The 57,671-nt window shown below is 42.2% G+C and carries 57 protein-coding genes and 2 pseudogenes (1 of these 59 running past the window's edge); 14 read left to right on the forward strand and 45 right to left on the reverse strand.

The features are described 5' to 3' along the window. Positions 1 to 235: 235 nt before the first annotated feature. Positions 236 to 1,111 carry a nucleotidyltransferase-like protein gene (locus tag CVD23_RS05310; RefSeq protein ID WP_101579438.1) on the reverse strand — a complete coding sequence of 292 codons (876 nt, stop codon included), beginning with the start codon at positions 1,109 to 1,111 and terminating at the stop codon, positions 236 to 238. 153 nt (positions 1,112 to 1,264) lie between these two features. Here CVD23_RS05310 and CVD23_RS05315 point away from each other — a divergent pair, with 153 nt between their 5' ends. Next, entirely contained in the window at positions 1,265 to 1,606 is a 342-nt protein-coding gene (locus tag CVD23_RS05315) for a YgzB family protein (protein WP_101579437.1), read from the forward strand. A 92-nt stretch (positions 1,607 to 1,698) separates the two neighbouring features. Here the strand turns inward: CVD23_RS05315 and perR are convergent, their stop codons facing one another. The 5 genes from perR to CVD23_RS05335 all read right to left on the reverse strand — a co-directional run bounded on the left by perR (position 1,699) and on the right by CVD23_RS05335 (position 4,414). Continuing rightward, a complete protein-coding gene (perR, locus tag CVD23_RS05320) occupies positions 1,699 to 2,142 on the reverse strand; it encodes a peroxide-responsive transcriptional repressor PerR (RefSeq protein WP_281258921.1) in 444 nt (147 codons plus the stop codon). A 111-nt stretch (positions 2,143 to 2,253) separates the two neighbouring features. Further along, complete coding sequence (locus tag CVD23_RS05325; protein ID WP_101579435.1) at positions 2,254 to 2,808, reverse strand: cob(I)yrinic acid a,c-diamide adenosyltransferase; 555 nt, start codon at positions 2,806 to 2,808, stop codon at positions 2,254 to 2,256. A 184-nt stretch (positions 2,809 to 2,992) separates the two neighbouring features. Continuing rightward, positions 2,993 to 3,139: a hypothetical protein gene (locus tag CVD23_RS21830; protein WP_180955550.1), complete on the reverse strand. Its 147-nt coding sequence runs from the start codon at positions 3,137 to 3,139 to the stop codon at positions 2,993 to 2,995. Positions 3,140 to 3,455: 316 nt separating this feature from the next. After that, entirely contained in the window at positions 3,456 to 3,926 is a 471-nt protein-coding gene (gene bcp, locus CVD23_RS05330; protein WP_245917556.1) for a thioredoxin-dependent thiol peroxidase, read from the reverse strand. Positions 3,927 to 4,009: 83 nt separating this feature from the next. Then, positions 4,010 to 4,414, reverse strand: a complete 405-nt coding sequence (locus CVD23_RS05335; protein WP_101579433.1) for an ion channel — start codon at positions 4,412 to 4,414, stop codon at positions 4,010 to 4,012. 255 nt (positions 4,415 to 4,669) lie between these two features. Here CVD23_RS05335 and CVD23_RS05340 point away from each other — a divergent pair, with 255 nt between their 5' ends. From CVD23_RS05340 to CVD23_RS05350, 3 genes are all read left to right on the forward strand, one after another. Beyond that, positions 4,670 to 5,965 (forward strand): glutamate-1-semialdehyde 2,1-aminomutase, encoded by a 1,296-nt coding sequence (locus tag CVD23_RS05340; RefSeq protein ID WP_101579432.1) that lies wholly within the window; start codon positions 4,670 to 4,672, stop codon positions 5,963 to 5,965. Between the two features lie 333 nt (positions 5,966 to 6,298). Then, positions 6,299 to 10,765: a glutamate synthase-related protein gene (locus tag CVD23_RS05345; RefSeq protein WP_101665394.1), complete on the forward strand. Its 4,467-nt coding sequence runs from the start codon at positions 6,299 to 6,301 to the stop codon at positions 10,763 to 10,765. Between the two features lie 192 nt (positions 10,766 to 10,957). Further along, positions 10,958 to 12,040 (forward strand): FUSC family protein, encoded by a 1,083-nt coding sequence (locus tag CVD23_RS05350; protein WP_101576944.1) that lies wholly within the window; start codon positions 10,958 to 10,960, stop codon positions 12,038 to 12,040. Between the two features lie 176 nt (positions 12,041 to 12,216). Here CVD23_RS05350 and CVD23_RS05355 read toward each other — a convergent pair whose 3' ends face one another. The 5 genes from CVD23_RS05355 to CVD23_RS05375 all read right to left on the reverse strand — a co-directional run bounded on the left by CVD23_RS05355 (position 12,217) and on the right by CVD23_RS05375 (position 17,878). Further along, on the reverse strand, positions 12,217 to 13,116 hold the full coding sequence (locus CVD23_RS05355; protein ID WP_101665395.1) for an ABC transporter permease: 900 nt from the start codon (positions 13,114 to 13,116) through the stop codon (positions 12,217 to 12,219). A gap of 14 nt (positions 13,117 to 13,130) precedes the next feature. Continuing rightward, positions 13,131 to 14,135 (reverse strand): ABC transporter permease, encoded by a 1,005-nt coding sequence (locus CVD23_RS05360; protein ID WP_101576948.1) that lies wholly within the window; start codon positions 14,133 to 14,135, stop codon positions 13,131 to 13,133. Positions 14,136 to 14,219: 84 nt separating this feature from the next. Next, the gene (locus CVD23_RS05365; protein ID WP_101665396.1) at positions 14,220 to 15,821 is read right to left on the reverse strand and encodes an ABC transporter substrate-binding protein; all 1,602 of its coding nucleotides are present in this window, start codon (positions 15,819 to 15,821) and stop codon (positions 14,220 to 14,222) included. Between the two features lie 88 nt (positions 15,822 to 15,909). Then, positions 15,910 to 16,896 (reverse strand): ABC transporter ATP-binding protein, encoded by a 987-nt coding sequence (locus tag CVD23_RS05370; RefSeq protein ID WP_101576952.1) that lies wholly within the window; start codon positions 16,894 to 16,896, stop codon positions 15,910 to 15,912. Then, a complete protein-coding gene (locus tag CVD23_RS05375; RefSeq protein WP_101576954.1) occupies positions 16,889 to 17,878 on the reverse strand; it encodes an ABC transporter ATP-binding protein in 990 nt (329 codons plus the stop codon). The genes CVD23_RS05370 and CVD23_RS05375 overlap by 8 nt, the downstream gene beginning before the upstream one ends. A 287-nt stretch (positions 17,879 to 18,165) precedes the next feature. On the opposite strand from CVD23_RS05375, the gene CVD23_RS05380 reads away from it, so the two are divergent. Beyond that, positions 18,166 to 18,645 carry a tetratricopeptide repeat protein gene (locus CVD23_RS05380; RefSeq protein ID WP_101665397.1) on the forward strand — a complete coding sequence of 160 codons (480 nt, stop codon included), beginning with the start codon at positions 18,166 to 18,168 and terminating at the stop codon, positions 18,643 to 18,645. A gap of 52 nt (positions 18,646 to 18,697) precedes the next feature. Here CVD23_RS05380 and CVD23_RS05385 read toward each other — a convergent pair whose 3' ends face one another. From CVD23_RS05385 to fabL, 5 genes and pseudogenes are all read right to left on the reverse strand, one after another. Beyond that, on the reverse strand, positions 18,698 to 20,452 hold the full coding sequence (locus CVD23_RS05385) for an ABC transporter ATP-binding protein (RefSeq protein ID WP_101665398.1): 1,755 nt from the start codon (positions 20,450 to 20,452) through the stop codon (positions 18,698 to 18,700). A gap of 103 nt (positions 20,453 to 20,555) precedes the next feature. Further along, positions 20,556 to 21,086: a nucleoside tri-diphosphate phosphatase gene (gene ntdP, locus CVD23_RS05390; RefSeq protein ID WP_101576960.1), complete on the reverse strand. Its 531-nt coding sequence runs from the start codon at positions 21,084 to 21,086 to the stop codon at positions 20,556 to 20,558. A gap of 329 nt (positions 21,087 to 21,415) precedes the next feature. Continuing rightward, entirely contained in the window at positions 21,416 to 21,571 is a 156-nt protein-coding gene (locus CVD23_RS22950; protein ID WP_441296842.1) for a gamma-type small acid-soluble spore protein, read from the reverse strand. A 93-nt stretch (positions 21,572 to 21,664) separates the two neighbouring features. Beyond that, positions 21,665 to 21,997: pseudogene (locus CVD23_RS22955) on the reverse strand (gamma-type small acid-soluble spore protein); the annotation flags it as partial. Positions 21,998 to 22,084: 87 nt separating this feature from the next. Next, positions 22,085 to 22,834, reverse strand: a complete 750-nt coding sequence (gene fabL / locus CVD23_RS05400) for an enoyl-[acyl-carrier-protein] reductase FabL (protein ID WP_101665400.1) — start codon at positions 22,832 to 22,834, stop codon at positions 22,085 to 22,087. A 122-nt stretch (positions 22,835 to 22,956) separates the two neighbouring features. On the opposite strand from fabL, the gene CVD23_RS05405 reads away from it, so the two are divergent. After that, positions 22,957 to 23,181, forward strand: coding sequence for a cytosolic protein (locus tag CVD23_RS05405; RefSeq protein ID WP_101576966.1), 225 nt, complete (start codon positions 22,957 to 22,959; stop codon positions 23,179 to 23,181). A gap of 34 nt (positions 23,182 to 23,215) precedes the next feature. On the opposite strand, the gene mutY is transcribed toward CVD23_RS05405, so the two are convergent. Continuing rightward, positions 23,216 to 24,286, reverse strand: coding sequence for an A/G-specific adenine glycosylase (mutY, locus tag CVD23_RS05410; RefSeq protein WP_101665428.1), 1,071 nt, complete (start codon positions 24,284 to 24,286; stop codon positions 23,216 to 23,218). Between the two features lie 209 nt (positions 24,287 to 24,495). Here mutY and CVD23_RS05415 point away from each other — a divergent pair, with 209 nt between their 5' ends. After that, positions 24,496 to 25,476 carry a metal-dependent hydrolase gene (locus CVD23_RS05415; RefSeq protein WP_101576968.1) on the forward strand — a complete coding sequence of 327 codons (981 nt, stop codon included), beginning with the start codon at positions 24,496 to 24,498 and terminating at the stop codon, positions 25,474 to 25,476. 252 nt (positions 25,477 to 25,728) lie between these two features. Here CVD23_RS05415 and CVD23_RS05420 read toward each other — a convergent pair whose 3' ends face one another. After that, positions 25,729 to 26,064: a YfhH family protein gene (locus CVD23_RS05420; RefSeq protein WP_101665401.1), complete on the reverse strand. Its 336-nt coding sequence runs from the start codon at positions 26,062 to 26,064 to the stop codon at positions 25,729 to 25,731. 73 nt (positions 26,065 to 26,137) lie between these two features. Continuing rightward, positions 26,138 to 26,956 carry a recombination regulator RecX gene (gene recX / locus CVD23_RS05425; protein ID WP_308303539.1) on the reverse strand — a complete coding sequence of 273 codons (819 nt, stop codon included), beginning with the start codon at positions 26,954 to 26,956 and terminating at the stop codon, positions 26,138 to 26,140. 100 nt (positions 26,957 to 27,056) lie between these two features. On the opposite strand from recX, the gene CVD23_RS05430 reads away from it, so the two are divergent. From CVD23_RS05430 to CVD23_RS05440, 3 genes are all read left to right on the forward strand, one after another. Next, positions 27,057 to 27,965 carry a TIGR01777 family oxidoreductase gene (locus CVD23_RS05430; protein WP_101665402.1) on the forward strand — a complete coding sequence of 303 codons (909 nt, stop codon included), beginning with the start codon at positions 27,057 to 27,059 and terminating at the stop codon, positions 27,963 to 27,965. 67 nt (positions 27,966 to 28,032) lie between these two features. Next, complete coding sequence (locus CVD23_RS05435; RefSeq protein ID WP_101576974.1) at positions 28,033 to 28,158, forward strand: YfhE family protein; 126 nt, start codon at positions 28,033 to 28,035, stop codon at positions 28,156 to 28,158. Between the two features lie 95 nt (positions 28,159 to 28,253). Beyond that, positions 28,254 to 28,424, forward strand: a complete 171-nt coding sequence (locus CVD23_RS05440) for a YfhD family protein (RefSeq protein ID WP_101576975.1) — start codon at positions 28,254 to 28,256, stop codon at positions 28,422 to 28,424. A 48-nt stretch (positions 28,425 to 28,472) separates the two neighbouring features. Here CVD23_RS05440 and CVD23_RS05445 read toward each other — a convergent pair whose 3' ends face one another. The 11 genes and pseudogenes from CVD23_RS05445 to CVD23_RS05500 form a co-directional block, all read right to left on the reverse strand. After that, on the reverse strand, positions 28,473 to 28,976 hold the full coding sequence (locus tag CVD23_RS05445) for a DoxX family protein (protein ID WP_101576977.1): 504 nt from the start codon (positions 28,974 to 28,976) through the stop codon (positions 28,473 to 28,475). Between the two features lie 607 nt (positions 28,977 to 29,583). Then, positions 29,584 to 30,348, reverse strand: coding sequence for a type I 3-dehydroquinate dehydratase (gene aroD, locus CVD23_RS05455; RefSeq protein ID WP_101576981.1), 765 nt, complete (start codon positions 30,346 to 30,348; stop codon positions 29,584 to 29,586). 432 nt (positions 30,349 to 30,780) lie between these two features. Next, on the reverse strand, positions 30,781 to 31,389 hold the full coding sequence (locus CVD23_RS05460) for a methyltransferase (protein WP_101665403.1): 609 nt from the start codon (positions 31,387 to 31,389) through the stop codon (positions 30,781 to 30,783). A gap of 202 nt (positions 31,390 to 31,591) precedes the next feature. Further along, positions 31,592 to 32,413: a methyl-accepting chemotaxis protein gene (locus CVD23_RS05465; RefSeq protein ID WP_101576985.1), complete on the reverse strand. Its 822-nt coding sequence runs from the start codon at positions 32,411 to 32,413 to the stop codon at positions 31,592 to 31,594. A gap of 225 nt (positions 32,414 to 32,638) precedes the next feature. Further along, positions 32,639 to 34,189, reverse strand: coding sequence for an NAD(P)H-hydrate dehydratase (locus CVD23_RS05470; protein WP_101665404.1), 1,551 nt, complete (start codon positions 34,187 to 34,189; stop codon positions 32,639 to 32,641). Positions 34,190 to 34,513: 324 nt separating this feature from the next. Continuing rightward, a pseudogene (locus CVD23_RS22320) lies at positions 34,514 to 34,699 on the reverse strand (GNAT family N-acetyltransferase); the annotation flags it as partial. Between the two features lie 251 nt (positions 34,700 to 34,950). Then, positions 34,951 to 35,328, reverse strand: coding sequence for a hypothetical protein (locus CVD23_RS05480; RefSeq protein ID WP_101665405.1), 378 nt, complete (start codon positions 35,326 to 35,328; stop codon positions 34,951 to 34,953). A gap of 831 nt (positions 35,329 to 36,159) precedes the next feature. Next, on the reverse strand, positions 36,160 to 36,714 hold the full coding sequence (locus tag CVD23_RS05485; protein WP_101665406.1) for a tetratricopeptide repeat protein: 555 nt from the start codon (positions 36,712 to 36,714) through the stop codon (positions 36,160 to 36,162). Continuing rightward, a complete protein-coding gene (locus CVD23_RS05490; RefSeq protein ID WP_142382884.1) occupies positions 36,714 to 36,929 on the reverse strand; it encodes a hypothetical protein in 216 nt (71 codons plus the stop codon). Before CVD23_RS05490 ends, CVD23_RS05485 begins: the two co-directional genes overlap by 1 nt. 212 nt (positions 36,930 to 37,141) lie before the next feature. Beyond that, a complete protein-coding gene (locus CVD23_RS05495; RefSeq protein ID WP_101579573.1) occupies positions 37,142 to 37,675 on the reverse strand; it encodes a DUF4411 family protein in 534 nt (177 codons plus the stop codon). After that, positions 37,666 to 38,178 (reverse strand): helix-turn-helix domain-containing protein, encoded by a 513-nt coding sequence (locus CVD23_RS05500; RefSeq protein WP_101579574.1) that lies wholly within the window; start codon positions 38,176 to 38,178, stop codon positions 37,666 to 37,668. Before CVD23_RS05500 ends, CVD23_RS05495 begins: the two co-directional genes overlap by 10 nt. Before the next feature lie 649 nt (positions 38,179 to 38,827). Here CVD23_RS05500 and CVD23_RS05505 point away from each other — a divergent pair. Then, on the forward strand, positions 38,828 to 40,165 hold the full coding sequence (locus tag CVD23_RS05505; protein ID WP_101665408.1) for an APC family permease: 1,338 nt from the start codon (positions 38,828 to 38,830) through the stop codon (positions 40,163 to 40,165). Between the two features lie 241 nt (positions 40,166 to 40,406). Here the strand turns inward: CVD23_RS05505 and CVD23_RS05510 are convergent, their stop codons facing one another. Further along, positions 40,407 to 41,144, reverse strand: coding sequence for an SDR family oxidoreductase (locus tag CVD23_RS05510; RefSeq protein WP_101579576.1), 738 nt, complete (start codon positions 41,142 to 41,144; stop codon positions 40,407 to 40,409). Positions 41,145 to 41,165: 21 nt separating this feature from the next. Then, a complete protein-coding gene (locus tag CVD23_RS05515; protein WP_101665409.1) occupies positions 41,166 to 41,429 on the reverse strand; it encodes an Atu4866 domain-containing protein in 264 nt (87 codons plus the stop codon). A gap of 345 nt (positions 41,430 to 41,774) precedes the next feature. On the opposite strand from CVD23_RS05515, the gene CVD23_RS05520 reads away from it, so the two are divergent. Then, the gene (locus tag CVD23_RS05520) at positions 41,775 to 42,689 is read left to right on the forward strand and encodes an AraC family transcriptional regulator (RefSeq protein ID WP_101665410.1); all 915 of its coding nucleotides are present in this window, start codon (positions 41,775 to 41,777) and stop codon (positions 42,687 to 42,689) included. A gap of 431 nt (positions 42,690 to 43,120) precedes the next feature. On the opposite strand, the gene CVD23_RS05525 is transcribed toward CVD23_RS05520, so the two are convergent. Then, positions 43,121 to 44,371: an MFS transporter gene (locus tag CVD23_RS05525; protein ID WP_101665411.1), complete on the reverse strand. Its 1,251-nt coding sequence runs from the start codon at positions 44,369 to 44,371 to the stop codon at positions 43,121 to 43,123. A gap of 248 nt (positions 44,372 to 44,619) precedes the next feature. Between CVD23_RS05525 and CVD23_RS05530 the strand changes: the two genes are divergently transcribed. Then, positions 44,620 to 45,006 (forward strand): STAS/SEC14 domain-containing protein, encoded by a 387-nt coding sequence (locus CVD23_RS05530; RefSeq protein ID WP_101665412.1) that lies wholly within the window; start codon positions 44,620 to 44,622, stop codon positions 45,004 to 45,006. A gap of 153 nt (positions 45,007 to 45,159) precedes the next feature. Here the strand turns inward: CVD23_RS05530 and CVD23_RS05535 are convergent, their stop codons facing one another. The 10 genes from CVD23_RS05535 to CVD23_RS21835 form a co-directional block, all read right to left on the reverse strand. Continuing rightward, complete coding sequence (locus CVD23_RS05535; RefSeq protein ID WP_101665413.1) at positions 45,160 to 46,836, reverse strand: acyl-CoA dehydrogenase family protein; 1,677 nt, start codon at positions 46,834 to 46,836, stop codon at positions 45,160 to 45,162. Beyond that, a complete protein-coding gene (locus tag CVD23_RS05540; protein WP_101665414.1) occupies positions 46,833 to 48,338 on the reverse strand; it encodes a class I adenylate-forming enzyme family protein in 1,506 nt (501 codons plus the stop codon). Before CVD23_RS05540 ends, CVD23_RS05535 begins: the two co-directional genes overlap by 4 nt. Beyond that, positions 48,331 to 48,729 carry a MerR family transcriptional regulator gene (locus CVD23_RS05545; protein ID WP_257988028.1) on the reverse strand — a complete coding sequence of 133 codons (399 nt, stop codon included), beginning with the start codon at positions 48,727 to 48,729 and terminating at the stop codon, positions 48,331 to 48,333. Before CVD23_RS05545 ends, CVD23_RS05540 begins: the two co-directional genes overlap by 8 nt. A gap of 251 nt (positions 48,730 to 48,980) precedes the next feature. Beyond that, positions 48,981 to 49,361 (reverse strand): retropepsin-like aspartic protease, encoded by a 381-nt coding sequence (locus CVD23_RS05550; protein WP_101665416.1) that lies wholly within the window; start codon positions 49,359 to 49,361, stop codon positions 48,981 to 48,983. Then, positions 49,358 to 49,618 (reverse strand): hypothetical protein, encoded by a 261-nt coding sequence (locus CVD23_RS05555; RefSeq protein ID WP_101665417.1) that lies wholly within the window; start codon positions 49,616 to 49,618, stop codon positions 49,358 to 49,360. Before CVD23_RS05555 ends, CVD23_RS05550 begins: the two co-directional genes overlap by 4 nt. Positions 49,619 to 49,942: 324 nt before the next feature. After that, a complete protein-coding gene (rlmD, locus tag CVD23_RS05560; RefSeq protein ID WP_101665418.1) occupies positions 49,943 to 51,325 on the reverse strand; it encodes a 23S rRNA (uracil(1939)-C(5))-methyltransferase RlmD in 1,383 nt (460 codons plus the stop codon). Positions 51,326 to 51,342: 17 nt separating this feature from the next. Further along, a complete protein-coding gene (locus tag CVD23_RS05565; protein ID WP_180955552.1) occupies positions 51,343 to 52,209 on the reverse strand; it encodes a DNA-3-methyladenine glycosylase family protein in 867 nt (288 codons plus the stop codon). Positions 52,210 to 52,327: 118 nt separating this feature from the next. Then, positions 52,328 to 53,080 carry a delta-lactam-biosynthetic de-N-acetylase gene (gene pdaA, locus CVD23_RS05570; protein ID WP_374702617.1) on the reverse strand — a complete coding sequence of 251 codons (753 nt, stop codon included), beginning with the start codon at positions 53,078 to 53,080 and terminating at the stop codon, positions 52,328 to 52,330. Positions 53,081 to 53,265: 185 nt separating this feature from the next. After that, the gene (locus tag CVD23_RS05575) at positions 53,266 to 54,816 is read right to left on the reverse strand and encodes a fumarate hydratase (protein WP_101665421.1); all 1,551 of its coding nucleotides are present in this window, start codon (positions 54,814 to 54,816) and stop codon (positions 53,266 to 53,268) included. Positions 54,817 to 55,022: 206 nt separating this feature from the next. Further along, on the reverse strand, positions 55,023 to 55,169 hold the full coding sequence (locus tag CVD23_RS21835; RefSeq protein ID WP_180955554.1) for a hypothetical protein: 147 nt from the start codon (positions 55,167 to 55,169) through the stop codon (positions 55,023 to 55,025). Positions 55,170 to 55,263: 94 nt separating this feature from the next. Here CVD23_RS21835 and yfkAB point away from each other — a divergent pair, with 94 nt between their 5' ends. Continuing rightward, positions 55,264 to 56,382, forward strand: a complete 1,119-nt coding sequence (yfkAB, locus tag CVD23_RS05580; RefSeq protein WP_101665422.1) for a radical SAM/CxCxxxxC motif protein YfkAB — start codon at positions 55,264 to 55,266, stop codon at positions 56,380 to 56,382. Positions 56,383 to 56,422: 40 nt separating this feature from the next. Here the strand turns inward: yfkAB and CVD23_RS05585 are convergent, their stop codons facing one another. Next, complete coding sequence (locus tag CVD23_RS05585) at positions 56,423 to 56,623, reverse strand: SE1561 family protein (protein WP_101578258.1); 201 nt, start codon at positions 56,621 to 56,623, stop codon at positions 56,423 to 56,425. Between the two features lie 96 nt (positions 56,624 to 56,719). Next, positions 56,720 to 57,671 carry the 3' portion of a gamma-glutamyltransferase gene (gene ggt / locus CVD23_RS05590; RefSeq protein ID WP_257988034.1) on the reverse strand. It continues 737 nt past the right edge of the window, so the window shows 952 of its 1,689 coding nt (coding positions 738-1,689); its start codon lies off the right edge, out of view; its stop codon occupies positions 56,720 to 56,722.

Raw genomic sequence — 57,671 nt, forward strand, 5'->3', positions numbered from 1 at the left:
AAATAAAAATAAACTTAACGTTGACGTTTTTGCTTGCTTGTTCAGTTTTCAAAGAGCAATAAACTCATATATCGCCGCGAGGCGACTTTACTAATATAACATGTGGCGTCCTTTAAGTCAACACCTTTTTTTGAAACATCCGTCTGCATCGAAAAGTAATGTGATACGCATTTCGAAGCGACGGATATCAATATAACAAGTATTTAATAAAAGGTCAAGAGGGTTTAAAGTTTTTTTAATATAATTTTTTTGTTGCTTTATATACTCTGTGAAAAAGGGATTGTCCTTTCGTTTCTACATTGACGACTTCAACTAAATTCTTTTCATTAAGATATTCAAGCAGGACTCCCAGGTCAACGGAATAGGCTGTTAATTCTTCTTCATTCATTATTTCATCGAATGTCCAAAGATCTTTTTCCTTCAATACGTCTATAATATGTGCGGTTCCCATTTGTGTTCTTGAATGAATTAAAAACTCACTTGCTAAAAACAGCAACTCAAGTCTTTTTTCAAGGGGCTCTTCACTGCTAACCAATTCCTCATAAAGCTTAAAAATCTCCGGTTCAATCTTTTTAACCTGATGCCAGACAGTCACTTCAGGATGGAAGCCATTTTCGATAACGGCTAATCGGGCAAGATGGTGCAAAGAATGGACAACATGGTTATATGCATCCAGGTAATGCTGATTATCAAAAAAAGCTTTCCCATCCGTATAGCGGCGAATTAATTTTGCAAACTCAAGCCCTATTTTTATCTTACGGCCGTAGAAAGGAAATTCCTGCAGCTCGATCTTTAGATTGTGAATATATTCGTTCCGGTCAAAAAGAATTTTGCCATTATAAAGCCAATCTATAATTTTTCGATTTGACCCAAGTAAAAGCCATTCATGTAATTGTTGTTCACTTATAATATGAAGAGCCGCCTTTTTATTACCATAGCTGTAGTGCTTCACATATACTGATCGGTCTGCTTCCTTAACCACTATCAGCAAAATCGCATCAAATGTATCGGTAGTCGGGCTCGATTTTTGTTTTTTTTCAATCATCAGGACGCCGAGGGTGTTTGGTTGGCTGGCCCGTTCTTGATATACAGGCCTAAGAATGTCCTCCATCATCATTCCTCCATTTTTTTAGTAGCTTATGTTTTCGACAAAAAATCGAAAATTTCCTTCTTATATTATTAGGGAGATTTCAAACAAGCTTAAACCATTCCACTTCCTCCGACCGAAATGATATAATGTATGTATTCTTTAGGAGGTACACGGATGGCTAAATATTCTAGTAAGATAAATAAAATTCGGACGTTTGCTCTAAGCTTAATTTTTATTGGAATTATTGTCATGTACGGGGGGATTTTCTTTAGAAACTCACCCATTGTGATGATAATTTTTATGATACTTGGACTTCTTTTTATCATTGCCAGTACTGTTGTTTACTTTTGGATTGGAATGCTCTCAACAAAAACTGTTCAGGTCGTCTGCCCGAATTGCGGGAAGCATACAAAGCTACTTGGCCGTGTGGATATCTGCATGTATTGCAACGAGCCTTTGACTCTTGACCAAAATCTTGAGGGAAAAGAGTTTAATGAAAAATACAATCGAAAATAATAGAAAGAAGCCGTCATCAGACGGCTTTTCTCTATTGATTTTATAATTTTCTAAACAACAAAAAAGCCAATAGCTCCGGGCTATCAGCTGGCTTAATGCGCTTCTTTAAACGAACAGTCGGAACAAGTTCCGTAAATCTCCATACGATGGTGGCTTACTTTAAAACCGGTAACATGAGAAGCAAGCTGCTCAACTTCATCAAGCCCAGGATAATGAAAATCAACGATCTTTCCGCACTTTTCACAAATCACATGATAATGATGGCTTGTCACAAAATCAAAACGGCTGGATGAATCGCCATAAGGTAACTCTTTAACAAGTCCTACTTCACGAAATACTCTTAAATTATTGTAAACTGTCGCCACACTCATGTTAGGAAATTTTCCTTCCAATGACTTATATATTTCATCTGCAGTCGGATGTGACATTGAGTTTATTAAATATTCAAGTATCGCATGACGTTGCGGAGTAATCCTGACGCCCGTTTCCTTTAAGGTTTCCAACGCTTCTTTTAATTGACCGTGATCGTGATCCATCGCCATGCACCCCTCTTCTGAAAGTATTCTTATATTATAATCTTTATAATTAGTCTACTCAGTTTTCAAGCATTTTGTCAATACACAAACATGATAATATGGTTAACTGATTTAATTTTCGCTATGAAGAGGCATTTCTTTTTGCCCTAAATGAAGGTTCACAAATCGGGCAGAGACAAACAGGAAATCTGAGAGCCTGTTCAAATAAGCTAGCACTAATGGATTGAAGTCAGCATTGATTCCAACCGCACATCGTTCTGCTCTTCGGACCATTGTCCTTGCAACATGGAACGCTGCGCCAGCAGAATGGCCACCCGGCAGAATAAAGTTTGACAACGCTGGCAAAAAAGCATCCAGCTTGTCAATCATTTGCTCTAATTCATGTAAATGCTCTTCTTTTAAAACCCATTTCACTTCTCTTCCATTTGGAGTGGCAAGTTCTGCTCCAACATGGAATAAAGCTGTTTGAATTTTATGGAATACTTCTTCAAGTTGATCTTTCCCGTCAAAAAACTCGTTGCTTAAAAAGCTTAATGACAGCCCGATCATTGAATTCGCTTCATCACAAGTTCCATAAGCCTCGACACGCAGATCATCTTTTGCTACTCTTTCACCGTAAATAAGTGATGTTGTCCCTTTGTCTCCGGTTTTTGTATAAATCTTCACCTTTCAATATCCCCTTTCAAGGTTAATCACATTTAAAAATCCATTATCTTTATTAATATATGTATGTAAATTATATTTAAAAATAGTAAATGATCTCGGCATGTAGTTTTTGGTGATACTCGAAAGATGGGGAGTCACGGTTATGTTGTTCATTTCCCAAAATGGATGCTGTTTATCGAGGGGCTCATTCTGTAATAAAAACTTCGGCACTATAAAATGCGCGCTCCGCTTCATCCATTCCTTTATAAAACTCAAAATCAACTTCTGGAAACTCCTCCCTGACGGCTTTTTGCAGTTCTTCAGAAGGAAATATCGAAGAAACGACTTTCATATTTTTCACCCCATTGTGTTTCTTTCTTCCATAATATAATATCATTCCACCCACGTAACCGAGTAAATTCACAATATATTAAGCTAACCGAAAACACGAATTAAATTGTCTTACTCTACGAGGAGGATTCCGTATGACAGCGCATAATACTGCGCCTTGTTATATGTTCATACAAAAAAAAGACGGCCCAGTTAGACTGGACCGCTAAGACTTATCTGAGGAGGTATGCCCTAATAAAATGATATTCAAGATGCCGCTTTTGGCATGGACAAAAGCCTTGATGCCAATAAAATAGGCTTCCATCAGCAAAATCATTTTATTGCAGGTTTTCAGTAATATACTGCAAAGCCTCTTCAACATGGTCTTTCACTGATACTTTTCTCCATTCTTTAACGACGATTCCATTTTGGTCGATCATGAACGTCGACCTTTCAATCCCCATATATTCCTTGCCGAAATTTTTCTTCAGTTTCCACACCCTGTAAGCTTCTGCGGCTATATGTTCTTCATCAGCAAGCAATAGAAACGGCAAATCATACTTGTCAATAAACTTTTCGTGTTTTGCAACCGGGTCAGTACTAATGCCGATAATAACTGCATTCGCATCAGCAAAGCTTTGATGGTGGTCGCGAAAATCACAGGCTTGAGTTGTACATCCAGGTGTCATATCTTTCGGATAAAAATAAAGAACGATATTTTTCCCGCGAAAGTCTGCGAGGCTGACAGTTTGTCCATTACTTGCCGGCAGTTTAAAATCGGGGGCTCGTTTTCCGGTCAATTCATTCACACTATTTTCCTCCAATTGCATTTAGCATATAGGTAAGCGTATCCAAAATTCTTATAAAAAACAAACTTTCAGCATCGCACACCTCATTTTTCCGAATCAAAGACCGCCCTTGCCACGAATGCGGCCGGGATCGTATAGCCGATCAATGCCTCGATAACTGCAATCATCCGCCCTATGCCAATAGGAAATACATCCCCATAACCAACGGAAAAAAGTGTCATCGCGCTAAAATAAAGCGAGGTTTCCAAACGGCTCCAAAAGTCGACCGCAGCTCTGGTTCCTGCTTCGATAAGTACAGGCTCGCCCTGTAATTCAAACAACATAAACACCAAACCAAAACCGATCATAATCGTCGCATATATTAAAATGAGAAACAGGAAATTTTCAAAAGAGACACGCTTTCCTTTTATTTTATAGGGTAAAAATAATGTGCGCAAACTCATTCCGATACAGAAAATGACTATGGCCAGCATCGCATAAAACATCATCTTGTCCCCTCTTTTCCGGACAACTCCCTTCATCCATCTATACGCATAAGCATTCATTGATATGCCGGCTTGCCAGCAGTTAAAAGTAGGAACGTCCGAAGAACCACATATGTTCATCTATGTTGCAATATGAAACAATATTTAACAGAAAAATACTATTGAGTACTCCCCATGTGTTAAAAACAAGCTTATAATAATGAAACGTGTCCGCAAATCATGTAAAATAGAGGACAGATTTTCACGAGGAGGATATCGATGCAGTTTTCTAATTCAGAACGATTACATAAAGAAGCACTCGAACATATTGTCGGTGGGGTAAACAGTCCATCACGCTCATACAAAGCTGTTGGGGGCGGAGCACCCGTCGTGATGGAACGCGCGAACGGAGCATATTTTTGGGATGTTGACGGCAATCAATATATAGATTATTTAGCAGCGTACGGGCCGATTATCACCGGACATGCCCATCCGCACATAACGAAAGCAATAAAAACAGCAGCAGAAACAGGAGTTCTTTATGGAACACCTACCCCGCACGAAGTAAAATTCGCAAAAATGATTAAAGCAGCGATGCCCGGTTTAGAAAAAGTACGTTTTGTCAATTCAGGTACTGAGGCCGTAATGACTACGATTCGTGTAGCCCGGGCTTACACGGGAAGGGATAAGATCATCAAATTTGCCGGCTGTTACCATGGCCATTCTGACCTTGTGCTCGTCGCAGCCGGTTCAGGACCATCGACGCTCGGCACTCCGGACTCTGCGGGCGTGCCTAAAAGCATTGCACAGGAAGTTATTACCGTTCCTTTTAATGACATCGAACCATTTAAAGAGGCTCTTGAAAAGTGGGGCGATCAAATAGCTGCTGTCTTGGTCGAGCCGATCGTTGGAAACTTTGGGATCGTTGAACCTAAAGAGGGATTTCTGCAACAAATAAACGAGCTTGCCCATGCTGCAGGCGCACTGGTCATCTATGATGAAGTTATTACAGCGTTTCGTTTTATGTATGGAGGAGCCCAGGACCTGCTTGGGATCCAGCCCGATTTAACGGCACTTGGTAAAATCATTGGCGGTGGGCTGCCGATCGGTGCCTATGGAGGAAAGCAGGAAATCATGGAAACCGTCGCTCCGCTTGGGCCAGCCTACCAGGCCGGAACAATGGCAGGAAACCCAGCTTCTATCTTATCGGGAATCGCATGTCTTGAAGTCCTTAAGCAAAAAGGAGTGTACGAGCATTTAGACCATCTCGGCCAAATTCTTGAAGAAGGCATTCTCGAAGCAGCGAAACAATTTAATGTTCCTATTACAATAAACCGTTTAAAGGGAGCCTTCACGATCTACTTTACGGACGTGACAGTGGAAAACTACGAGCAGGCCGAAAATACGGATGGGGAAATGTTCGCGAAGTTTTTTAAACATATGTTGAACCAGGGCATCAACCTGGCGCCGTCTAAATATGAAGCGTGGTTTATAACGATTGCCCACACGGAAGAAGATATTGAAGCAACACTTCATGCTGTCCAAAACGCATTTTACTTACTTGCAAACGAATAAATATTCATCTTTTTATACATTCCGGAAGATTTTTTATCTTCCGGCTTTTTAATAACCCACTATGAAAACGCTTGCAAATAATACTATTATACATTTTTTTATATTTTTCTACATCAATTAGCATCCATCTTGCTGTATAATAATTGATTTCTGAAAATTCTTATGATATGATACGAATATTACGTAAAAAATACCTTTCAAAAACCGTTCACGTTTTATTACCCTTTCCTTTTTCCACCGTAATTACCTACTCAAACATGAGTTTATGAAACATTTTTATTTAGGAGGTGAACCGGCTTTAGGGAACATCTAAACTCTTCCTAAGCCGAGTCTATGACACAAAAATGGAGTCCTTCTCTTTTTACTGAATTTCACAGGCAGGAACATGATGCTTGCGGAATTGTTGCTTCTTTGGAAAAAACAAAAAAACCTACTAATGAGAATATATTTAATTGTATAAATGCATTAGTCACCATGAACCACCGCGCCGGATTTATAAACGGCGAAGGAGACGGAGTCGGTATCCATATCGATATTCCGCGTGAACTCTGGAAGGAAAAATTCAAGAAAGACAACCTTGATCCTGCTGTGGTTGACCAGGAGAACTTTGTTGTCGGTCATATTTTCATCTCGAGAAAGTCCGACAGTCAATCTATTAAAAATGAACTATTTAAAAAATTGGAAGCTTCTCAGTTTGATATATTATTCCAAACAGACAGTGTAACGAATACCTCTGCACTAGGACCGATCGCCATCCAGGAAAACCCGGTTTTCTGGCAGTTTGCGTGTGTCTCACCGTTTACCGGACAGGAACAGTCCAAAGCTTTATTTGAGCTGATTATCGATTTTGAACTGAACGAAAATGTTCATGTGGCTTCTTTAAGCCAGCATCATGCCGTTTATAAGGTGATGGGAGCCGGCGATATTCTGCCGAAATATTATCATGATCTTGCAAACCCACTGGTCGCTTCGACTATCACTCTTGGCCATAATCGTTATTCTACCAATACCCTGTCAAGCTTTTTCAGGGTCCAGCCTTTCAGTATACTTGGTCACAATGGCGAGATTAACACGATAGCCAAGCTTCGCGATGAGGCAAAAATGATTGGCGTTCCGCTAGTCAAAGACGGCAGCGATTCCCAGGATTTAAGCAGAACAATGGAAACGTTTATTTGTCGTGATGGCTATTCTTTATTTGAGGTCATGGACTTGTTGTTCCCGCCGATTATCAATGAGATAAAAGCATATCCAGAACACAAGCAGGATCTTTATACTTATATTCGTGAAGCCTGGGGCCATTTTGCCCAGGGGCCGGCCGGTATCATTTCGCGATTTGGTGATGAAGCTGTATTTAGTGTTGATGCTCTTGGCCTTCGTCCGCTTTGGATGCTCGAAACAGAATCATCTTACCTATTCTCCTCTGAACCGGGAATCATTCCGGCAGAAGAATATATGAATGATCCAAAACCATTGGCACCCGGGGAAAAGGTTGGCTTTAAATGGGACGGACAAACATTGAAGGTTTATGAGCAGGAACAATACCAGGCTGAAGTGTACAACCGCTTTTCACAAAGAGTCAGCTTTGCAGATACAAGAAAAAGGTTAAACCCTCCGGCGCCGGCCAAAACGGTCTTAATGAATTATCCAACCAAAATTCATAACGGCCAGTATAGAGCGTTTGGCTGGGAACGCGATCATGTTCAGCTCGTTGAACAGATGGCTGAAAAAGGAGCCGAACCAATCCGGTCGCTTGGCCATGATGCACCGCTTGCAGCCATAAATCCAGAGAGAAAAAACATTGCGGATTATATAAAGGAAAGCGTTGCTGTTGTGACAAATCCGGCAATCGACCGTGACAGGGAAACCGAACATTTTTCAACTAGAACAATTATCGGAAAGCGTCCTAGTTTATTTACTAAAAATGAAGCGAATACCATTGTTGAGCTTTTATCACCTATTTTAATTGAAGGTAAAGCGGGCTTCGAATGTTCCCGCGAGCTCCAGCAGCCTAGCTACGATCAGATTGTCCATCTATTCCGGGAGCAACAGCTTGCTTCTTATTTGTCTTCGACATTTACAAACGAAGAAACGATTGACCATGCCTTAGAGCGGCTCGCTGAAGCCTCTGTTGCCGCTGTTAAAAACGGAAAGTCGCTGTTGATTATCGATGATGCCGATTCCCATCAAGAGGGCCATTACTGGCTTGATCCGCATCTTGTTATTTCTGCGATCGACCAGGCGCTTGTTAAAGCAGAGTTGAGAAGAGATTGTTCTCTTTTACTTCGCTCAGCAGCGATTCGTTCCTTGCACGATATTATTACATCATTTGGTTTAGGAGCTGACCTGATCAGCCCTTACTATATGTTCACGACGGTGCTGGACGAATCTTTGAAGCCGCTTGTCAACTTATACAGCGCTCTGACAAAAGGGCTTGAGAAAGTCATTTCCACAATCGGTATTCATGAACTGCGCGGATATGGCCGCCTTTTCTCAGCGATCGGTTTGAATGAGCAAGTCGCTGAATACTTGAACATTGTCAACTTCTTCGGTGCAGCACATTTAGCCAGTAACTTTGAATCGATGAAAGAAGATGCGATCTTACGGGCAGCTGACTATCAAAATGAGAAAGAACGAATCGGCAAAACGTTCCATCTCTTCCCGCGTATTTGGAAAGCAATCGGCGAAGTAGCTTCGACTGGTGATTACAATGCTTATCGGGAAAAAATCAGTGAGCAGGAAGAACAAAATCCTACAACGATTCGCCATTTAACAGGCTTGAAAAAAGCGGCAGCACCCGTGAGACCGGAGGAAGTCAATATCAGCGTGGGAAAACACAGTCTGCCATTTGTGATCGCGTCAATGTCTTTCGGTTCACAAAATGAAACGGCCTTCCGGGCTTATGCGGAAGGAGCAGACCGTTTAAATATGGTCAGCTTGAATGGTGAAGGCGGCGAGATCAAAGACATGCTCGGCAAGTATCCAAGAACACGCGGACAGCAAGTCGCTTCCGGAAGATTTGGTGTCAATGCTGAACTGTTGAATTCAACCAACTTGCTTGAAATTAAAATCGGCCAGGGCGCCAAGCCTGGAGAAGGTGGTCACCTCCCTGGTTCAAAAGTTACAGCAAAGATTGCTGAGGCACGGAACGCAACAATCGGTTCCGATTTAATCTCGCCTTCAAATAACCATGATATTTATTCGATCGAAGATCTTGCGCAAATGATTCACGAGCTGAAAACGGCTAATGACCAGGCACAGGTCGCGGTAAAGGTCCCGGTCGTTCCCAATATCGGAACGATTGCTGTCGGCATTGCAAAAGCAGGCGCCGATATTATTACACTGAGTGGATTTGATGGCGGAACGGGTGCCGCAAGAATTCATGCCCTCCAACATGTCGGCCTGCCGGTGGAAATTGGTGTCAAAGCCGCACATAACGCCCTTCTTGAAGCAGGATTGCGTGATAAAGTAGAGCTTTGGGCTGATGGAGGAATCAAAAGTGCACTCGATGTTCTGAAAGTGATGCTTCTTGGCGCTAACCGGGTTGGCTTTGGTACACTTACCATGATTTCAATCGGTTGTACAACATGCCGTGGCTGCCATCTTGACACATGCCATGTCGGTATCGCAACGCAAATTGATTCCGAAGCCCAGGCAAAGGAACACGGCTTGCGCCGGTTTGTGCCGAGACAGTATGATTTAGCTGTACAAGGGCTCATTAATCTGTTTACAGCGTTTGGCCAGGAATTAAAAGCATTGGCCGCTTCAATAGGAATTAAAAACCTGCAGGACGCGGTTGGCCGTTCCGATCTGTTGGAACAAGTTAAAGGCAAAGATCATCTCGATTTAACCTATTTACTAAAAACGCTCGAAATAGGCCAGCTTAATCAAAAGGAAGCTGCTGCGGCATTGGAAACAAAACAGCTTCAGGTTGCGGTAGGCGCCGAATATCTGGATGGAGTTGATTCGGAGCTGCACCAATCCCGCGAGTTCCAGAGTGTGAATTCGGAGCAGCGAGTGCTGGCGAGCCGCGTATCATGTCATCGTGTTCGCGGTCGTCTCGACGGCTCCTATAAAACCCTTCCTCCTGTTGATTTGAAATATGAAGGATCGATTTTAGGAAACGGGCTGGGAGCTTATAACAGCGAAGGCATTCGTATACAGGTCAGCGGAGGCGGCCAGGACGGGATTGGCAAAACCTCGTTCGGCGGAAGCATCCAAATCGCCAAGTCAAAAGGCAAGGATGGCCAATTTTATAATGGGGCCGTTGGAAAAGGGTTTGGCTATGGAGCGCAGAAAGGGCTGCTCGTTGCCCAGGGAAATGCCGATGCACGTGCCGGAATCAGATTGTCCGGGGCTGATATCATTATCGGCGGGCTTATTAAAGAACCACTGCCTGAAAAAGAATTTGGCAATATCGGTTCTAAAGCCAATATTAAAGGATTCGCCTTTGAATATATGACAAACGGCAGGGGCCTTGTACTCGGTGATCCGGGCCCATGGATTTGCGCCGGAATGACTGGCGGTGTTGTTTACTTGCGCCACCAGCCAGAGATGGGATTAACGAAGGACGCGATCCAAAGAAGGATTGCGAAAGGCGCTAAAGTTTCGGTAACAGCCTTATCTGAACAAGGAAAAGCAGATGTGGCAGAGCTTTTACAAAATTATCTGCAAATGCTAAACGCACAGGAACAGCATGATGAAGCTGCCGACCTTGCCTTGCTACTGGCAAATCCGGAAAAACACTTTGTCCAGGTTGTCCCTGTAAAAGAGCAGGCAGACCCTTCCGTTTCAACAGAATAATAACTTTAAAGCCCGTTTGCCATTATTGGCACGGGCTTTTTGTTTGGTCTAAATCATCTTCATAGAAATAACGCTTGAACTTCGGGCATAATCATTGTATAGTACAATATTGTTTAGTTGACTACAATTTTGTTAAAAGTATCTATATTAACTCACCTTCATTAATCATGCTTAGAAAGGATTTAATTAGCTATGAAGCTTGGTGCCCGCATTTTGAAAACGGGAATAGCTATTACTCTTGCGCTTTTTCTGGCTGAACTGTTCCAGATTCCATCACCCGTTTTTGCCGGAATTGCAGCCATTTTTGCTATTCAACCAACCATTTACCGGTCTTATTTATCCATTATCGAACAAGTTCAGGGGAATATTATTGGTGCTGTTATCGGCATCGCATTTGTGCTGCTGTTTGGAAACAATATTTTTGTCATCGGCTTGGCCGCAATTATCGTGATAACGATTAATCTTAAGCTAAAGATCGGCAACACTATTGCCCTTTCTTTAGTAACCTTAATTGCGATCATGGAATATACGCAAGGCAATTTTATCGACTTTGCGATGGTCCGCTTTTCGACGATTATGCTCGGCATATTTTCGGCGTTTTTAGTGAACCTGGTGTTTTTGCCGCCCAAATATGAGAACAAGCTTTATTTCAAGATCTCAGGCATTACCGAAGAGGTTACAAAGTGGATACGCTTGAATACCAGGAATGCTGCGGAGCATAAAGAATTGAAAATTGATATAGAAGCAATTAAGGAGGACATCATTAAGCTGGACCAGCTCTATCTAATGTACAAGGAAGAGCGAAACTATTTAAAAAGAAATGATTTGGCGAAATCGAGAAAACTGGTCATTTATCGGCAAATGATCTCTGCCTTGAAACGTTCCCTGCAAACATTGAAGCGGCTTCATCGCTTTGAAAATGAGCTGAACCATATGCCAGTCCCGTTTCAAAACGCCGTCCAAGAGCAGCTCGACTGCTTAGTCAGTTACCATGAACAGCTGTTACTAAGGTTCATCGGTAAAATTAAATATCATCCCGAGCACAAAGAAAGCGATATTTGCCAGAATAAAAAAAGATTATTTGATCTATTTTTAGCTCAGCAAAAGCAACTGGACGATCCGGATGATGCCCTGATGTACCATACGATGCAACTTGTCTCCGCAATTATCGAATATGGAGAAGAGCTTGAGCATCTAGACCTGTTGATCAGCAGTTTTCAATCGTTTCATAAGGATGATAATGACGTTACGATTGAGGGTGAAGGAGAACAATAACTAAATTACTCTTGGCAAGGAATTAAGCGGAGAATAAGAGGATTCATTCGAAAAATCCTTTGATTTTAGCGAAATTCCCCTATATTTGAACGTAAGAGTCAACAATCAAACGAAACGATTAGTTGACAAAAACCGAGCTTTGACTAAAAGCAGCTGACGAATGGTCAGCTGCTTTCTTAATGTTTCATCCGCGGGTCCAGTGAATCTCTAAGCCCGTCCCCCATGAGGTTAAAGCCCAACACAGTCAGCATAATCGCCAATCCCGGAAAGATCATCGTCCATGGTGCCTGGATCATAAACTGCTTCGCATCGGACAGCATTTTACCCCACTCAGGATTTGGCGCTCCGGCACCAAGGCCAAGAAAACCTAGAGCAGCTGCTTCAATAATCGCAGTAGCGATCGCAAGCGTTCCCTGGACGATGATCGGCGCCATGCTGTTTGGAAGCACGTGAACAAATAAAATTCTCTGGTCATTCATTCCTACCGCCTTTGCAGCGACGATAAACTCTTCTTGTTTTACGCTTAAAACCCTTGATCGAATCAGTCTTCCAAAGTTCGGAATATTAATAATTGCAATAGCAATAAGTGCATTCGTTAAAGATGGCCCGAGAACAGCAACGATGGCAATTGCCAATAAAATACTCGGGAAGGCAAGCATAATATCAAACACTCTGGAAATGACCGTATCTACCCATTTCCCGTAGTACCCTGCAATAATGCCGAGCAAACAGCCGACAACAATCGATCCGAGCACTGAAATAAACCCGACGCGAAGCGATATTCTCGCCCCAAAAATAACCCGTGAGAGAATATCCCTGCCAAAATCATCGGTCCCGAACCAATGCTCGCTTGATGGCGGTTGAAGTTTCTTGGAGAAATCCTGCTCATTGATTCCGGAAGGGGCAATCATTGGCGCGAAGATCGCGATCACGATAAAAAACAAAACGATGATTGTGCCGACTAACGCAAGCTTGTTTTGGCGAAAGCTTCTCCACGCCTCGAGCCACGGGGAAACCGGTTTATCTTCAGGCTGTGGTTGCAGCGGACCAAAATGCTTATCCGTTGATAGTTCCATTGTCTGGCCCCCTCCTAATCATATTTAATCCGCGGATCAATCGCCGCATAGAGCAAATCGACAATCAGATTAATCGTCACAAAAATTAAAGCAATGATTAAAATGCCTGATTGAACAACAGGATAATCCCGAAAATTAATTGCTTCAAATATGTAGCGCCCGATACCAGGCCAGCTGAAAATCGTTTCTGTCAAAATCGCTCCGCCAAGCAACAATCCTGTTTGTAGACCAATAATTGTCAGCACCGGAATGATCGCATTTTTTAACGAGTGCCTGTAAACAACCCAAAACATCCTTAACCCCTTCGCACGGGCCGTCCGAATAAAATCGGAACGCATCACTTCCAGCATTGTTGAGCGTGTAATTCTGGCGATAATCGCCATTGGAATTGTCGCCAGCGCCACACTTGGCAACACCAAGTGCTTAACAACCTCCCAGAACTGGTCGATTCTGCCCTGAAGCACCGTATCAATCAAATATAATTCCGTTATTGATGAGACAGGGTCCCGGACATTTTCCCGGCCCGATGTCGGAAGCCATTCGAGATTTAGCCCAAATACCCACTGTTCCATAAGACCCAGCCAAAAAATCGGCACCGAAACCCCAATTAAAGCCATGACCATCGCAGCATAATCAAACCAGGAATTTTGAAACCATGCACTGATGATACCTGCATTAACTCCAATTACTACAGCGATCAGCATCGCGCACAATGACAGCTCAATAGTTGCTGCCAAGTAGGGCCAAATTTCCTCGCTTATCGGTGCATTCGTTCGCAACGATTCACCAAGATCACCCGTCAAAAGTCTGGCAAGATACTGAAAATATTGAGTGTACCACGGTTGGTCAAGGCCCAGCTGCTTTGTCAAATCGGCGACAGCTTCTTTCGTAGCCAACTGACCAAGAATCACTTGAGCAGGATCGCCAGGAATGGCCCTGATGATAAAAAAAACAATCAGCGTTAGCCCTAGCAAAACCGGTACGAGCAGAAATATCCTTCGTACAGAATAAGCAAGCATTCTTCCACCTCTTTCCAAGGAACCACATTCTTATTTCATAAGCGAAAAGGGAGCCATGACCTGCACTCCCTTCCCTGCTCACAATTATTTGAATTCAACAGTTGCAAGTAAGTCGGAACCTGTTGGGTGGGGCTTGAATCCAGTGATGTCCGCACGTCCAGCCAATGCCGGCTTTGAGTGAACGAGCGGAATCCACGGGGCATCATCTTTAATGATGACTTGAGCTTGTTTATATAGCTCTTCCCGTTCTGCCTGATCGGCAGTAGACTGTGCTTTAATAAGCAGATCGTGAACTTCTTGATTCTCGTAATAACTGTAGTTGTTGCTTCCGATGCTGTCCTTATCCAGTAACACATACAGGAAGTTATCAGCATCACCGTTATCCCCTGTCCAGCCAAGCAAGAACGAATCCGCTTCACCTAACCGGGTTTTTTCTAAATATGTCGCCCACTCATATGTTTTAATTTTTGCTGTGACACCAATTGCTTCAAAATTAGCCTGAAGCGCTTCAGCTATCTTTTGACCGTCCGGCATATACGGACGTGGAACCGGCATTGCCCACAGTTCCATTTCAAATCCTTTTTCATAGCCTGCTTCCTTTAAAAGCTCCTTCGCTTTTTCAGGATCATAAGGATAATCTTCAACAGCATCGTTATAACCGGCTACAACCGGCGGCATCGGATTAATCGCTGGTTCTGCTGCTCCCGCAAAGAAGCCAGCAACAAGCGCTTTTTTATCGACTGCATAGTTCAAGGCCTGGCGGACGAGCTTCTCTTTCAGCGGCCCGCGCGTGTTTGTTAAACCAAGATAGGCTACATTCAACGACGGGCGATTGAATACTTGCAAGTCGGAATTGCCTTCTATTTGGCCCAAATCGCTGAAGTTGACCCCATCGATTAAATCCACTTCCCCGGAAGAAAGAGCATTCAAGCGCGCTGAATTTTCAGGGATGGCCCGGAAAATAACCTGGTTTAATTTAGGCATGCCTTCCTGCCAGTACTCATCGTTTTTTACGATTGTTATCCGGTCATTCCTTTTCCATTCCTTGAATACAAACGGCCCGGTTCCAACTGGATTTTCGACGAATTTATCACCGTGCTTTTCGACAGCTGCAGGGCTGGCAATTGCAAAAGGCGACATTGCAAGGTTTTTATAGAATGGGGCAAGCGGACGGCTTAAAGTAAATTCCACCGTATGTTCATCAACTGCTGTTACTGCTTGAATGATATCGCCAAATTGCGAATTATAATAATAGAATTTTTCCTTGTTTCCCGCTTTCCAACGTTCAAAGTTAAACACTACCGCATCGGCATTAAAATCTGTACCATCATGAAACTTAACACCCTTGCGCAGCTTTAAAGTGTACTTTAAACCGTCATCTGTATTACTCCATTCCTCGGCCAGGCCTGGATGGATCTCTGTGTCCTGTTCCCCGAATTCGATAAGCGTTTCAAAAATGTTTTTGGTTACTTTAAAAGATTCGCCTTCAGTGACAATAGCAGGATCAAGCCCAACAGAATCGCCGCCCCGCCCAAAAACGAGCGTATCATTGGCCGAATCTTTTTCTTCCCCGTTTCCATCATTATTCGGTTTACTGTCACCTGATGATTGTGAATTGCAGCCGGCCAGCGCCAAAGACAAAATTAAAGCAAGCACAAAAAACAAAATGCCATTGCGTTTCTTCATTTTCAACCCCCTCTTTTTATTCCGGAAGCCTTCAGATCCGGCATTAGTTGTTTTATATCATCAATGCTGCTCTGTCCAATTCATACCGTTATAAATTTTTTGCTGCTTCGGTATATAAGTGGCATGCCGCATAATGACCGGGTTCAATTTCAACCAATTCGGGCCTGATCGACTCGCAGACCTCCATGCATTCTTTGCATCTTGTATGAAAAGCACAGCCTAATGGCGGGTTGGAAGGGCTCGGCATATCCCCGGTCAAAAGCGCTTGCTCCTTCCGAACGGTCGGGTCCGGAACCGGAACAGCTGCCAGCAGTCCTTTTGTATAAGGATGCAGGGGATGCTCATATAGTCTCTCAGCAGTCGTAATTTCTATTAACCTGCCAAGATACATCACGCCTACCCTGTCGCTAATATGTTTAACGACGCCAAGATCATGAGCGATAAAAAGGTAAGTTAATTGAAATTCCTTCTGCAAATCGGCAAGAAGATTCAGCACTTGCGATTGAATCGAGACATCAAGCGCAGATACAGGTTCATCGGCAATAATCAGCTTTGGTTTCGTCATCAGCGCGCGCGCTATTCCGATCCGCTGCCTTTGCCCGCCGCTGAATTGGTGGGGATAGCGTTTTGCATGATAGCTGCTCAATCCGACCACTTCGAGCATTTCTTTTACTTTTTGTTTTCTTTCCTTCGCAGTTCCGACTCCATGGACAATTAACGGTTCTTCCAATATCCGTTCTACAGTGTGGCGAGGATTTAATGAAGCAAAAGGATCTTGAAAAACCATTTGCATATCCTTGCGCAGCTTTCTCATTTCTCCGTCTTTTAAGCCCGTTATGTTTTTTCCTTGAAAAACGACGTTTCCTTCAGTAGGTTCAATCAAGCGCATCAGCATCCTGCCCGTTGTCGACTTGCCGCAACCCGACTCTCCCACAAGTCCCAGCGTTTCTCCTTTCTTTATAAAAAAGCTGATATTATCGACTGCTTTTACTTCGCCAATCTTCTTGCCTAAGACGCCTCCGGTAATAGGAAAATATTTTTTCAAGCCGTCTACTTGCAATAAAACCTCAGACATTGGCCACACCTCCTGATTCATGCAAGAAACAGCGAACGTTGGTATCACCAGCATTATAGAGAGGCGGGTTTTCCGAGAGGCAGCGATCGAATACGTATTCACAACGGGCAGCAAAACGGCAGCCCTGTGTAATCGAACCCGGCTTCGGGACATTTCCAGGAATCGAATAGAGCCGTTCTTTCTTGTCGCGTATATCAGGAATTGATTTAAGCAGGCCGAGTGTATACGGATGCTTCGGTTCTTTAAAAATGGCTTGAACAGAAGACTCTTCAACGATTTTCCCGGCATACATGACAATCACTCGCTGGCATAACTCGGCAACGATCCCTAGATCATGAGTGATCATCACAATTGCTGTATCAAGCTTTACATTTAAATCTTTCATCAAAGCAAGAATTTGTGCCTGAATGGTCACATCTAAAGCGGTCGTTGGTTCATCTGCAATGAGAAGCTTTGGATGGCAGGAAAGAGCCATGGCAATCATTACCCTTTGCCGCATCCCTCCTGAAAGCTGGTGGGGGTATTCCTTCATGATCTGTTCTGCCCTTGCCAAGCCAACCAATTTCAGCATTTCAACGGATTGTTGAAAGGCAGCTTTTTTACCGATTTTATTATGTATTAAAATGGCTTCGGTTAGCTGTTGACCAATCGTAAAGAGCGGATTAAGCGAAGTCATTGGCTCCTGAAAGATCATCGCTACTTCATTACCCCTGATCTGGCGCATTCTTTTTTCAGATGCATTGACAATATCCTCACCATTCAGAAAAATTTGTCCGCCAACAATCTTCCCCGGTGGCTGGGGAATCAGCTTCATGATCGATAATGACGTAACGCTCTTCCCGCAGCCTGATTCGCCGACAATACCAATAATTTCACCCTTCTGGACTGCAAAGCTGATTTCGTCGACTGCAGGAACTTCCCCGTCTGACGAAAAAAACGATGTTTTTAAATGTTTCACGTCTAACACTGGAGCTTCTGCCAACTTTTACTCCCTTCCCTTCGTAGGTAAGAAAAAGTGGGTTTTTCATCCTTTCGTGGTTTTAAAAGGACGATTCGCTTTTCCTGTATTTATCATTTTATAAAAAAACAAGATTTTAGTCTACTGATTTTTCTTAATTTTATAAATATATAAAATATTATAAATAGTTCAATTTCCTTATATCCTACTCTTACTTTTATGTCCAAACTAATGAAAAATGCCGTTGACTGTTAATTTTTGACCTTTCTTTACCACCATATGATAATGAAAGAAATTGAGGAGGTTTCAGTATGAGAGAATTACAGAAGGCTTTGGATGTTAAAAAAAGTGGCCAGCTTGATAAGGCAAGGGATCTATTAAAGGCATTGGCTGAGAATGAAAGTAGAAATGCTGCGGTGTTTTATCATTGCGCTGTTGTGCATGATCAGCTTGGATTGGAGCTTGATGCTGTTCCCTATTATAAGAAAGCTTTGGAACTTGGACTCGACGACGAAAAGAGGCGCAGTGCCATGCTTGGACTGGGCAGCACGTATCGGGCCCTGGGCCTGTATGAGGAAGCGAGATCAATGCTTGCTGCCGGTATTGCAGAATATCCGCAAGCCCGGGAATTTTTGGTTTTTCTATCGATTACATTATACAATTTAGGTGAGCATGAAAAATCGACCTCGATTCTTTTAAAACAGCTGGCTGAAACAACAGGCGATGAATCCATCGCAAGTTATAAGCGGGCCATTTTGTTTTACGCCGATCACTTGAATGAAGTTTGGTGAGCATGATGAACAGGGGGCAAAAGGAAAAACCCCTGTCATCTGAGAGAGGTTTCTAAACGGAAGGCTCAAGCTGCTGCACTTGAAATAATCTATAGTAATTTCCTTGCTTCGCCATCAGCTCGTCATGTTTACCGATTTCGACAATTTCTCCATGCTCTATTAAGACAATCCGATCGGCATGGGTAATAGTTGAAAGGCGATGTGCGACAATAAAAGTAGTCCGGTCCTTCGCCAATTTCTCAAGCGCTTCCTGGATTAGATGCTCACTTTCGAGATCGAGTGCAGACGTAGCTTCATCTAAAATTAGGATAGGCGGATTTTTTAAAAATACCCTGGCAATCGCAACCCGTTGTTTTTGGCCCCCAGATAGCTTCACACCCCGCTCGCCGACTTTCGTATCATAGCCTTGAGGCAGATTGTGAATAAACTCATCGGCATTCGCCGCTTGAGCAGCACGATAAACTGCTTCATCACTGGCTTCCGGGTTACCCAATAAAATGTTCGTTTTTACTGACTCACTGAATAGTATATTGTCCTGGAATACGACACCGATTTTATCACGCAACGTTTTCACTTTAAAATCACGGATATCATTCCCATCTAGGAGTATCCTGCCGTCAGTCACATCATAGAAACGGGGAATCAAGCTTACGAGCGAGGATTTTCCCCCTCCACTCATTCCGACAAGCGCGATCGTTTCCCCTTTTTTGACATCAAGGGAAATGTTTTTTAGTACGGTCTCTTCATCTTCTTCATATGCGAAGCTGACATTTTCAAATTTCAAATCACCATGGACATGATTGCATTCCTTGGCATTAGGCGCGTCATCAATATCGTACTTCTCATCCATCAGCTCAAACACCCGGTCCATTGACGCAATTGATTGCGTTAATGTTGTAGAAGAATTGACGAGCCGCCTTAATGGATTGTACAAGCGGTCAATATACGCAATAAAAGCGATCATAGTCCCAACTGATAAATCACCCTGAACTACCTGGTATCCTGAATATCCAATAACGATTAATGGAGCGATATCCGTAATCGTATTGACGACTGCAAACGCCTTCGCATTCCAGTTTGTATGGTCAAGTGCTTTTCTCAGGAAATTATAATTATTTTTATCAAATTGTTTCTGTTCATACTCCTCCAGAGCAAAGCTCTTGATCACGGACATTCCCTGGACCCGTTCATGAAGGTAGCTCTGCACTTCAGCAAGTGCCTGCGAACGGTCTCTTGTCAGCTTTCGTAAATTACCGAAAAAATACCTGACAGAAAAAGCATAAAGCGGAAATAGAATCAGCGAGACAATTGTCAGCGGCACATCCATCGTAAACATAATGGCAGCAGCAATCAGAATCGTCGCTATATCGAGCCAAAGATTCATTAATCCTGTAATGACGAAGCTCTTCGTTTGTTCCACATCATTAATGACCCTTGAGATCACCTCACCGGCTCTTGTGTTAGCATAATATTTAAAGCTCAGTTTTTGGATATGGGTAAACAGGTGATCCCGGATATCATAGAGGATCTTGCTTCCGGTCCACTGAGCAAAATATTGCCGGTAATATTCCACAGGTGGACGAATGATGACAAAAACGACAATCATTACGCTCATCACCATAATAAGCCTGTCCGTTTTTTCAGTTTGATTTAATATGTTGCTGTTAATAATATCATCGACCACATATTTCATTAGCAACGGGATCATCAGGGGAATCGCAAATTTTATAATTCCAATTAGAATAGTTCCAATAATTTGCAGCTTGTACGGTTTAACAAATTGTAAGTATCTTCGTATGCTGTCCAATGTATTTCCCCCTAAAAAGAAGACTTCTCTCTATCTTTTTTCCAGTGTACACAAATAAAAACCTGTTGATGCTGTGTCAACAGGCAGCTTTTTATCCGGATCATTAGCGTCTGTAGGTTAAATAGCGTTCGTACCAAATGTCAATAAAGTCAGGAGCAAACGGTCCTTTTCTCTGGCGAATCCAGCGAATTAATTTATCAACATTCCTGTGTAAAATTTGATCGATAACTTCCGGATAATTCATTTCATTGCGGTGTCGCTCGTATTCATCTTCATCGAGGAGGTTGAATGTCATATCGGGAAATACTTTAATATCGAGGTCATAATCAATATATTTTAACGCTTCTCCGTCAAAAATAAATGGAGAACTGATATTGCAGTAGTAATATACGCCATCCTCACGAATCATCCCGATCACATTAAACCAATATTGGGAATGGAAATAACAAATAGCCGGCTCCCTTGTTATCCATGTTCGTCCATCGGATTCGGTAACGATTGTCCGATCATTTCCGCCAATCACTAAATTTTGTGTTCCCTTTAACACGGTCGTTTCCTGCCAAACGCGATGGATGTGCCCATTATGTTTATAGCTATGAATTTGAATCGGCTCACCTTCTGTGGGTACGCCCATGTTTTCTCCCTACTTTCATTCCTGGACGCTTTGCAACCTATAAATGTTTTAACTGTAAGAGATAATAAATTCGACAAAAGGCAACAAAGAACAATTCCTATTTTCTACTATTATAACGGTTCACTAAAGAATTTAAAACAATGAGCCATTGAAAATAACCCAAGTCACCTGCCCAATAACAACATGATTGCACTTTTATAATTGTGGTTTATCCAGAACCGATCGCTCCTAAAATTTGAACACCCTGCAATCATTTTTCAAAGCAAAGGGCGCCCTTACGAAAAAAGAGCGCCCTTCAATTTATAAATTTGCGGCTTGGTCTCGATCACCTACATGTTTTGATCTCTACGGGCTTGTGCCTGCTGGTTTTGTTGTCTTATTTGCTGGGCATTCGTTTCGCCTGCAAACTCAGTGCCAAATTGGCCCTGGTTGCCCGCACCAGCTTGAGCGTTCCCGGCTCCAGCTTGGCGGTTTTGTTGTCTTATTTGCTGGGCGTTCGTTTCGCCTGCAAACTCTGTGCCGAATTGGCCCTGACTTCCCGCACCAGCTTGCGCGTTCCGGGCTCCAGCCTGGCGGCCTGCAGAAGCCTGCGCGCTTCCAGCACCGGCCTGACGGTTTTGTTGTCCTATTTGCGCAGCGCCTGTTTCTCCTGCAAACTCAGTGCCGAATTGGCCCTGGCTGCCCGCACCAGCTTGCGCGTTCCGGGCGGCAGCTTGGCGGCCTGCAGAAGCCTGCGCGCTTCCAGCACCGGCCTGGCGGTTTTGTTGTCCTATTTGCGCAGCGCCTGTTTCTCCTGCAAACTCAGTGCCGAATTGGCCCTGGCTGCCCGCACCAGCTTGTCCATTCTGCTGCCTTACTCTTTGAATGTTGGTTCCAGTGATTGTTCGGTTTGGCTGTTGGTTATCTGCCATTGTGATATCACCTCCCGAAGCTTAATTTGTCCATTTCGGAAGGGGACTATGCTGCATATTCATTCCACGCGGGCCGGGAACCGTTTGTCAGACCAACAGCGATATTCCACCATCTACAATTATCGTTTGCCCTCTAATCATGCTTGCCTTTTCTGTAATTAAAAACATAATTGTATGCACGATGTCTTCAATCTCCACCATTCTCCCAGCAGGAGTTTTTGCGCGAGCACCTTCCAAAAGTTCCTCCCGATTCGGAAAATGCTTTAGTGCATCCGTATCAATTGCCCCTCCGGACACAGCATTGACAACAATGTTTTTAGGAGCAAGCTCGACAGCTAAATACCTTGTTAATGCTTCAAGAGCCGCTTTCGACACTCCGACTGTAGTATAATTTTCCAAGTAACGGATCGAACCGAGGGAACTAATACTAACAATTTTCCCGCCCCCATTCTTTTCCATTAGCTTTGCAGCTTCCTGTGAGCAAAACAAAAGAGCTTTGCTGTTTATATCCATCGTCCAGTCCCAGTGCGATTCCTCCAGCTCCATCGCTGGCCGCAGTACTCCTGAAGCAGCATTGTTAACAAATATATCAAGCCTGCCAAATTCCATATTGATTTGCGCAAACATGTTCTTTATCTTTTCAATATCGCCAACATTTGCTTTAACAACAAGCGCTTTTCTTCCTAATGCTTCGACTTCAGCTGCTGTCTCCAGTGCTGCTGATTTGCTTCTTGCATAATTTATGACAATATCGTAACCTTCGCTTGCCAATCTTAATGCTGTTGCTTTTCCAATACCGCGGCTGCTGCCGGTTACTAATGCGACTTTTTGTACCATAAAATAACTCCTTCAATCTGTTTTTGTATTTATTTTAGCTTTTTCAGGTATATAAGACAAACAAGGATAAAAACTAAGCGCATTATACTGATTTGAAAATCAATGCAGAAAGGAAGATGTTTATGTATGTTGGACGCGATATGACCGAGCTTTCAATGATGCCTTTATCCGAATGGACGGACAGTGAGCTCGCTTTTTTCCACCATTCCTTGCAGCAAATCGTTCCTTACTTAAATTCGGAGGGGCAGGCGATACATCGGGACATTGTTGAACAAATTGTCGAAAGGGGCGGCCTTAACAATCAGCAGGCAAACTATACGAACGGCTCCAAAACAATCTATGACTGATTTTACTCAACAAAAAACGCCGAGAAACGGCGTTTTAATCGCTAAGATACAGTTTTAGCATTTTTTGATGAGAAACCGGCAAGGCATACTGCTCAAGCTCTTTCAGGGAAACAAGCTTTAAATTTGCCTGCTCTTCGACATCAGACAGAATCATCCCTGAAAAAACATTGATGTTCCAGATCAGATGCGAGAAAATATGTTCAATTTGGCCGATCTGATCTTTCAGTTCTGCTTCAACTTTCCACTCGCTGATAAGGAAATCGCCCAATTGTTCTTTTTCATTGCGGAGCGGCATAATCATCTCTGTATTGGGAAACTCCCATAAATTGGCGAGCAACCCGCTTCCCGGACGCTTGTGAATAAGAATTTTCCCTTCTTCATTCACTAAAATTGCCGCAGCAAGCTGAACTCTTTTTTGCTTTTTATTTTTCGTTTTAACAGGGAGGTCAGTCTGGACTCCTTCATGAAAGGCCTGGCAATGGTTACGCACCGGGCATAATAAACAAGAAGGTGATGTAGGTGTACACACGATCGCGCCTAATTCCATTAATGCCTGATTAAAATACGAGGGATTTTCGTGTGAAATGAGTTGTCGGACTGCTTCTTCAAAAATTTTTCTTGTAGATGGCTTTGCGATATCCTCCCAGACCGTTAATATCCGCGATAGCACTCGCATTACATTTCCATCGACAGCCGGTTCAGGCACTCCATATGCAATGCTTAAAATAGCCCCGCTCGTGTATGGGCCCACACCTTGTAATTTTGAAATCGCTTCAGGAGTATCAGGCACCTTTCCGCCGTATTGCTCTTTCACCTCTTTAACTGCAGCATGCAGATTTCTGACACGAGAATAATAACCCAGGCCTTCCCATGCCTTTAACACCCTCTCCTCATCCGCTTCCGCCAAAGCATCGATAGATGGAAACTGCCGTATAAAACGATTAAAGTATGGAATGACTGTATCAACTCTCGTTTGCTGCAGCATAATTTCAGACACCCAAACTTTATATGGGTCCGTGTCTTGTCTCCATGGCAGCGTTCTCTGTTCCTTTGTAAACCAGCTAATTAAATCGCTTTGAAAAGAACTTACATCCAGATTTTTCATGTCTATACGAATCACTTTTGTGCCTCCACGATGTTAAACATGAACGAAAGGTGGGAATATAAATATTACCGTATCGTTTAATTTCGTTCGAATGTCTTGATTGCAACTCCTTTTAAAATTAAACGATACATTTTTTAATTACAAGTAATTTATTGTTGATATAAAGTGGAGTATACTGGTATATATACCTTCAAGGGAGGTTTACCCTTTTGGATACTGGCACACATGTGGTTATGGGACTCGCACTTGGCGGGCTCGCCACTCTCGATCCCGTTGTAGCCGAGAGCACGGCTACAGCAAGCAGTGTACTGATTGCGACGATTGTTGGCTCTCAAGCACCTGACATTGACACAGTTTTGAAATTAAGAAACAATGCTGTTTATATAAGAAATCATCGGGGAGTTACCCATTCAATCCCGGCTGTCCTTTTATGGCCGCTTGCGATAGTTGCCGTCGTTTACCCATTCTTTCCGGAGGCAAATTTGCTGCATTTATGGATGTGGACATTTCTCGCCGTATTCCTGCATGTGTTTGTCGATATATTTAATGCTTACGGAACACAGGCGTTAAGACCGTTTTCGCATAAATGGGTTGCTCTTGGCATCATTAACACGTTTGATCCGTTTATTTTCGGCATTCATGTGGCCGGGCTGTTTTTATGGGCTTTTGGCGCCCATCCGGGTTACACGTTTTCAGCTATTTATGCAGTTATTTTCGCTTATTATATTATTCGCTTTTACTACCGGAGAAAAGTGTTAAAGGCTGTAAAAACGATGATACCTGATGCAACAGACATCATTATTGCACCAACGATGAAGTTTCATCATTGGAAAATTGCCGTCATGAACCACCACCAGTTTTTTGTTGGCAGAGCACATTATGACCATGTTAGAATTTTAGATCAATTCAACCGTGTTCCTGTACCGGAATCACCTGTTCTCGAAGCAGCTAAAAAAGATAAAAACCTTTCGGCCTTCTTGTCATTTTCTCCTGTTTTTCGATGGGAGCTTGATGAATATGATGATTACTATGAAGTGAGGTTTATCGATTTACGCTACCGCAGCAATGGCCATTACCCTTTCGTTGCCGTTGTTCAGCTGGACGAAGAATACAATATTATGGGTTCCTACACAGGCTGGATTTTCAGTGAGGAGAAGCTCCGAAAAAAACTCGATATCATTCCCGGCTGAAATCGTGGGATTTTTCGGGACACAACGCTCAAGAAGCCCCGAGAAAAAGGCTGCAAGAAAAAAACGCTTGGATTTTATTTGTCACTTCAATCCAAGCGTTTTTTCTGCTTACTTGCTTTAAATATTAATAAGCAGGTTTGTGATTTTGTTCTAAAAGATGCTTATATTTAGGGTTGGTGGCAACAAATTCATGCAGCCATCCCGAACACCAAACATCTGGAAGCCCTAAAAGCCTTAAAAACCAGAGCATCACTAGCTCTGGTTTTGCTCTATTTTCTTTAGCATCGCTATCGGCAGTGCTTCCTCGCGGCCATCACCGCCAAGCCGATAGCCCCAGGCAAACACCCCATTAAGATATTGAATTTTAAAGTAGAATCCCGGATCTCCTTTGATCCCATACAGTTCACCGGATTTAAAATCATCCGGGCTTAACAAATAGGATTTCGCCATTACTGCTTTTCTTTCAAGCACGGCAAATTCATTTACCATCCCCATTTGTTCGGCTTTTTTCGCTTTCTCATTGAGCCTGGCGATCTCTTGCTGGATCTCATAACGAGTCATTTCGCTGTATCTCTTTTCCTGTTGCATTACCATCACCTCAGGATATTTGTTTTCAGTATAATGAAAACCGCCTAATAAATAAAGCGCTTAGATCGTTTTTTTAGAATGTATCCTTCTCTTGTAAATAGCGTTCAATCAGCTCGATCGGAAATCCTTTTCTATATAGAGCTTGCTTCATTTTTTGCTTATATTCGTATCCGGAGTGTTTTTCGTATTTACGATGCAGCTTCTCACCCTGATATGTAATGGCCTCAAGCTCAAGCTGATCCGCATCATCCTCTTGTTCTGGAGAATTAGCTAGTACCAGCTGGATTATATCAAAAGAAAATCCTTTTCTAATTAACTGTTGTTCCACCTTCAGCTTCAAGGACCGAAACGACTCGCGTTTATTTTTTTCAGTATACTTCCGGCACAGCTGCTCAGCGGTTTCAACTTGTTCATCAAATGAATAATCCTTAAGCGCATCTTCAGCTACCGTGCTATCAATTTTTTTCTCTTTCAACTCGCGTTTTATTTGTAATGGGCCTTTATCTGTTGTATTTATTTGCGTGCGAACAAAAGCTGCCGCAAATTCCGCATCATTCAAAAATTGATTTTTATAAAGCTTGCTGATTACTTCCGTAATGACAGGAGTTTCTACTTCCTTGGTGATTAAATACTCGCGTACTTCCCCTTCAGATCTCATTCTTCTTGCCAGATAATTGATGGCAAGGTTATAAGCTTTGCGGATGTCATCATGGAAGTGAACCTCGGTTAACATGAGGTCTTCAAGCTCAATCCCTTTTTTCAACTGGTATTTTATTAGCACATCTTCATCAACGCTAAAGGCAAATTTTTCACCTTTTCCTTCATCCACAAAAATATTATAACGATCATGGTTCTTTTTCTGGACAGATATTTTCGTTATGACAGCCATCATTCGTCACCTCTCCTTTAATGTAACATACTGAAAAAAGGTTTTTAAAAGAATATGTCTAAATTTAATAATCAACATAAAAAGGTTACTGGGAGGAATACTTTTGAAAATAGCACTAACAGGTGGAACAGGATTTGTCGGCAAAGCATTAACGGGGGAACTATTAAAAGAAGGCCATGAAATTGTCATTCTTACACGCAATGTTGAAGAGAAAACAAACAAAGAAAACATTAAATATGTGCAATGGCTGAATAACGATGATCACCCGGAAACAGAATTGCAAGGTACACAAATCATCATAAATCTAGCGGGGGAATCATTAGGCGGCCGCCGTTGGACAGTTGAACAAAAACAGCGGATTTTTAATAGTCGCATGGAAGCAAATGGCGAGGTTTTAAATATGATCAACAAGTTGGAGCAAAAACCCCTCGCATTGATAAACGCGAGCGCTGTTGGATTTTACGGTGTTTCTGAATCAAAAACCTTTACCGAAAAAGAAACAAAGCCGGGGAACGATTTTTTGGCGCAAACGGTGGAACAGTGGGAGGAAACAGTTGCACAGGCTGGTGAACAATATGGAGTTCGTACTGTGTTTTGCAGATTTGGACTTATTTTAGATAAACATGAAGGAGCTTTTCCAAGAATGGTTCTTCCGTATCGGCTCTTTGCAGGAGGTACAATCGGATCAGGAAGGCAATGGGTTTCGTGGATACATATCCGCGATGCTGTAAGAGCAATTGTATTCGCCATCAACCACGACCGACTTGAGGGCCCAATCAATTTCACTGCCCCTTATCCGGTAACGATGAAGGAGTTCGGAAAAACAATCTCTTCCGTCATCAAGCGTCCGCACTGGATGCCGGTCCCGGCGTTCGCCCTAAAACTGCTGCTTGGAGAAATGAGTACGCTTGTTTTGGAAGGGCAAAAGGTGTTGCCGGTTAAGCTTGAAGCAAACGGTTTTAGCTTTAAATATCCAACATTGCCTGAAGCGTTGACCGATATTCTGCAATAAGTATGTTTTAAACAATTTTCGGAAAATATAGGAAAAGAAATAAACTTTACCGAAAGGGTGTTTAAAAATGGAGAAGAAAAAGCGTGATAAAACGAAGAGTACACTTTCAAGCGCTCAGGAAATAACCTATTCGAGAGAATTCAAACTGGCTGATCAGGCAGGCGGCTTTGCCGGCAAAAAATCACGCCGGTAAATATTTTCCATTTATATTCCCCTTTCTAAACTCACAACCTAGAGTTAGGAAAACAAATGTTTTCCTGATGTTCCAGCCTGAAAGGGGTTATGATCATGGGTCGTGCTAACCAGCGTAAAACACGGGACCAAGCAGCACTTTCACCAATCCCAGCTGATGGGATCGATGTAGAGTATTCAAGAGAATTAGCCGATCATGAAGATTTAGAAGCTCAAGCGCGGGCGAAAGCCGCAGACGAACGTGCAAGATTGGGAAGCAGAGAATAGAAAGAAGCAGGAGAATCTATCTCCTGCTCCCTTCCTTACTACTATAAGCTATTGGGCTGCCGTATTTTCCCCGACCCCACTTGCTTTCTTAATGAAGCGCTCTTTCAAATATGGAATTGCAAGTCGGTCAACACCCCAGTAATAAGAACCGCTGCCAGCAAACAGGAGAATGAATGCTACTGTATAAAGAACTGGATTAGTACTTGTGGTTCCGGCTAACATGAAGTTCAAGTTCATAAATGCGCCTGCAATTAATGCCGGGATTGTTGCTGCACCGAGAATAAGACCAAGGCCTACTAAGATTTCTCCCCAGGATACGAGGAAGCTGAATAATCCGGAATTTGGAATAGCTACACTTTCAAGGAAGTTTGCATACCATCCAGCAACCATTGGGTGATCGCCACCTGCTTTTGCAATTGCCCCTTGCATAAATCCGCCTGCATCAAATCCATCTGCTACTTTATGCCAACCTGCTTCTATCCATTGAATACCCAACCAAATCCGAATAATTGTCCAAGCAATCGCTGCTTGTGGAGTTTTCCACCATTTCATGATTACCAGCTCCTAAAATTTTTATTGTGAAACTTTTCACAAATTGTTCAAAAAATCTTATGCTATTAATGCGTTCAAAGCCGGCCAGCTTTTTATGAAGGAGAATTCGTGATTTTCATCACCAACTCTCTTTACACTTATAATATACTCGGTAACGTTTTAACTCGCAATGCACTTCACATTTCTTTCACAAAAAAGCATCCATTATTTGTCTTAAATGTGAACACTATGATTATAGAAGTAAGCTACGGGGCATTTTTTGTCTTTTCCAATGCTTTGTGGACAAGTCCTATTTATAACCTTGTGGATATTGTTGATAAACCTGTAGAAAGTCAGCTAATTAACATTTTAGTTGGGGATAAAAAGTGTATAGCTTGTTTCGATCCTATAATAGCAATAGAAAACGTGACTTTTCCCTAGCTAACTTACACAATTTTGTCCTTCGTTTGCCGATTAAATATTAAGTCGTGGAAGTAAAATCTTACCTTGCCAGCACTGATGTGTAAAGAGCATAAAACCCCCATTAGCTACAATTGCAGATATCGCGTGTCAATGAAGCCGAAAAATAAGAAGACACCTGCTCTTCAGGTGCAAATGCCTTCATTCATTATAAATTTGAATGCAATAGGGATAATACATTTCTTAGCTCTGAAACGGCGACCTGGCCTGGTGCCGAAGCTTTCTTTGCTGCTCCAAATGTCATTGCTGAGCCGAAAACTTCACCTGCCAAGCGGCTGATTACACCTTGTCCTGCCATCGACATCGTAATGATCGGACGGTCTGCATACTTTTCTGTCATCGTATAGGTTGCCTCAAGCAGAACAAGCACATCAGCTGGACTGGTTGGCATCACAGCAATTTTAGGGAGGTCGCCACCCAATTGTTGAGCTTTGCGCAACCTTGAGACAATTTCTTCTTTTGGCGGTGTCTTATCAAAGTCATGATTGGAAATAATCGTGTACGTATTGTTGGTATGGGCCGCATCAATCAATATTTTGATATCTTTTTCATCATTGAACAGCTCCACGTCGATAATATCAACCAGTCCTGTTTTGACAACAGCTTTGTTTAAATCCTGGTAAAAAGCTGAGCTGACCTCTTTTTCACCGCCTTCTTTAGCACTGCGAAATGTAAATATCAGCGGTGTTTTCGGTAAAATCGCACGGATTTTTCTAAGTGCGGATGTTACTTTATCAATATCTTCAACGTCTTCAAAAAAATCGACCCGCCATTCGACTACATCCAAATCAAGAGTTGAGAGTGATTCGGCTTCTTCCATTAATTGCGATAACGTTTCCCCCACCATCGGCACGCAGATCTTTGGAGCACCTTCCCCGATTGTGATTCCTTTGACGGTAACTGTTTTTATCATCTTCCCACTACCCTTCCGTTGCACAATCCTCGAACATTTGTCTCTATTACTATTACTAAGGAATGTTGATGAAAACTCTATATTTATCACACCGAACAAAAACGCGACTCATAGGCACCCTCACTTCACTTTGAAGTAATGGCCTTCTCCTTCATTATGATTAAAAAAAAACAAAAAAACACCCTTTTTTTATGAGGTTAAAGGATGATTTAATTATTGTTATCTTAAGTTTTATCTTATTAACTGTAGCGCTGCGTCGCTATCCTTTCCAACAGCGCGTAGTTTCGAAATGAAGGGAAACAAACATTACATCTTGGTTTTCCATAGACTAACGGTGACAAAAAGCATAGGTTCCATATTTGCAAGCCAAAAGAAAGCACCCGTCATTCATCTCAAGATTGAAGTCACAGGTGTTCTGGTGGGTTTGATAAATTAATATGCCAATCGGTAGACCAAAAATCTCTCGTGCGAATTATGCGCATATAATTTCTGCAATTTGACTTCCTCTTTTAATTCAAAATGGGTGTGATTTTCTAAGAAATATATATAATCTGCCGATGGATAATATAGCAGCACCTCTATCTTCCGTGCCGATTTTTCAGCAGAAAGCAATATATTGGTAATTATATTCCTAAAAACTTGTATGGAAAAGGGATTAAAAAAATAAAAGCGATTGTCGGACGGATTAATCTGATAATCTTCCGCAAGACAACGATGAAAATGAATTTTATTTTTTCTGCTTTTGTTTTTCTTCAAATAACTATGTTGATTTGCAACCGCTTCTTGAAAAAAAGTTTCATTCATTTCAATCCCTACAACAGTCGTATTATACAAATAATTCACATAAAAATTTAACCGCCCTTTTCCGCACCCAAAGTCAACCAGGCGGTCACTGCTTTTTAATTCATATTCATTAAATAATGCTTCGAGTGCACTATACGGCGTTGGTTCATAACGATGATAATGCAGTGACTGATTGAATCCCTTCTGGTCGCCTGTTGTTTTTATGTTCAGCAATTTATCATAATATTCTTCTTTCACCGATTCACCCCCTATTCACGCGCTATGGTTCTTACATTATATCCACATTATAATAATTGAAAAAGACACTCTATCACCGAGTGTCTATCCATCTTGATCGAGAGCTATAATAATGATACTTTTTTGAGTACGTTTTTCCAAATCAAATTTCAAACTTGAAAGTAAAATTTTGTTTGACCTATTGTAAGGGTGATTAATAGTTTTACAGTTTATTCGCAAACTGGTTGAGTCTTTTAGACATTTCTTGAATTTCCTCAATAAATGTTGAGGTGTGCTGGATAGAAGCAGCCTGTTCTTGACCGATACCAGCTATTTTTTCGATTGATACACCTATTAAATTCGTAGCCTTCTTGATTTGATCCATTGTGTCATTGATTTTTGCAGTTGAAGCTACTGTTTCCTTTGAAAACTTTCGAATCTCATTAGCTACGACTTCAAATCCCTTTCCTTTTTCCCCGGCGCGTGCTGCCTCTATTGCAGCATTCAACCCGAGCAAATTTGTCTGGTCAGCAACACGTTTTATGATTGAAAGTACTTCCGTAGTTCTGTTTACATCTTCCCCGGCCTGATGAGATTGAGTAAGGAGCTCTTGCGAAAATTCTGCCAATGAATTCGATCCATTCGCAATGCTGTTGATTTGTTCATTTGCTTGGGTTAGTGAAATCGAAATTTGGTCGGCGATCGATCGTAATTCAGTTTGCCTGCGTATTTGTACGGCAATTCCACCGATAACCTTCCCGCTTGGATCGTGTAGAGGTGTAGCGGTACCTGTAAATTCAAAACCATAGAAATCGGCAGGTACATCAGACCTTAACGATTTATTTTCCCTTAATGCTACAGAGAGCGGTTCTTGCGGATTTAAAGGTTGGTTTACTTGAATATTTAGATTTATCGTCTCACCGGGAAAATATGCAATAAATTTTTCTAAATCACATATGGCGATCGACAAGTCAGCGGGCACAGCTGCTTTGATGATATGTACCATCGACATAAGGCCATTTAAAGAATCAATTTTGTTCATCATTGATGTTATCTCTCCATTTCCACAACTACACCAACTGGCATTAACTTACATACTACTAATTATCGGTAATTTGATATGAAAATTAAGCGGAAATTATTATTTTACACTTTGTTTCTATTATAGCAACATTTGATACCTTAAGTTTAGCATTTATAATCGGTGAGTGCCAAAGCAATAAGTATTACTATGTTTATCTAGCTGGTAGCCTCAACCTTTTTTCGATTCTCATGTTATCTGATTTAGCTGCTCCCTGACCCCATCCATAATATCCAGAGGCATCACGCCGTAGTGGGATAAAGATTTTGCTTTTTGTTCCGCCGCTTTTGCATGTAAGTAGCTTGCCGCAATTAGGGCATCCAAAGGTGACACTCCCTGGGCAAGAAAAGAGGTGATAAGACCCGTCAGCACATCACCGCTTCCGCCTTTTCCAAGAGCATCATGGCCATGCGGGTTTATGTAAACATCTCCGTCTGGAGTAGCAATAACGGAACGATGTCCTTTCAAAAGTAGATACACATGATATTTTTTTGCAAAGGTAGTAGCCGTTTCAATCCGGTTGTCTTCCACTTCTTGTACCGTTTTATCTAATAAACGGGCCATTTCGCCAGGGTGGGGGGTAAAAATCACGTTTCCCTTATACTGCCGTATCATATCGAGCTCATTTCTGAGTAAATAGAGAGCATCAGCATCTATGACAACCGACTGATTCTCTAGAGCAGTTATTAAAGATCTTATCCACTCTTCACCACCAACAAATCTGCTCATTCCAGGTCCAATTGCCACACTGTCAAATTGATGAAGATTGGGTGAGATTTCATCGATCGCTTTTTCTGAAAAATGGCCGTCTTTGTCGGATAATGGTAAAAATAAGGACTCGGGGTTTTGGGCAGCTGCCATTGGATAAATATTTTCAGGAACAGCTAACGTTACCAATCCTGCTCCGGAATGCAATGCCGCCTTTGCTGCGAAAATGGGAGCTCCGACAAACTGACGAGATCCGCCGAGAACAAGGGCATGACCGAAAGTTCCCTTATGACCATGTTGCGGGCGTATCGGCACAGAAGTCTTCACAAGTGGTTCGGTTATCAGTTTAGGCATCAAAAGTCCCAAATCCTCCGCAACCGAATGTGGAACGGAAATGTCAACTGCCTTCCACTCTCCGACATACTTTGGACCGTCATTTAAGAAAAAGCCTTTTTTCGGAAACACAAAGGTAATAGTCTTTACCGCTTTTATGGCCACTCCTTCCACTTTCCCATTATCGCTGCTGACCCCCGATGGTATATCAACAGCAATGACCAATTTGTTCCCTTCGTATGCATTTACCATCGAAATCACTTGTTTAAAAGGTTCTCTGACAGGACCGTTCACACCAGTTCCTAACATTGCATCAATGATAATGTCTGCCTGATTCAATTCATTCTGCAATGCTACTAAAGTATTTTCTTCAAGATGGAAAATCGGAAAACCCCGGTTGATGTACACGTCTAAATGGGATTTCGCATCCCCTTTGATACGATCAGGATTTACTAACAAACATAGAAGAGGTTTGCAACCTAAATCAAACAGCCTGCGCGCAATCACAAAACCGTCGCCACCATTATTTCCGCCACCAGAAAGTACGACGACCCTCGGATTTTGACAAGGAGAACTTGCAAGGATTTCCTCGACAACTTTCGCTCCGGCATTTTCCATTAAAACAACGCCCGGTAACCCAATCTTTTCGATTGTATACTGATCGATCTGCTGCATTTCTCTTTGCCCTGCTACAAACATGTCCAACCACTCCTGTTACTTATATAATTCTTGGGAAATTATTTTTCCGATTAATGTAGCCGTCGACCGTTTACCCTTCAACTATCGAGATGCAAACCAACCTTCCTTTTGATGCTTGAAATACCCATTAACATTCGTTGAAGACTCTAAAAATAGTTAAATTGAGGAGATTGTATGTACTTTCTCATCAATGATGGCTCGTCTTTGTTATAGTCAGACCTTTCGTAATTATAAAACGGAACCATCCTGTTAGTTTTTTTTTGAAGAAATATCGTAGTGTTGTTCACTTTACATATTCTTCTTCTAGAATAATGTATATGCTCTAAAATGTCCGATCATTTTTTTCACAGTTTCCTTATTGTGCTTAGGTATGATCCCGCAGTGTATTCAAATACTCGGTGATTATTATAAATTGCAAACACTTCTTCAAGATCGTTCTCTTCAATTTTTTTCAGGATGATCATCTGACTTTAAAACAGGGAGTTCCTTAAAAACCGCATCAATATTCATATTGTGGTCTTTCACCGCTTTCATCATAAATTCTTTTATTTCATCCCTTTTTGTGAATTGATGGCTTCTCTCTCTAACATGAACTCTGCAGTTTTCACCGCGTTAACCTTGATATTACCACACTACGTCAAAGAGTCTTTACTTAAAATCTAGTAGTCCAAACAATACTCGTAGTTAAAAAACCGGGGTTCCCTTCTATTAAATAGAAAAGAGAACACTAAAAAATCGTTCGCAGTACGAACGATTCCGTTTTATTGTCCCCATTTAAGAAACATCGTCAAAGTACAACATTGTGAACCCTGAGCTTGAGCATGAATAGTCAATAAAACTCCTGTTGGGGTATAAGTGGTTGTTACAGGCGTGGTTGTTCCTATCGATTTAATTAAACGATCTACTTCCGACTGATTTCCAACCTGAGCTGCTGCCATTAAACTGTGAGCAAATCTTCGGTCAGCTAATTTTTGGAGGATGGCACTGGCCTCATTGGCAATTTTTTGAAACGCAGTTACTGAATGAGTGAAGGTACTGACATCAACTAGAGGGTACTCATACTGTTGTCGGTTCATTTGATTTTGAGGGTACGATTGATTGTATTCGTGGTAATGCAGAAAAACATCCCCTTTTGTCATTTACCTATTCATATGCTTTCTTCCTAATATTGGTGAGTTGGCGTACTATAGTGAGAAAACGGAAATAAACATTAAATTCAACCCTAGATGCAAGGGAAGATGAGAGATTGGATAGTAATGAAAAAGAAACCTATAACCTGACAAAAACAGATCAGTATAAAAAATGTTCAATTTACGAGGCACCTTAGCGGAGAAAAGAAAAAAATCAACCCTAAATTCCTGTAGTGCAAAAGTTAGCAGTTCATGCTGTGTAAACGATGCACGACTGAGATACCCGGTTTCAATTTAAGTTCAGTTCAAATGATGAATATTGTTATGGTCAAAGACAATGGTGCTATGATTGTCCGTGAGAAATGAATTTTAATGAGTTTCATCTGCATAACCTGGTTGATCCTGTCGAACTTCGTTTTGGCCTGATTCAGAAAAAGTAATTAGAAACGTCGATAAAAAAGCCGTATGTTTCAATCAAGAATGCGGCTTTACCTTCCTATTACTTGACCATTGCTAATCTAACCCTTCTATCATTGTGTCTCGCTAAAATTTTCCCAACATCTAATTTTCAAAAATCGACCCTAAAATTCGCACAAAAGTGATATATTTAGCGTAGTTGGAGTCATAATCCAACTCCCCCTTTTTTATACTTGTTGATAGCGCTCCGGTTGGGCAACAAGTTTCCGAGCGCTACCTTTTTGCTAATGTGTTCCTTGTATCTGATCATTTCCCCAGGTATGTGCGATATTATCAGGAGACACATAATCAGCAACTGTCCTAGTTAGTGTGGGATTGATTCGAAGTTTTATCTCGTTTTTGAATAGCTCAACTAAACAACTGTTACCTGGACTCCTTCAACCATTCAATCAGCTCAACATTATCTCTCCACAGATGTAAATGCTGCTCCGCATAAACAATAGCCTCGGATTCATCACCTAACCCATATGCAGCCGGGCTAGATCGGGGAAGTTTCTTTTTTTGTATTAAGTAATCGATGACATATGGGTTACTGTCCTTTGCCTTTTTTAATTGTTTCTTGGCCTTTTGTGATGGCCCGTTTTGCAGGTATTCAATGAGTAACTTGTTGTACAATCCATGTGCTGTTATATCTTCGTTATATTGTTTTAATACAGATTCCGCTTTTTGAAGCAAACCGTTTTGTACATAAGCAACAAATAGTTGATAGCGAACTCCCTGGTTATCCATATCATTCAATTCCAAAAGTTCCTCATATTGCTCAATCGCTTCTTTAAGAATTCCCATTCCATGTAAAAGCAGTGCATAGTTATATTTTGCCCGCATATATGGACGCGTGTTTACTATGCCCCAAAAATCGCCTTGGTTTTCCTTGAAAAATGCTTGCCCGAGTTCTTTTTCTCCAGCTTCGATGGCCATTAAGTAAAGCTTCTTCTGTCTTCGGGGTTCTTTTCATACTCTGCTAAAATATTATAAGCATCCGGACTGTTTGGGTATAATTTTAATGCTTTTTCTACGAGCTGCTTTCGCTTATTTCCTGTCGATTCATAAGCCTCAAATAAAAGCTCCTGCGCTTTTTCTTTGTCAGATAATGGTTTTGGCGATGATTGCCGGCTATTTAACCTTTTATTCATAAAATCGTTCATTTCACCGAATGAAGCTTTGGACTATTTCAGTCTAAAGCCGTTGCTGGATTACTGTAATAGAAAAATAGATTAGAAAAAAGAAAAACTAAGTGAGGGAACACCTGACATAAATAAAAACCTAATCCGACTGATTAGGCTTCACATACTGTAGAGTCTATTTAATTCATTTTTCATATTTGTGAATATTGAGTCCTTATGTATCAATTCATGCGCAATAGGATCAATCTTGATATACTGCATGGTAAGTAAGTCGAAGAGCCTGTCTTCATTGGCTGAAAATAAAAGAGGTACAGCATAAATTCTCTTATATTGGCTGTTACCATGACGCAGTTATGCTCCCACGCACTCAGTAAGATTCTTGAATCGGAAACTGATGGGTAGTCAACTCCGCGATTAATTACATCTAAATATGGTTTATATTTTGACCGAATATAAGCACTTATTCTTCGAATCAAATCCTCCGCCGAAATACTTGTAGAATCTGGTTTCACTACAAGGTTCTTTTTTAACGCCTCAATTCGAGTTAGTTCTTCTGGTTTCATCGTATAAGATTGAACATCTAGCTCTCGAAACACTTCAGCGGGAGTAAAGATTTCTGCTTCGTTGTCCATTAATTCTTGTAATGCCATTCTCCAGAAATGCTTCGCTTCCATTTTGTGTTGAGAACTAGTGTCAATCTTATATCTAAAAACATTTGTATCTAACATATATCTTTTTTGTGCTATTAATCCCATATCTGACTAAAACCCTCATCATCTTCTTCATCTTCATCAATCATTTGGAGCATCAGTTGCGCTGCTTTAATTGACTTGATGCGATTGACTTCTTTCTTTTGAATATATTCAACAAATTCGGGTTTTGTTAGAAACTGTTCCGTTGGAATAAGCCATTTACCACTGTCTTGATGTCGCCGTTTTCCTAGTATCTTTCCTTCGGCACAATATCTTCTTACCATCTGCGGAGACACGTTTAGCATCATGGATACTTCCGAAACAGGCAGATACTTTGGCAGCTCTGGTGCCAGGATTTCCTTTAGAATACTTTGTGCTTCTTCTTTTTCATTTTCATTTAATTCCAGATAAGCTTTTTCTTTCTGCTTTTCCAGCTCAATTGAATAACGGAGAAGTTGTACATATTGTTTTGCTTTATCACTAATTGGAGCATTATCAATTTGATTGGCAACATTTCTGATTTTTTCATAAATCGACGCCATTTCTATAGCCATTTCTTCATCCACTCCTCTCGTCTCCATTATAAGGTATTTTGTTTCGAAACAAAAGAAAGAAAAACGAAACAAATGAAACTTTTTAATATTATATACCCGAACATTGGGAAAGAATACTCCTGAGCTGGAAAAAAACATTTTTAAATAATACTCACATGTTGCAATAAGTTTTAAATAATAATAAGAGTTAGTGTATATAGTTTATACACCCCTATGCCAAATACGTGGATAAGACAATTCCGGGTTTAAAATAAAAGCAAGCAACAAATATTACAACAATAATGTTTAAATCCTCTTCAGTGCTTTTTGAATTTATAAATATCCTTTAAATTTTTCATATTTGCAGCATTTAGCAGCAACTTTCATTACACTGGAGCAGGAACTGATTAATCCGGTCTGTTCATATCAAAATTAACAAAACCCTCAATAACCTTGGTATAAAGACATTTCGGGATATTTTAGTGTACTGCAGGAATTTATACTCTCCACGCTGGTAGCGGCGAGGTCAGTCAATCTGCACCATTTAGTCAAAATGCACATGCAAATATTGTACAATCCTTTACTCAATTAAAGTTCTAATTTTCTAATAACTATTCTAGAAAAATATCTGTGGTATAATTCGTATAATATAAAAAATACAATTGTACATGAGGGATGGACATTGGAAAATCATGCTCAGTTAAAGAAAAATATAGGCTTTTTTGTTTCTACCTCCTTAGTCGTTGGTACCGTTATTGGTTCGGGAATTTTCATGAAGCCCGGAGTCGTATTGTCCTCAACCGGCGATTCCACGCTGGCCCTTTTGGCCTGGCTTATTGGCGGTATCATTACGTTGGCAAGTGGATTAACGATTGCAGAAGTTAGTGTTAAAATCCCCAGAACAGGCGGATTATTTGCTTATCTTGAAGAAGTATATGGGAAACTTTGGGGATTTTTATGCGGTTGGGTACAGACGCTCGTATACGGTCCGGCACTCATGGGCGCGCTTGGTTTGTACTTTGGTGTACTCGCTGCCAATTTCTTCGGATTTTCAGAAAGTCGCTCAACAGTCATAGGAATTATCGCTGTTGTATTTCTTGGTATTATTAATTTGCTGGGAACTCAGTATGGTGGCTTTATCCAGGCGCTTTCAACAGTCGCAAAGCTAATTCCTGTTATTCTTATCGCTGTTTTCGGTATTGCTCAGGGCGAAGTAACCATCTTTAATATGGACAGCGGCACTGCTGGTACGATTAATATGGGAGCGGCCATTCTGGCAACCCTTTGGGCATATGATGGTTGGATGAATGTGGGGTTTATTGCCGGAGAAATGAAAAATCCTGCTAAAACACTTCCAAGAGCGATCATTGGCGGGATTTTGATTGTTATGATAGCTTACTTATCGATCAATATTGCAATGCTGCATGTTTTGCCTGCATCAGAAATTGTGAAGCTTGGGCCAAACGCTGCAAATGAAGCTGCGACGATCCTGTTCGGTGGACTAGGCGGCAAGCTGATTGCGATTGGAATTCTCATTTCGATTTTTGGCTGTTTAAATGGAAAGATCCTGACTTTTCCTAGAATACCTTTTGCCATGGCTGAAAGCGGGTTATTTCCAGGTGCTAAATCATTGTCTCAGGTTCATCCGAAATTCAAAACACCTGTCAATGCGACAGTGTTTCAGTTGGCCCTTACGGTTTTATTCATGCTGACAGGCAACGCTGACCGACTATCTAATATTGCTATTTTCACCGTGTTTTTATTTTACGGTTTGGCTTTTTATGCCGTATTCTTGCTCCGTAAAAAAGACAACGGGAATTATCAAGGATACAAGGTGCCTTTTTACCCGATCACGCCGATTATCGCTATTATCGGTGCAGTGTATATTGTCGGAAGCACACTGATCAGCAGCCCAGTGGATTCGCTTTTTTCTATCGGTATTGTATTAATTGGAGTGCCGGTTTATATGATAATCAAGAAAAATAATGACAAATTGAACAGTGTCAAATTAGAAGCGTGAACAAGCAATATTAATAAAGTGCGAGTTTTATAAAAACTGAAACTATATGTAGCCTCAGTTTCAAAGGGCGCCTCAACTTGATTAAGTATGAGGCGCCCTTTTTTTAGTCATAAAAAATGTGCGGTGTACTATATGGCATAACGAACGCTGGTCGTGCTTGAAGCAAATTGCCTCTCAACTGTAGTATTGCATAATTAGTATGTTAGTTTACATAAATTTGTCAATTTTGCACTCCACAACGTTAATTTAGACTCGCGGTTGGTCGTACAATGACTTCATTCACATCGACGTCGGCTGGTTGCTCAATAGCAAACAGGATCGCCCTCGCAATAGCATTTGGCGAAAGCGCAAACCTCCGATATTCTCTCATCACTTGACGCGCCTCTTCATCCGAAATACTGTCAGCGAGTTCTGATTCGGTTACTCCAGGTGAGATAACGGTTACGCGAATGTCATTGCCAACTTCCATACGCAGCCCTTCAGAAATAGCCCGGACAGCAAATTTAGTAGCACAATAAACAGCGGCAGTAGGTGAAACAACGTGTCCGCCAATCGAAGAGATATTAATGAACTGACCAAAGCCCTGGTTTTTCATTATTGGAAGCCCTGCCGCGATACCGTGAAGAACACCACGAATATTTACGTCGATCATACGGTCCCATTCGTCAACCTTCAGAGCTTCAAGTTTCGAAAGAGGCATCACACCTGCGTTATTTACAATCACATCGACTCGTCCAAATGTGTTTTCAGCATAGCTGATGAACTCTTCCATTTCATCTCTTTTGGTGACATCCAGTGCGCGATAATCGACTGAACCGCCTTCTGAACGAATTGCAGATGCAAGCATCTCCAGCTTATCCGTGCGCCTGGCACCCAATAAAACATGGGCACCGTTTTTAGCGAGATTACGTGCAGTTGCTTCACCGATACCGCTGCTTGCGCCGGTAATTAAGACAACTTTCCCTATAACGCTAGACATCTTTCTCCTCCTCGCTGCGAGTTACTTTTTTTCTTCTCGATAAAGAATCATTCCGGCGTGATAGAGAACTCCCTCTCTGAAATCACCATCAGCTGTAAAGCCAGTATCATCTACATATTCAATATGATCGCCGGTAATTGTATAACGGCCTTGATAAGCACTTTTTCTATTGCCGCGAGCTTCATCGTAACGACCGTTAGATAGCAGTTCATGGCGGATGTACCCGTCATTAGTGACCCACATGCCAACATATGAATGCTGCTCGTTGTGTGTTTGTTTCTCCATTATCTTCTCTCCTATTGCGTATTGTTTTGTTTCCCAACGTTTTCGATGATAGATACACTCATCTTCTTCACAAACTTCTGATCTAACAAAAGATCTGAGAATAAATAAAAGGATTGAAATGATTAGTAAAGACATCCATGTTCTTTTCCCAAATTATTATTCATCCTCCCTACTTATTATTTTTGGGGTCAGATTCATTATTGAACAAATGGGATCTCTGGAGGTAGTCAATTAGTGGATAATTATTGCCTAATCCTCCAAATTTGAATAGAATTGAGCTAATTGGGCAAGAGCCGTAATTTGTTAAAGGTAGTCTTACATTTTCGGGAGGAGGCAGTAAATACGATGGAAGAAGAAAAGAACATGGATTATCAGGTAATGGAGATGCAAAAGGAATTGGCACTTCGGATTGAACGATTTTCAGGAGAGGATGGTGTTTACTCAACTGCCATTCCTTCATTGCATTTCATTCGTGCGTCCGATGCATCAGAGCCAATTCATTCAATCCATGAACCGGCCTTATGTATTGTCGCTCAAGGAGCAAAATTGGTGATTATTGCACAAGACTCCTATCAGTATGATCCTTCTCATTATCTCGTTGTGTCAGTTGATCTTCCGATATCAGGAACCATCATCCATGCAACGCCGGAGTTTCCTTACTTGTGCCTTCGATTGGATTTTGATCCGAAGCAAGTTTTCGACATTATTAGTGGGTCCGATCAAACATTAAGCAAAATCAGAGATTCACAACGAGGCTTGTTTGTAAGTAAAACGAATTCATCTCTTCTTGATGCCGTGCTCAGACTTGTTCGTCTATTAGATACACCACAGGATATCCCCGTGATTGCACCTTTGGTAATTCGTGAGATTCTTTATCGTATCTTGCAAGATGAACAGGGTGATTCTATAAAACAGATGGCAATGATCGGCAGTCATGCACACCGTATCGCTAAAGTAATTGATCAAATTAAGCGGGATTTTACAAAGCCTTTACGCATGGAAGAACTAGTTTTGACAGCAAACATGAGCTCATCATCACTACATCATCACTTTAAACAAGTGACAAGAATGAGCCCTTTACAATATCAAAAACAATTAAGATTACAAGAGGCTCGCCGGCTCATGCTTTCAGGGCAGATGGACGCTGCAAATGCCGGGTTCCAGGTTGGTTATGAAAGTCCTTCCCAATTTAGTCGTGAATATTCTCGAATGTTCGGCCTGCCACCTAAAAGCGATATAAAACGGCTTCTTGAGGCTTGATCGTTCATACCTGCAAAAAAAAATCTCACAGAGAGAGTTGAACATATATGATTCTTTCTATTATCACGTTGAGGTGATTGAGTTAGATGCTTATTACATTGGATCGTTAAGGATATTCTCCAAAATTTTGAACAGATTCTTAAATAAGAAAAGCTCCTTTTCATTTGAATAGGAACTTTTCTCTGGTGTAAGATTTGCCGGCTCCCCCTTTCCTTTAGGCAAATTTGGTTGCAGCACACCAAGCTATTGAACAGTACCTTTTAGTTGCGTAAATGTTATCATTCCTTCGTCACATATGACCTTTAAAATTACTACCTGCTTCGATAATAAAAAAAGCATCTTAACTTATTGCAGAAAATGCGCCCACTTGTTAATGAACTTATAGGCACGCAAATAAGTTGAATCTTATAAAGTAAGGGATGTTCTCTCTCCTAATTTGCAGGTTCCTTCGATTCTGGCTTTCCCGTTTCTATTAATACTTTGTTTCGCCCTAAGAAAATGGCGAGAATAAGAATCAGTAAACCAGTTCCGATAAGTAGCCATTCTATTTCGATCACATCTGCAATTGGACCGAAAATGAGCATACCCATCGGCATCATCGAAGTAGAGATCATCCCAAACACACCAAAAATTCTACCTAAATAATTTTCATCTACTTTCTCCTGCACTAATACCATTGTTGGGGTATTAAAAATTGGCATCGCAACTCCGAATACAGCCATGAAAATTAAATAAGCCCAAAAGACAGGAACAATCCCCAGTGCAAACGTACAAACTCCCATTAAAAGACTTGCAAATGTCATCGTATGAACTTTGTTGTGAAAGCCTCCCCAAGAGGCGATAATTCCTCCACCTGCCATCATACCCACCGAAAAAGCGATTTCGATAGCTGATAACCGCCAAACATCATCACCGAAGCTGCGTGTAACTTGCAGTGGCGTTAAAAATGCAGCAGGCGCCATCAAGACAAAGAAAAAAGCGAAAAATAGAAAGAATTTTTTTAAAAAATCGTTATTACTTATGTATTTTAAGCCTTCTTTTAAGTCATTGAAATAGCTGGTTGTTTGTTTTTCGTTTGCCTTCCTATGCATCGGAATCCTAAAAAACATAAGCAGCGTCATGATAGCGATTGCTGCGGTAACAACATCAATAAAGAATATCACTTCAATGGATGCCATTGACAATAGGGCTGCACTAACCAAGGGTGACACAAACATGATGATTGCTTGAATACTTCCGTTTATACCGTTTATCTTTGTCAGCTTATCCTTCGGCACTATTTGCGGCAAAATAGCACCGACAGCCGGGAATTGAATTCCTGTTCCGATTGCGCGAATCGCAGCCATGACAAAAAGAAGCCAAATCGCATCATAGCCCATTAAGAATACAATTGCGAGTATCAGTGTTGCAATCGCAATCAAAGAATCTGCTAAAATAATCAGTATTTTTCGGTTGTAGCGATCCGCCCATACCCCGGCCATTGGAGATAAAATGAAAGTAGGGATGAAACCGCAAATGATATACAAAGTCATCATCACACCCGACTCTGTAGTAAGCGTTATATACCACATGATCGCGTATTGAACTAAAGACGAACCGAAAAGCGATATCGTCTGACTGCTTAAAAAGAGAATAATATTCTTTTTCCAATTATCCTTCGATTGCTCAGTTGTTGTGTCCACTCTGATCACTACCTTTTCTAATTCCAGTTAGATTACTTATTCAAAAATACAGCGTTTCCAATTCTAAAGCAATAAAATTCCCGCAAACTCATTATATTTTGTTGTCTTCTCTGGGTATGTATCATCCGCTGTACTCCTGCACAACCTGGACCCCAGCTACTTTTTAACATAGGAGCTAGAGCCCCTTATTGTTTTAACGGAATCTAACCGGGTATGTGGATAAAACAAGAATATAGGAGAGAGTCATAATGATCACATTTCTGCCCAACAATAATACATCAACGATTACTCTGAAATTCGATGGAAAGGCCACAAAAGAAGACGCAGAAAAGCTGGATAACTATGTAAAAGCCCACTTTGCAGACAACCAAAAATTCAACATCCTCGCGATTATTCATGATATAGACGGTTCTACGATAAAAGGTGTCATCGACGGGGTAAAATTTGATGCAAAACGCTGGCGACAGTTTAACAAATTCACTGTGGTAAGTGAAAAAGGCTGGCTGGCGGCATTAACAATGCTAGGAAGTTATTTGCCGGGAATTGAGGCAAAGCATTCTGGAAAGGATCAGCTTGAAGAGGCACGGCTTTGGATAGAATCGAAATCAAATATTATTAGACGGCAGGAGCACTAACTCTCTGCCGTCTTTCAGTTTGTTAAAACAAAACGTCAACGTATTCAAATACGAAATGAGCAAAACTTTTTGGAAAGTGGAAAAATATTAATCAGCAGCGGTTAATAAGAAACTCTGCTATGGAAATTACATCTTGGAAAAACTCCAAGCTGTTTAAATGATTTCATCCGCCAGAACCACTGCCTTCGGTATCCTGCCAAACGGAGCTGTGTTCCAGGTGGTTTCTGCATATACTTCGGCGATGGCTGTGTAGGGGCTTCCATATTTGTCGGCCCATTCAAGTGCGACAACCATTTCATACAGATAAGCAAGCTTTTGCATGAGCGGTTTCGCCCCCAGTTCCTGGGTAACGCGGTCGGATGCCGCATACACCCCGAGCTCGCCGGCAATTTCATGCAGCTTTTCCTCTGCAAATATAACGAGCTCCGTTTGCTTGATGGTGCCCAGGCGGCCGTGCATCACATCGATAAACAGTTTGTGGACAGAAAACTTATTGACGAGGCGGATCAGCTCATGGGCCAAAATATTGGCGGTGCCTTCCCACACGGTCAGTACTTGGGCATCGCGCAAAAGCCTTGGCGTGACGAAATCCTCGATATAGCCGTTTCCGCCATGCATTTCTATCGATTCATGGGCGAAATGAATCGCCGTTTCCGCTGTTTCCTTTTTCAATATCGCGATGTACAGGCGATGTAGCAACACTTCAGCGTCACTTGCCGTACCGGATGTCACCTTGTCATAAAGTGCGATCAAGTCAAATACAGCGGCAACTTCAACCTGCAGCTTGGCCTGCAGCTTCGATAGGGTCTGTTTGACCATTGGGTATTTCAGCAGGCTGTTTCCAAATGCATGACGGGCACTGGCATACTGTTTTGCCTCGTGATAGGCCCGTTTCATGATGCCGATGGATGCGACCGCGTTGCAGATTCTTGATAGATTCAGTGCCTCCATCATGTAATAGAATCCCCTCGTCTCGTCGCCGACAACATAGGCCTTCGCCCCGTCGAACTCCACTTCACCGGACGGAACAGCCCGCACGCCAAGCTTATCTTTAAGGCGCCGGATGCGGAGCCCATTCAGTTTTCCGTCTTCACCCTTCCAAGGGACAGCAAACAGTGTCAAGCCCTTCGTTCCTTCCGGGGCACCTTCCCGTCTGGCCAGCACCATCGCCACACCGCACCGGCCGGCATTCGAAGCAAAGTACTTTTCCCCGTACAGCCGGTAATCCTCACCGTCCTTCACTGCCTTGACAACATTGGCGCCGACATCGGAGCCTCCCTGCCGTTCGGTCAGAAAGGTTGCCCCTTCATATAACTCGTCATCGCCTGTTGCACAAACATGCGGCAAAAATCTTTTCTTTAACTCGTCACTTGCATAGTGATCGAGCAGATAGGCTGTTGCCATCGTCAGGGTGACCGGACAATAGAAGCCGGGGTCCGTCTGGGATACAAGATAACCTAATGCATAGCTATATACATAATTGCCTTTCTCGCCGAGCTCAGGGATCTCCTTATGAACATACCCGACCATGCCAGTTCCGTATGACTCGACTGCTGTTTTCTCATAGCCTTCATTCACCCATACTTCCGACACTTCTTCGCCGTATTTGTCATAGCGATTGAGCACCGGCTGGCCTTCACGGTCGGTGTGTTTCGCCCGCAGATCGATTTCATTCGCGCATTTTTGCCCGTATTGTGTCAAATGCCCGACAGCATACTCATAAAACTCTGCTGGCAGATGCTGCTTAAGGATTTTCAGAAGCGTTTCATCCCCTGCGAAAAAATTATCGGCGTATAGACTCTTTGCCACCGGCTCTTTTAATACTTTCATTGCTGCACCACCTTATTTTTTAAGGCTGTCTTCAGTATTTTTCCGGAGGCATTCCTCGGCAGCATTTCTACCTGCTCAAATTCGCGCGGAATTTTGAATTTGGCAAGATACTTGCTTAAGAACAGCTTTAATTCTTCGGCATGAATCGGATCGGCAGCGGCAAAAAAAGCGGTGACCGTTTCTCCCCATTCCGGATGTGGCACACCAATCACGGCCACTTCACGGATGCCGGAGAATTTGACAATCGCATCCTCGATTTCTTTTGGATAGATGTTCACACCGCCTGAAATGATGACATCTTTTTTGCGGTCGACAATCCATAGATAGCCATCTTCATCCCGGCGGGCGAGATCTCCAGTCCTGAGCCATTCCCCGAAAAATGTAGCCTTGGTTAGTTCATCGTTTTTATAATAGCCCACCATATTTCCTTCACCGGACAGAACGATTTCACCGACCTCCCCAACCGCGACATCATTGCCGTTTTCATCGACGATGCGCAGCTCCGTATGAAGCGGCGCCCGTTTGCCGATACTCCCGGTCTTCTCGCCATGCTCTTCCGGATGCAAAATCGAACCGCTCGGCCCCGCTTCCGTCAATCCGTAAACAGAGGTTAGCCTGTCTGTCTGAAAGGCTTTCGAAACAAGATCGACCTGTTCGGCCGATAATGGCGCACCGCCATACACCCACCATTTCATCGAGGACAGATCGTATTTACCGATATCCGGGTACCCAGCCGTCAGTAAATAGGCAACAGGCGCTCCGAAGAAATGGGTAGGCTTCGATTCTGAAACCGTTTTCAAAAATAACTCCGGTGTAAATGTTGGCGTCAGGACATGCGTGGAACCGACCACCATGCCTGCCATCAAAAACAGATGAAGCGGTGCGGAATGGGTCAGCGGCATCATGAGAAGCAGCCTGCTCTCCGGCTTCACTTCCAATTCGACGGCAATCATTTGGGCGACTGTGAGGATATTGCAGTAGCTAAATAGAACCCCCTTCGGATCGCCAGTAGTCCCGGATGTATATAAAATTGTGGAAAGATCTTCTTCTTTAAGAGTACATTTGATTTCAGCACGAGGAGCATTTTTCATCAACGCTTCCATGCTCCGCCAGTCACCTATCTGCTCTCCTGTTTTGATTTTTACATCGACCTGCGTGATCGCCTCGATGACAGGGAAGATCATGGCATGGGCAATCAGGCATTTCGCTCCGGAATGGTTGATGACAAACTGAACTTCATCCAGCGCGAATTTGGCGTTGACCGGAACGACAATCGCACCGATTCTCTGTACAGCAAAATAACTGATGACAAACTCAGGTGTATTCGGCATATATAGGCATACGCGGTCTCCCTGCCCGATTCCCTCCGCTGTTAGGGCATATGCCAACTGATTAACCTGTTCATTAAGCTCTGCATACGTGTAATTTCCCTGTGGGCTGATGATCGCTTCCGTCTTAGGGTACTTACGGGCATTGCGCAACAATAAAGTAGAACTATTCATCGCTCTCCTCCTCCAGCTTACTCAATCTTTTAGAAAACTCTTCCCTCAACTGCAATAACTCTGTTTTCATCTCTGTCAGCTCGGCCATTTTCATATCGATTTCCTGAAGCCGCTGATCCCCATAACGGATGGTCCTCTCCAGCTGTGCCTTCCCCGTACGGTCATAGTCAAACAGCAAGACCATCTCTTTGATCTCCTCCAGGGAAAAGCCATACCTTTTCCCCCTAAAAATCAGCTTCAACTTCGCACGTTCCTTTTTGGAATAGACGCGATGGTTGCCTTCCGTGCGCTGTGAACTGAGGAGGCCCAACTCCTCGTAATAGCGGATCGTCCTTGCTGACACCCCGAACTGTGCAGCTACTTGTGTGATTGTCTTCAGCTTCCTCCCCACCCCCTGCATTAACCATTATACAATTGACGTTAACGTTAATTTCAATAGTTTTTATAAAATTCTGAAATGTGATTGTTTATTTATTAATTGATTCGTTTAAAATTATTAAGCCAATAAAAATAGCCCTATCTGTATTTAAAATAGGACCTGTTACTAACTACGCAACTCTTATTTTATTACGTACCATTAGTGAACACTTAACGCGGGCTGTATGCTGGTCGCAGATATAGCAATGCAATTTTTACCTTACTCTAGCTATTTCGAACTTCCATTTGATTGAAATCAATAATCGATTTATTTGCCGTAAAGAAGTCATTACCAATGATCGCATCAAAACCATGCATATCTTTAACATCACCAAGTTGCACATTAAAATTTGATAAATGAACATTGCCTAAGAAAATACTCGCCACTTTTTGTTCGATACAGATTTCTGTTCCACCAATCCCATACATCTTGCGTGTAACTGCATGTTCCAAATCAAGCAACAATCCTATTTCTTCACACATATCCGTATCTAAAATCGTTGAAGCACTTCCCGTATCTAGCAACACATGTTCAAATATTTTTTTTCCATGGTAGCCAATTTCTATAGAAACAATAGGTAAATGATCAATCATTTGGATTTTCATATTTTCCTTCGAATTCCTATATATGGTTGCTCAATTACTTTTATCTCTTCATTATTTGTGTGAAAAATGTATAATTCTCGTGATTGGTCTTCTTCATGTAACTTTTTATAAACTTTCCAAGCAGTATTTCCATTATCAAAGTCATTAATAACGGACATTTCTTCAATTATTCTTTCTTTATTTTCAGTTTTAGCTTTTAGCGATTCAACCAAGACACAACGATTTGGAAATTGTTTACGTACTTCATTCCATTTCATTTATAAGTACCTCCGTATCATCGTATTCTTTTGCTTCTATTATATCATTTCTCACATACAACAAAATTTAACACATTAAAGATTTTTGTAACTACTTAGGTCAGTTGAAAGAAAACTGACCACAATCAACTAATACTATTGAAGCAAGTAGATTTTTTCCTTGTTTTTGGACAGTTGAGCATAAACCCGCGAATGCGCGCAAATTGGTCATTCCCTTTTTGCTGTTTACATCACTTTTGATACGGTTCACCCTAACTAATCCTAAATAAAACTAATGTCCTACCAGTATTTGAACAGGGCCTGTTGCTCTCACAACATTTCTTATTAATTTTTTCGTACGAGCAGTGTACAGCACTCCACATGCGCCGTCTGCGGAAACATATCCACAGGCTGAATGTACTCAACTTTATATTCCTGGCCCAAGAAATCAATATCCTTGGCAAGCGTAGAAGGATTGCATGAAACATAGATTAATTTCTTCGGCTTTATTTTCAATACTGTCTGCAAAAATTGACGGTCACAGCCGGTGCGTGGTGGGTCGACGATGATGATATCGGGTTTCCAGCCTTGTTTCAGCCATTTTGGCAGGAGGTCTTCTGCTTTGCCTGTCACATAAGTGGCTTGGTTCACTCCATGTCGCTTTGCATTCTTCTTCGCGTCTTCAATCGATTCCGGGACGACATCCATTCCCCTGATTTCTGCCGCTCCATCCGCGAGCCACAGTCCGATTGTTCCAACTCCGCAGTATGCATCAACGATTTTTTCCTTGCCGGTGAGGGCTGCCGCTGTTTTCACTTCATTATAGAGAATGACTGTTTGTTCGGGATTAAGTTGGAAGAAGGTACGGGCTGACAGTTCGAATGACAGCTCTCCCAACGTTTCCTGGATGAAGTCCTTGCCAGCCAAGGTTTCGGTTTTATTGCCGAAGATCACCGAGGTTTTTTCACCATTGATGTTCTGGACAATCGATTTTACATCTGGCAGCCGTTTGAGAATTTCCTGGATGACAAGATCTTTTTTGGGGATCTCGGCCGTTGCGGTAATGAGCACGATCTGCAATTCAGCGGTTTGCACTCCGACTCTGGCTACAATTGTCCGGACGACGCCTTTTCGGGTTCTTTCATTATATATCGGGATTTTCAAATCCTGCAGGACACCTTTGACGATTTCTGTCGCGTTGTTCGTTTGCGGATGCTGAACGGCGCACTGCTCGATATTGATTAGCTTGTGTGAGTTTAAGCCGTACAGTCCTGCAAGTACTTTGCCATCGCGTTCCCCGACCTGGAACTGGCTTTTATTCCGGTAATTCCATGGATCATCCATACCGATCGTTTCTCTAATATCAAGCTCGTCAACTTTCAGTTTTGTATATCGTTCAAGGGATTGAACAACGATATCACGTTTTCCCTTTAATTGCTGGTCATAGTGCAAATGCTGAAGCTGGCAGCCTCCGCATTGTTCGTAAATGGGACAGACCGGTTTAACTCTGTACTCCGACTTTTTACGGATTTTCTTGATTCGCGCTTCAGCAAACGTCGGATGAACCTTGGTTGCCTCAACTACGACTTCTTCTCCCGGGAGAGCGCCCGGTACAAATACTACTTGTTTCTTGAAGTATCCGACGCCTTCTCCATTAATTCCGAGCCGTTTAATCGTCAGCGGAAAAGTTTGATTCAGTTTTATTTTAACGGTTTGTTCATTTTTCATGATGTACAACTCCAGTACTATTCAATGCTCCTCCATAAATAAAGCGAAGCATAGCTTAAATAAGGATCCCAGCCGATTTTATACTCTTCCATTTCTTCAAGAGTTGGTTTTCGGTCGAGACCAAACAATATTTTCAATGCGTTTTGGATGCCAATGTCGGCTGTCGGGAAATGATTTGGCCTGCCAAGTCCAAACAGCAGGAAATTTTGCACGGTCCATGGTCCGACGCCACGAAGCTTAATCAGCTTTGCCATAATCTCCTCATCTGGCAACTTTTCAATTTCAGAAAAATCGAGCCTGCCTTCGACAATTTCCCGGGCAATTCCGATCACATATTCCGCTTTGCGACCGCTGAATTGCAAAGTTCTGAGATCCTCCGTCTCGAGAGCCGCCAACCTGTCGGGCTCAGGATAAAACCAGACTCCGTCTTTTTCAAATCCAAAGGTTTTGACCATGCGTTCTGTAAGTGTATGTGCAAAAGAAAGATTCAATTGTTGATGGACTATGCATTTTAGCAAGCAGCTATATGGATCAAAATCTAGCACAAGCGGTGTTCCGTAGTGGGTCATAAACAAATCCTTCAGTCGCGTTTCCAAAAAATGCTCATGAACCTGCTTCAAAGCAGTATTCCATTGAAAGATTGCAGACAATCTCGCTATGGCTTGTGCTTTATGGTGATCCTCGAAGCCCGAGATATGAAACTCAGGTTCATCAACCGTGCCTCTAGCAGTTACGTCTGCGACAATTGGCTCGCGCTCTATCACCATCGGGACTTTGATCGCACGCTTATCTTTGTTAACTGCATTTAATGGATCAAGCGATAGCCTGTCCAGCACAAGGTCAAAATTATACGGGCCTGCAATCTTCAACGTTTCCATAACCATCCGTCCTTTATCAGTTTCCCCGTATTATAGCATTTTTTATGAGCGATATCGTGTCAGGCTCATAAAAAAATGAAACTCGCCGGTGCTGAGGCGAGTTTCAAAATATCGGGTTCTTTAGTTAGTAAAGCATCCTTTCTTGTATCACCATTTCCATTCTTAAATCATCAAGGCTTTTAAATGTATATCCGCGTTTTTTCAAGTCCCTTATCACGCTTTCCAAAGCATCGGCATTATCCTTTGACACAGTATGTAACAGCAACACCGCTCCAGGATGAATTTGTTTCATAATATTATTGTAGGCATAGTCTGACCCTTTTTGCCGGTTTGTTTGCCAATCAACAAACGCCAGTGACCAAAAAACATGTGTATAGCCTTCCTGTTTGGCGAGCGCGAGTGTCCGCTCACTGAAAATACCGCGTGGCGGACGCAAATAGACCATTTGCTTTTTTCCGGTCAGCTCTGCTGTTGCGCTTCTTACTGTCTCAAGCTCTTCCTTGAGCCGTTCGTCGCTCACCTTCGTTAAATCAGGATGATGCCAAGAATGATTGCCAATCGTATGTCCTTCATCGCTCATGCGCTTCACCAGGTCGGGGGCGGTTTTCAAATAATGTCCGGTTATAAAAAAGGCAGAGGGTACGTTTTCTTTTTTCAATACATCCAAAATCTGGCCCGTGTAGCCATTTTCATAGCCATTATCAAAAGTCAGGTAAATATCCTTTTTGCTGGGATCGCCTTTATAAAAAGCATCATACCTTTCCAGCAGCTGATCGAGTGGCTTGCCTGCTTCTGCCGGAACCTCGTTTGCAGCCCTTTTGATTCCCCAGTGAATCGGTGAGTTCGCCGTCTCGGCAGCTGCACTATTTTGAAACATCAATGGCAGGAGTGTCAGAATCAAAATTGTTCTTAAACTGGTTTTCATTTTCAGCCTCCGCAAATGTTTTCCTTAGTGTTTGTTTTTCGAAAAAAAACATTCAGACTTACGCTTGTTTAGGAAACTGCCGTTTTTTTTCAAAAGTAAAAGAGGACAGCAACTTGCGCCATCCTCTTGGATCGTTTTTACAAAAAAACAGGCTCTTTAAACTGTGTAAGCTTTTCAAGTGAAGACTTATCGACGTCTTCATGCAGACTGTTTCCATGGGAATCCATAGTGACCACTGCAGTAAACCCTTCTACCTTCAAGTGCCACATCGCTTCAGGGATGCCAAATTCCATTAGATCGACCCCTTCAACAGACTTGATGCAGTCGGCATAATACTGGGCGGCGCCTCCAATTGCATTCAGATAAACGCCTCCATGCTCTTTGAGTGCGGCCAGCGTTTTTGGTCCCATTCCGCCCTTGCCAATCACGGCACGAATTCCGAACTTTTTCATGATGTCTCCCTGATACGGCTCCTCGCGGATACTCGTTGTCGGACCGGCTGCTTTGACATGCCACTTACCTTCATCATCTTTGAGCATAACTGGTCCGCAATGATAAATAATCTGTCCATTTAAATCCCGTGGTGCTTCGTGGTCGATCAAATACTTGTGGATCGCATCGCGGCCGGTGTACATCATTCCGTTAATGCGGACAACATCGCCAACCTTAAGCTGTCTTACTTTTTCTTCCGTAAGCGGAGCTTCAAGTGTGATTACTTCGTTTGCAGCTTCGGACGCCGCGGCAATTTCGCTCGCAGCCTGCTGTTCCGCGAAGTCGATTAAATCACCTTCCTGGTACATCCACTCATTAATGCCCCCGGTTTCTGGATTAATCAACACGCCAAGACGACGGAACGCCCAACAGTTATAAGCGACTGACACAAAGAAGCTTGCTGGTATCCGATTAATGACACCTACTTTACAACCGAGAAGCGTCGTTTCGCCACCAAAGCCCATCGTACCGATTCCTAGCTTATTGGCATTTTCCAGAATGTACTCTTCCAATTGCTGAAGCTCTGGAATTGGGTTTACGTCATCATTGGACCGAAATAATTGTTCCTTGGCAAGATCATAGCCTGATGAGCGGTCTCCGCCAATGCCAACACCGATGAATCCAGCGCTGCAGCCCTGGCCCTGCGCCTGGTAAACGGAATGTAGAATGCATTTTCGGATTCCGTCCAAATCCCGGCCGGCACGCCCTAAGCCATCCAGTTCGCATGGCAGACTGTATTGAATGTTTTTATTTTCACAGCCGCCGCCCTTTAAAATCAGGCGGGCATCGATATAATCTTTTTCCCATTGCTCAAACTTAATCACAGGGGTGCCAGCACCAAGATTATCGCCGCTATTATCCCCTGTTAAGGAATCAACTGAATTGGGTCTTAATTTACCGTCCTTTGTGGCGAGAGCGATTGCTGCCTGGATTGCTTTTTTCATTTCGATTTGGTTGGCACCAACCGGTGTCTTTATTTTAAATGTCGGCAAGCCGGTATCCTGGCAAATCGGAGATACATTGTCATCGGCCATTTTAATGTTATTGGCGATGGTATCGAGGCTCATTGCCGATCTTGTTCCCGCATTTTCCCGTTCTTTTGCCGCTTTTATTGCGCGTCTTACATCCTTCGGAAGCTTTGTCGATGTCTCGACGATCAGCTTGTACATACTTTCTTGAAACGTTGCAATGTTCATGTCCATTCCCCTTCCCTTTGCTCCCCATACCAGAAATAATTCGAATTTTGACAACTTAATTTCTTTTTCATTATACTCCTATCAACTGGCAATTTAAAGATATTGACTGCAAGCGATTTCAGCTTGTTTGCTTCTGATTAGGAAATTCTCATCATCGATGGTTCGCTCATAAAATTTGGGAATCGCTCGTAAATCTCAAGTACCGCTCATAAATCTCGAGTTCCGCTCGTAAATCTCAAGATCCGCTCGTAAATCTCAAGATCCACTCGTAATTCTCCCAAACCGATCATTATTTTGCGAAAGAGCAGCTCGAATGTCGGAATTTGTGCTGCATACCTTAGTTTCTCGTCCATGTGATTTAATCCCGCATTAATGTAAAACTATTGACATCTAATCATCTTAACTCAATAATGACTAAGGATTGCAGTTATGCGAGGAGAATGACAAATGATAACCGAAAAGCGACAGATATCGCCGCTCTTTGATCCATGGGAAGCTTATATGGATGTTGAGGAGCATGGAAAACAAGTATTATCCAATATTGAATTCACCACAACAGTGTTATGCAATATGCGCTGTGAGCACTGTGCGGTCGGCTATACGCTTCAGCCAAAAGATCCGAACGGATTTCCAATCAGCCTGCTTTTAAAAAGGCTGGACGAAATTCCTGCACTGCGTTCGCTAAGCATTACCGGCGGTGAGCCGATGCTATCAAAAAAGTCGGTCGAAAACTATGTGCTGCCGCTCCTAAAATATGCTCACGAACGAGGCGTCCGTACACAAATCAATTCAAATTTAACGATTGAATTAAGCCGCTATGAACAAATCGCGCCTTACTTGGATGTACTACATATTTCGCATAACTGGGGAACCGTTGTTGATTTTGTTGAAGGCGGATTTGCGATGATGGACAGAAAACCGACGGTGCAGCAGAGAGAAGCTCTTTTTCAAAGAATGATTGATAATAGCCGCGCTTTAGCTGAATCAGGCGTGATTGTCTCTGCCGAAACGATGCTTAATAAACGAACCTTGCCTCATCTTGAAAAAATTCATCGCCAGATTGTCGAAGAAATGAAGTGCCAGAGGCATGAGGTGCACCCAATGTACCCTTCAGATTTCGCCTCATCTTTGGAGGTTTTATCTTTAGACGAAGTACGGAATGCCATCCATCAATTGCTCGATTTCCGTGATAAACAGGTTTGGATGTTATTCGGGACACTTCCTTTTTATGCTTGCAGCAGTAACACAGAAGATTTAAAACTGTTAACAAGGCTTTACAAAGAAGAAAAAGTAACTGTCCGAAATGATCCCGACGGACGTTCACGATTAAACGTCAACATTTTTACAGGTGATGTGATTGTCACGGATTTTGGCGACACTCCTCCACTTGGCAACATAAAAGAAGACAGCTTGGTGGATGCCTACAACAACTGGCTAAAATCCGACCTTGCTTCGCAGTTAAGCTGCCATTGTCCAGCTGTAAAATGTCTCGGGCCTAATGTTCTTATTAAAAACAGCTATTATCCTAACATTGATTTTTCAAAACGAAAGTCCAACATTATTTAAAGTGAAACCCCTTGCCAATCTCGGGCAAGGGGTTTTCAGCTTATCTTTGCTCAGAACCAATTTCGCGGTTTTTAAATTCCCGGCACTTTGATTCCAGTTCTTCCATGATGGCAAGCAGGCGGTCGATATCTTCAATATCGGCCTCGCCGGGATCAATCGCATCAAGGACTTCAATAAACATATTTAAACGCTGTTTCAAAAAAGCAATCTGCTGATTTTTATCATCAATTGGGCTGCCCAATACAATCTCTCCTTTCATCACCGTTTCCATCCTACAAAACATACGGCATTTCTGCAACGGAAAATTTTCAGGAATCGAAATGTGAGGACTGGACTGTTAATTCAAGCCGGTTGCTTTTCCTTCGCGGCTGGAATCTGCAACACCATATAAGGTTCCGGTTTTCTGATCAAATTGGATTGCTTGGACATTGCCAATCACATGGGGGTCATCAGCAAATTCAAAGCCCATCGATTCTAGAGTCCCTTTGCTTTCCATGCTGATTCCTTTTTCCCACTCAATCAACGGACCGTTTGTCACCATGATGCGCGGTTCTTCAATCGCTTCCTTTAAATCCATGTTAAAATCGATCACGTTAATAATCGTTTGGAATACAGATCCGATGATCGTTGGTCCTCCCGGTGATCCAAGCGTCAAGAAAGGTAAGCCATCCTTAAAAATAATCGTCGGGCTTTTGCAGCTGACCGGACGCTTTCCGGGCTCCACTTCATTAAGTCCGCCTGGTTCTGTATCGAAGTCAGTTAATTCATTATTGAGTACAAATCCATAACCCGGTACCATGATTCCCGATCCAAATGGATGTTCAACTGTAGAAGTACAGGCAACAATATTTCCCCATTGATCCGTTACCGTAAAATGGGTGGTTTCGCTTTTTTCGATATCATCAGGCTGGCTGACATAATGATGATTCCCGGGTTTGTCATATTTCCATGGGTTGCCAAAATCGATGGCGTCGTTTCTTCGTTCAAAATTAATCAGCTTTTTCCGCTCTTCAATATATCTGTCATCGATCAGACCTTTTACCGGCATATCAACAAATTCCGGATCACCAAAATAAGTAACTTTGTCGGAAAACCCGATCCGCATTGCTTCAGCAAGCAAATAATATTTCTCCCATGAACGCGGATCGTACTGCTCCAATTGAAAGCTTTCAAGCAGTTTTAATATCTGGATGACCATCAATCCCCCGGCACTTGGCGGGCTTGATGAGGCGATCTTATATCCTTTATATTCTCCCCACATTGGTTCATCGATCGTGATTTGATAATTT

Source organism: Bacillus sp. V33-4 (assembly GCF_002860225.1).
Lineage (GTDB): Bacteria > Bacillota > Bacilli > Bacillales > Cytobacillaceae > Bacillus_BJ > Bacillus_BJ canaveralius.

Bases quoted from the DNA above. Each gene is read 5' to 3' on its own strand.
- CVD23_RS05310 (WP_101579438.1), bottom strand. From the start codon at position 1,111: ATGGAGGACATTCTTAGGCCTGTATATCAAGAACGGGCCAGCCAACCA.
- CVD23_RS05315 (WP_101579437.1), top strand. From the start codon at position 1,265: ATGGCTAAATATTCTAGTAAGATAAATAAAATTCGGACGTTTGCTCTA.
- perR (WP_281258921.1), bottom strand. From the start codon at position 2,142: ATGGATCACGATCACGGTCAATTAAAAGAAGCGTTGGAAACCTTAAAG.
- CVD23_RS21830 (WP_180955550.1), bottom strand. From the start codon at position 3,139: ATGAAAGTCGTTTCTTCGATATTTCCTTCTGAAGAACTGCAAAAAGCC.
- CVD23_RS05335 (WP_101579433.1), bottom strand. From the start codon at position 4,414: ATGATGTTTTATGCGATGCTGGCCATAGTCATTTTCTGTATCGGAATG.
- CVD23_RS05340 (WP_101579432.1), top strand. From the start codon at position 4,670: ATGCAGTTTTCTAATTCAGAACGATTACATAAAGAAGCACTCGAACAT.
- CVD23_RS05345 (WP_101665394.1), top strand. From the start codon at position 6,299: ATGACACAAAAATGGAGTCCTTCTCTTTTTACTGAATTTCACAGGCAG.
- CVD23_RS05350 (WP_101576944.1), top strand. From the start codon at position 10,958: ATGAAGCTTGGTGCCCGCATTTTGAAAACGGGAATAGCTATTACTCTT.
- CVD23_RS05355 (WP_101665395.1), bottom strand. From the start codon at position 13,116: ATGGAACTATCAACGGATAAGCATTTTGGTCCGCTGCAACCACAGCCT.
- CVD23_RS05360 (WP_101576948.1), bottom strand. From the start codon at position 14,135: ATGCTTGCTTATTCTGTACGAAGGATATTTCTGCTCGTACCGGTTTTG.
- CVD23_RS05365 (WP_101665396.1), bottom strand. From the start codon at position 15,821: ATGAAGAAACGCAATGGCATTTTGTTTTTTGTGCTTGCTTTAATTTTG.
- CVD23_RS05370 (WP_101576952.1), bottom strand. From the start codon at position 16,896: ATGTCTGAGGTTTTATTGCAAGTAGACGGCTTGAAAAAATATTTTCCT.
- CVD23_RS05380 (WP_101665397.1), top strand. From the start codon at position 18,166: ATGAGAGAATTACAGAAGGCTTTGGATGTTAAAAAAAGTGGCCAGCTT.
- ntdP (WP_101576960.1), bottom strand. From the start codon at position 21,086: ATGGGCGTACCCACAGAAGGTGAGCCGATTCAAATTCATAGCTATAAA.
- fabL (WP_101665400.1), bottom strand. From the start codon at position 22,834: ATGGTACAAAAAGTCGCATTAGTAACCGGCAGCAGCCGCGGTATTGGA.
- CVD23_RS05405 (WP_101576966.1), top strand. From the start codon at position 22,957: ATGTATGTTGGACGCGATATGACCGAGCTTTCAATGATGCCTTTATCC.
- mutY (WP_101665428.1), bottom strand. From the start codon at position 24,286: ATGAAAAATCTGGATGTAAGTTCTTTTCAAAGCGATTTAATTAGCTGG.
- CVD23_RS05420 (WP_101665401.1), bottom strand. From the start codon at position 26,064: ATGCAACAGGAAAAGAGATACAGCGAAATGACTCGTTATGAGATCCAG.
- recX (WP_308303539.1), bottom strand. From the start codon at position 26,956: ATGATGGCTGTCATAACGAAAATATCTGTCCAGAAAAAGAACCATGAT.
- CVD23_RS05435 (WP_101576974.1), top strand. From the start codon at position 28,033: ATGGAGAAGAAAAAGCGTGATAAAACGAAGAGTACACTTTCAAGCGCT.
- CVD23_RS05440 (WP_101576975.1), top strand. From the start codon at position 28,254: ATGGGTCGTGCTAACCAGCGTAAAACACGGGACCAAGCAGCACTTTCA.
- CVD23_RS05445 (WP_101576977.1), bottom strand. From the start codon at position 28,976: ATGAAATGGTGGAAAACTCCACAAGCAGCGATTGCTTGGACAATTATT.
- aroD (WP_101576981.1), bottom strand. From the start codon at position 30,348: ATGATAAAAACAGTTACCGTCAAAGGAATCACAATCGGGGAAGGTGCT.
- CVD23_RS05465 (WP_101576985.1), bottom strand. From the start codon at position 32,413: ATGATGAACAAAATTGATTCTTTAAATGGCCTTATGTCGATGGTACAT.
- CVD23_RS05470 (WP_101665404.1), bottom strand. From the start codon at position 34,189: ATGTTTGTAGCAGGGCAAAGAGAAATGCAGCAGATCGATCAGTATACA.
- CVD23_RS05480 (WP_101665405.1), bottom strand. From the start codon at position 35,328: ATGACAAAAGGGGATGTTTTTCTGCATTACCACGAATACAATCAATCG.
- CVD23_RS05485 (WP_101665406.1), bottom strand. From the start codon at position 36,714: ATGGCCATCGAAGCTGGAGAAAAAGAACTCGGGCAAGCATTTTTCAAG.
- CVD23_RS05490 (WP_142382884.1), bottom strand. From the start codon at position 36,929: ATGAATAAAAGGTTAAATAGCCGGCAATCATCGCCAAAACCATTATCT.
- CVD23_RS05495 (WP_101579573.1), bottom strand. From the start codon at position 37,675: ATGGGATTAATAGCACAAAAAAGATATATGTTAGATACAAATGTTTTT.
- CVD23_RS05510 (WP_101579576.1), bottom strand. From the start codon at position 41,144: ATGTCTAGCGTTATAGGGAAAGTTGTCTTAATTACCGGCGCAAGCAGC.
- CVD23_RS05515 (WP_101665409.1), bottom strand. From the start codon at position 41,429: ATGGAGAAACAAACACACAACGAGCAGCATTCATATGTTGGCATGTGG.
- CVD23_RS05520 (WP_101665410.1), top strand. From the start codon at position 41,775: ATGGAAGAAGAAAAGAACATGGATTATCAGGTAATGGAGATGCAAAAG.
- CVD23_RS05530 (WP_101665412.1), top strand. From the start codon at position 44,620: ATGATCACATTTCTGCCCAACAATAATACATCAACGATTACTCTGAAA.
- CVD23_RS05535 (WP_101665413.1), bottom strand. From the start codon at position 46,836: ATGAAAGTATTAAAAGAGCCGGTGGCAAAGAGTCTATACGCCGATAAT.
- CVD23_RS05540 (WP_101665414.1), bottom strand. From the start codon at position 48,338: ATGAATAGTTCTACTTTATTGTTGCGCAATGCCCGTAAGTACCCTAAG.
- CVD23_RS05550 (WP_101665416.1), bottom strand. From the start codon at position 49,361: ATGAAAATCCAAATGATTGATCATTTACCTATTGTTTCTATAGAAATT.
- CVD23_RS05555 (WP_101665417.1), bottom strand. From the start codon at position 49,618: ATGAAATGGAATGAAGTACGTAAACAATTTCCAAATCGTTGTGTCTTG.
- rlmD (WP_101665418.1), bottom strand. From the start codon at position 51,325: ATGAAAAATGAACAAACCGTTAAAATAAAACTGAATCAAACTTTTCCG.
- CVD23_RS05565 (WP_180955552.1), bottom strand. From the start codon at position 52,209: ATGGTTATGGAAACGTTGAAGATTGCAGGCCCGTATAATTTTGACCTT.
- pdaA (WP_374702617.1), bottom strand. From the start codon at position 53,080: ATGTTTCAAAATAGTGCAGCTGCCGAGACGGCGAACTCACCGATTCAC.
- CVD23_RS05575 (WP_101665421.1), bottom strand. From the start codon at position 54,816: ATGAACATTGCAACGTTTCAAGAAAGTATGTACAAGCTGATCGTCGAG.
- CVD23_RS21835 (WP_180955554.1), bottom strand. From the start codon at position 55,169: ATGGACGAGAAACTAAGGTATGCAGCACAAATTCCGACATTCGAGCTG.
- yfkAB (WP_101665422.1), top strand. From the start codon at position 55,264: ATGATAACCGAAAAGCGACAGATATCGCCGCTCTTTGATCCATGGGAA.